Origin of the sequence: Streptomyces sp. NPDC001903 (assembly GCF_042891345.1) — a bacterium.
Classification (GTDB): domain Bacteria; phylum Actinomycetota; class Actinomycetes; order Streptomycetales; family Streptomycetaceae; genus Streptomyces.
This window is the reverse complement of sequence record NZ_JBIASZ010000016.1, coordinates 1-54912: the sequence shown is the minus strand read 5'-3', so window position 1 is coordinate 54912 and position 54912 is coordinate 1. Positions and strand designations below refer to the sequence as shown.

Here is a 54912-nt window from a genome sequence, read left to right as displayed (position 1 = left end):
GCACTGGGCCATGTCGCCCGTGCGGTAGCCCTGGTAGAACCACTGCTGGCGCTGCTGCGCCGAGCCGTGCGTCCAGGACTCCGGGGTCACCCGGCCCTGGAACTTCTCCTGGATCCGGTCGTCGCCGACCGCGGCGGCCGCGTCCAGGCCGTCCTTGATGTCCTGGTCGGTCAGGCTGGTGATCAGCGGCCGGCCCGTGGACTCGTCCGGGGTCCTCGTCGCGTTGTGCGCCCACACCCCGGCGTAGCAGTCGGCCTGGAGCTCGACCTTGACCGCGTTGCTGTTCGCGCCCTGCCGCCCGTCCTGGGCCTTCTGCAGGGTTCCGGTCAGGTTCTGGATGTGGTGCCCGTACTCGTGGGCGACCACGTAGGCCTGGGCGAAGGGGCCGCCGCTCGCGCCGAACTTCGTCCGCAGCTCGTCGAAGAAGCCCAGGTCCAGGTAGACCTGCCGGTCGGCGGGGCAGTAGAAGGGGCCGACCGCCGAGGTGGCGGTCCCGCAGGCGGTGTTCACGCGGCCGGTGAAGAAGACCGTCGACGCCGGGGTGTACCGGCCGCCGCGCCGGGTGAACTCGTCCTTCCAGAAGTCCTGGGTGCTGTTGACGACGGCGACCAGCCGGCAGTCCTCGCGCGTGTTCGCGTCCCGCCCGGTCCTGCAGCTCTGCTGCACCTCGCTGACGGAGGAGGAGGTCGCCACCGGCTCCGGGTTCCCGGAGGACAGCCCGAGCTGCTCGGGGCCGACGCCGAAGAGCAGTCCGAGGATCAGTGCGATGAGGCCCGCGATGCCGCCGCCGATCGTCGCGCGTCCGCCCGGGACGCGGCTGCCGCGCACATCCTTGACCTCGGACGTGTCCAGGTTGGCGTCGTCGTCGAACTGCATCCCGCACCGCCTCGATTCAACGTGGCCGCCCCTGCGGCGAGTATCACCCGGTCCATCCTGATACGCGCCCCGGCCCACCGGGGAGATCCGTACGCCGAACGGGGGACATGTCAAGGGCGGGACGCCCCCAAAACTGGTTGCGCACCCCCGGTAGAATGAATCCCATGGCAAATCTCCTCGCGGATTAGCGGCGTCGAAGCATCGCGTCCTGCCCCCCTTCCGCCGTCCCCCCGCCCTGGAGTATTTCCGTGATCACCGCCACCGGCATCGAGCTGCGCGCCGGCGCCCGCGTCCTCATCGAGTCCGCTTCCTTCCGCATCGCCAAGGGCGACCGCATCGGCCTGGTCGGCCGCAACGGAGCCGGCAAGACCACGCTCACCAAGTGCCTGGCCGGTGAGGGCCAGCCCGCCGGCGGCTCCATCACCCGCTCCGGCGAGGTCGGCTACCTCCCGCAGGACCCGCGCACCGGCGACCTCGACGTCCTGGCCCGCGACCGGATCCTCTCCGCCCGCGGTCTCGACGTCCTGCTCAAGAAGATGCGCATGAACGAGGAGCGCATCGCCAACGGCTCCGGCGCCACCCGCGAGAAGGCGCTCAAGCAGTACGAGCGCCAGGAGACCGAGTTCCTCACCAAGGGCGGGTACGCCGCCGAGTCCGAGGCCGCGACGATCTCGGCCGCCCTCAGCCTGCCCGACCGGGTCCTCGGCCAGCCGCTGCACACCCTCTCCGGCGGTCAGCGCCGCCGTGTCGAGCTCGCCCGGATCCTCTTCTCGGACGCCGACACCCTGCTCCTCGACGAGCCGACGAACCACCTCGACGCCGACTCGATCGTCTGGCTGCGCGACTACCTGAAGAACTACCGCGGCGGCTTCGTCGTGATCTCCCACGACGTCGACCTGGTCGAGACCGTGGTCAACAAGGTCTTCTACCTGGACGCCAACCGCTCGGTCATCGACATCTACAACATGGGCTGGAAGCTCTACCAGCAGCAGCGCGAGGCCGACGAGAAGCGCCGCAAGCGCGAGCGCCAGAACGCCGAGAAGAAGGCCGCGGCCCTGAACTCGCAGGCCGACAAGATGCGCGCCAAGGCGACCAAGACCGTCGCCGCCCAGAACATGGCCAAGCGCGCCGACCGCCTGCTCGCCGGCCTGGACGCCGTCCGCGTCTCCGACAAGGTCGCCAAGCTGCGCTTCCCGGACCCGGCGCCCTGCGGCAAGACCCCGCTGACCGCCGAGGGCCTGTCGAAGTCGTACGGCTCCCTGGAGATCTTCACCGACGTCGACCTGGCCATCGACAAGGGTTCCCGCGTCGTCATCCTCGGCCTCAACGGCGCCGGCAAGACCACGCTGCTGCGCCTCCTCGCGGGCGCCGAGAAGCCGGACACCGGCGAGGTCACCCCCGGCCACGGGCTCAAGCTGGGCTACTACGCCCAGGAGCACGAGACGCTCGACCCCGACCGCACGGTCCTGGAGAACATGCGCTCGGCCGCGCCCGACCTGGACCTGGTCGCCGTGCGCAAGACGCTCGGCTCCTTCCTCTTCTCCGGCGACGACGTGGACAAGCCGGCCGGGGTCCTCTCCGGCGGGGAGAAGACCCGTCTGGCCCTGGCCACGCTGGTCGTCTCCTCGGCGAACGTGCTGCTCCTCGACGAGCCCACCAACAACCTGGACCCGGCCAGCCGCGAGGAGATCCTGGGCGCGCTGCGCACGTACAAGGGCGCGGTCATCCTCGTCACGCACGACGAGGGCGCGGTCGAGGCGCTGGAGCCGGAGCGGATCATCCTGCTCCCGGACGGCGTCGAGGACCTGTGGGGCCCGGACTACCGGGACCTCGTCGCGCTCGCCTGATCTCCCCGGAGCCGGTGATCCAGTTCCTTATGGATCATTCGGCTCAGGCGTGATCCATCATCTGAGTGAGACGGTCTCGTACCTCTGCGCTCTGTACGACGGCCCCGGCCGTACCCGCCCGGGTACGTGTCCGGGGCCTCCGTTTTCTGCCGTCCGGCCCCTGACCTGGAGATTCCCGGTGAGGGCGGAGAAGTGTGACGGACGTCATGCAGCGGAAGAGAAGATTCCGTTCTGCTGATGTGTCCACGACTCGGGAAATGTCGTCGTACCGACCTTGCTGAATGGGTGGCCAGGAAGCCGGGGAGGGGTGATCATGAGAAGTCCAGAGCGCACTTCCCATGAGGAGGCACGGGTGGCCGAGACTCTGAAGAAGGGCAGCCGGGTAACCGGCGCCGCGCGCGACAAGCTCGCGGCAGACCTGAAGAAGAAGTACGACTCCGGTGCGAGTATCCGTGCGCTGGCCGAGGAAACGGGCCGGTCCTACGGATTCGTCCACCGGATGCTCAGTGAGTCCGGAGTCATTCTGCGTGGTCGCGGTGGCGCGACGCGCGGCAAGAAGGCGGCTTCGGCCTGACCTCGATCCGGGCCGTCAGGCCCGGGCCGGGGCGGGTCACGCTCGCCTGCCCACACCGCGGATCCTTCGGTGACCCCCGGTCGGCCGTCCGGCCGACTGGGTGGTTACTGTGCAGTCACTTAGGCCGGGATTGCGGCCGACTGCACACCGGAGGCACACAGATGGCTCTGCTCGACAAGGACGGCGTACGGCTCACCGTGGACGACTCGGTCGCGACGGTGACACTGACCAATCCGGCCAAGCGAAACGCTCAGTCCCCCGCGCTCTGGCGGGCGTTGGCGGAGGCCGGAAGGTCGTTGCCGGGCACCGTCCGGGTCGTGGTGCTGCGCGGTGAGGGCAAGTCCTTCTCCGCCGGACTCGACCGGCAGGCGTTCACCCCCGAGGGTTTCGAGGGTGAGCCGTCCTTCCTCGATCTGGCGCGTGGTTCGGACGAGCTGCTCGATTCCACCATTGCCGAATACCAGGAGGCGTTCACCTGGTGGCGGCGCAACGACATCGTCTCCATCGCCGCCGTTCAGGGGCATGCGATCGGCGCCGGCTTCCAGCTCGCGCTGGCGTGTGACCTGCGCGTGGTCGCGGACGACGTGCAGTTCGCCATGCGCGAGACCAGCCTGGGTCTCGTGCCCGACCTGGCGGGGACGCAGCCGCTGACCTCGCTGGTCGGTTATGCCCGCGCGCTGGAGATCTGCGCGACGGGCCGCTTCGTGCACGCCGAGGAGGCGGAGCGGGTCGGCCTGGCCAACCTGGTCGTGCCGGCCGATGAGCTGGACGCGGCGGTGCAGGACCTCACGACGGCGCTGCTGGCCCCGCCGCGCGACGCCGTCATCGAGACGAAGGCGCTGCTCCGCGATGCCGTGTCCCGGCCGTACGACGCCCAGCGCTCGGCGGAGCGCGCCGCCCAGGCCCGCCGCCTGCGCGACCTGGCCGGCCTCTCGGACTGATCCGGCTCCCTGCGGTCCGGGGGCTCGCCCCCGGACCGCAGCGGCCGGCCGTCAGGGAATCTCCGTCGGGGGTCTCCGTCAGGAGCTCCCTCAGGGGATGAGGAGGGCCTTGCCCGCGATGGCGCGCGCCTCGATGGCTCGGTGCGCCTGCGCCGCCTGAGCCAGCGGGAACCGGCGCGCGATCACGGGGCGGAGCCGCCCCGCCGCCGCTTCGGCCAGGACGGAGGCCGCCAGCCGGGTGATCTCCGCGGGCGGGAACTGTACGTCGGCGATCCCGCGCAGGCCGATACCGCGCCGCTCCGCCTCCGCGGGGTCCAGAGCGGTGAAGCCGCCGCTGGGGGCGCCGTGCGCCGAGACCCGTCCGCCGTCGCGGACCAGTCCGAATCCGGCCAGGCCCAGCTCGCCGCCGACCCCGTCCAGCAGGACGTCCACCGGACCGCCGACCGCAGCGGTCCACCCCGGCTCCGTGTAGTCCACCGCCCGGTCCGCACCCAGTTCCCGGATCAGCGCCAGCTTCCGCTCGCCCCGCGCCGCCCCCACGACGTACGCCCCCGCCGCCACCGCGATCTGCACGAGCAGCGTCCCCATCCCGCCGGCCGCGCCCAGGATCAGCACCCGTTCGCCCGCCTTGATGCCCACGCCCTCGGCGATGCCCGAACCGGTCACCCCGTCGTGCGCCAGCGCCGCCGCCTCCGCTGACTCCAGTCCGTCCGGGACCGGGACCAGCAGGTCCACGGGGACGCGGACCAGTTCCGCGTACGTCCCCTTCGTGCCCGGGGCCGCCACCACCCGGCGGCCGAGCCAGTGCGGGTCCACCCCCTCGCCCACCGCGGCGACCGTCCCCGCGGCCGCGCCCCCCGGCACGTACGGCGGGTGGATGCCGAAGGACTCGCCCCAGCCCCCGCGGATCTGGGTCTCCACGAAGATCGTGTCCACGGCCTCGGTCCGGACCACGACCTCGCCCGCCGCCGGGACCGGATCCGGCACTTCCACCGGCACCAGGACCTCCGGACCGCCGTACCCGTCCACCCGTATCGCCCGCATGACCTTCCCCCTGCCCTGTCCGAAAACGGCCTCTCGGCCTTGACCACTTGCCCACTCTCCGACCTCGACCGCAGTTGAGGTCAAGCGCCGGCGGGGATCCGTTCCCGGCCGACCGGCGTAGTCCCGGTGCGCCGCCGGTGCACCGCGCATACCGTGGTGCGGAGTGAGTCCAATCCGCGCGAAGGGACACGCGATGACCGAATCCACATCCGGGGGTGCCTCGCGCAACCCGGCCGACCGCGGCCGCACCACCATCTCGGACGGGGTGGTCGAGAAGATCGCCGGTCTCGCCGCCCGCGAGGTGGTCGGCGTGCACGCCATGGGCAGCGGCAGCGGCCTCTCCCGTACTTTCGGCGCCGTCCGCGACCGGGTGCCCGGCGGAGCGAAGTCTTCGGCCTCCCGCGGGGTGAAGGCCGAGGTCGGCGAGGTGCAGACCGCCCTCGACCTGGAGATCGTCGTCGACTACGGCGTGTCGATCCGCGACGTCGCGAGGGCCGTCCGTGAGAACGTCATCTCGGCGGTCGAGCGGATGACGGGCCTGGAGGTCGTCGAGGTCAACATCGCGGTCAGCGACGTGAAGCTGCCCGACGAACCCGACGAGGAGCCGGAGTCCCGACTCCAGTGAAGGAGGAGCCCGCATGAGGATGGCCGTCGTCGGCCTCTTCGCCGGCATGGCGCTCGCGTTCGCCGGATACTTCGGCGGATTCGGGGCCTTCCTGCTGGTGGCGGCGCTCGGCGCCATCGGCTTCGTCGTCGGCCGGTTCCTGGACGGGGACCTGGAACCCGGCGTCTTCTTCCGCCCCCGCGACCGCGACAGGTGAGGCCCCGATGACCACGCCACGGGTGGTTCCCCCGCACGCGCCCGCCGCCGAACGGGGGGCCACCCGGATCGCCGACCGGGTCGTCGCCAAGATCGCGGCCCAGGCCGCCCGGGAGGCGCTGGCCGCACCGCCGGACGGGCCGCCCGAGGCCGGGCGGTCCGGCGCGGCGGGCGGCGCCGCGCCGGGCGCCCCGCACGCCACCGTCACCGTGCACCACGACATCGCCCGGGTTCGGGTGAGCCTGGAGCTCGACTACCCCTGCGATCTCGCCGCCCGGTGCGCGGCCGTCCGCAGCCGGGTCGTCCGCCGCGTCGAGGAGTACGCCGGCATGTCCGTGCCCGAGGTGGACATCGACGTCGAGCACCTGCACTCCGCGCACACCCGCACCGCCGCCCTGCGGGACCGGAAGCTGCGGTGACGGCGCCCGCCCCCGGCCAAGCCCCGCCCCGGGAAGCCGCCCCGGCCCGCGTCCGCCGCTTCCGGTCCGCCCGGCGGATCCCGGCCGCGCTGACGGCGCTGGCCGTGCTCGGGGTGGCGGGCCTGTTCCTGTACGACCTCGCCGCCGTACGGGCCGGCCGCCCCGGCATGCAGTGGCGCGGGGAACTGGCCCGGCAGCTGCAGCGGCAGACTCCCGCGGACCCGTGGGTGCTCGTCGGCGCCGCGGTCCTCGCCGTGGCGGGGGCGGTGCTCCTGTTCCTCGCCCTCACCCCGGGGCTCCGCCGGATCCTGCCGATGCGGACGCCGGACCCGGAGGGCGGGGTTCGGGCCGGGCTCGCGCGCAAGGCCGCCGCCCTGGTGCTGCGGGACCGCGCGATGGAGGTGTCCGGGGTGCGCTCGGCGCGGGTCGTGGTGCGGCGGTCCCGCGTCGCGGTCCGGGCGCAGTCCCACTTCCGCGAACTGGACGAGGTACGGGCCGACCTGGAGGAGGTCCTGGCCGTCGGCATCGGGGAGCTGGGCCTCGCGCACGCGCCGCAGCCCCGGGTACGGGTCACCAGGGCCCCCGTCGGAAAGAGGTGAGGGGATGCTCGGGACGGTGAACCGGATCCTGCTCGGGATCATCGGCGCCGTGCTGCTGGTCGCCGGGGTGGCGGTGCTGACGGCGCTGCGGCCACTGGGCGGCCGCCACGAGCCGCTGCTGGGCGCGGCGACCCGCGAGCGGTACTGGCATGCCGAGGGCTGGTGGTGGTGGGCGGTGCTCGCCGGGCTCGGGGTGTGCGTGTTGCTCGCGCTGTGGTGGCTGCTGGCGCAGCTGCGGCGGCCGCGGCTGGCCGCGGTGGTGGTGGACACCGGCGACGGGGCGTTCGCGGTGCTGCGCGGGCGTGCGCTGGAGGAGGCGGTCGCCGCGGAGGCGGGTGCACTGGACGGGGTCGCCCGGTGCAGCGTCAGGCTTCGGGGCAGGCAGGGGCGCCGCAGCCGGCGCAGGGGGCCGCAGCTGCGGATGGAGCTGGAACTGGAGCCGCACGCCGTCCCGGCCGACGCCCTGGCGGGGCTGGCGGGGCCGGTGCTCGGCCACGCCCGCCGGTCGGCGGGCCTCCCCGGACTTCCCGCGGAGGCCCGCTTCCGGATCGCCTCCCACCGCGCCCGCCGCGTGACGTAGCCGGTGTCCGGTGCCCGGCGGGTCGGGAGGGGGCGTCAGAAGCCGTGGCGGGAGCCGCCGTCGACCGGGAGCATGAGGCCCGTCAGGTACGAGGCCGCGGGCGACAGCAGGAACGCCGCCGAGCGACCGAACTCCTCGGGGGTGCCGTAGCGCCGCAGCGGGATGCCGGATTCGTTGGCCGCGCGGGCCGCCGCCGCATCGCCCGAGAGGGCGTCGAGCTCGCGGACGCGGTCGGTGTCGATCCGGGCCGGCAGGAGTCCGACCACGCGGATGCCGCGCGGTCCGAGCTCCACCGACAGGGACTTGGCGAAGCCCGCCAGCCCCGGCCGCAGCCCGTTGGAGATCGTCAGGCCCGGGATCGGCTCGTGGACCGAGCCCGACAGGACGAAGCCGATGACCCCGCCCTCGCCCAGCTCGGCCGCGGCCGCGCGGGCCAGGCGCACCGCGCCGAGGAAGACCGATTCGAACGCCGCCGCCCACTGCTCGTCGGTGTTGCTCGCCGCCGAACCGGGGGCGGGGCCGCCGACGCTGATGAGGATGCCGTCGAGGCGGCCGAAGCGTTCCTTCGCGGTGGCGACGAGCGCGGCCGCCGCCTGCGGGTCGGCGTTGTCCGCGGCGACGCCCACGGCGTTCGGACCCAGCGAGGCCGCCGCCTCGGCGGCGCGCGCCGCGTCCCGGCCCGTCACGATCACCTTCGCGCCGTCCGCCGCCAGTTCGCGGGCCGAGGCGAAGCCCAGGCCGCGGGTGGCTCCGGTGACGACGTAGACACGGTCTTTCAGTCCAAGATCCATGCCCGACACGCTACGCCGTCGGCACGGGCTCCCGCTCGGGGGTGGCACCGGCCGCCGCGGCCGCCGCCCGGTCGCGCTTCTCGCGCCGTACGAGGACCAGCCAGCCCACCGGCACCGCCGCGGCGAACAGCCACCACTGCACGGCGTACGCCATGTGCGGGCCGATCGAATCGTGGTCGGGATCGGCGATCGGCTCGGGGCTGCCGCCCGCCGGGGCCGGGGCGGTGAGCTCCATGTAGCCGCCGAGCACGGGCTTGCCCAGGTACTGGGCCTGCTGGGCGCTGTTGATCAGCATCACCTGGCGGTCCGGCAGGCCCTTGCGGTCCTTGATGCCGCTGCCGCCGCTCGTCTCGTCGGCCTTCAGCCGCCCGGTGACGGTCACCTCGCCCGAGGGCGCGGCCGGCACCGGCGGGTAGGCGCGCGGGTCGTCGCCGCCCGCCACCCAGCCGCGGTTGACCAGGACCACCCGGCCGTCGGCGAGCACCAGCGGGGTCAGGACGTGGAAGCCGACCTTGTCGTCGTTGTCGGTGCGCATCCGTACGACGACCTCGTGCGCGGTGTCGTACGTACCGGTGGCGGTGACGGCGCGCCAGAAGTCGGAGCGCGGGACCTGGTGGCCGGGGGAGGTCACCTCGGTCATCGGCACCGGCTTCGCGGACAGGTTCGCCGCGATCAGCTCGTTCTGGGCGACCCGGTGCTCATGGCGGTGGTACTGCCAGAAGCCCAGCTTGATCATCGCGGGGATGAGGGCGAGGGCGATGAGGGTGAGGCACACCCATTGCCGGGTCAGCACAAAGCGGTACACGCCCACGACGGTACCCCCAGCCGAGGAGACCCCGGCGGCCGGGTGGCCGTCCGGGGTCGGGAAGGGAGGGGGAAGCGAGCGGGGAAGCGGACGGGGAAGGGGACCGGGAAGCGGAACCGGGGGAAGGTCACACGCGGTCGACGATGCCCACCTTCCCCTCCGCGCGGGCGCAGTGCGCTCCGCAGTACCACTGGCCCTCGACCTCGACGCCCTGCCCGATGATCTGCACCCGGCAGTGCTCACAGATCGGCGCCATGCGGTGGATGGCGCAGGAGAAGCAGTCGAAGACGTGCACGCTGCCTTGCGCGTGCACCTCGAAGGACATGCCGTAATCGTTTCCGCAGACCTCACAACGTGCCATGCGCCACAGGGTGGGACCGGACGGGCGGGACGGGAAAGCGGGCGCCGGGCGAGTCGCCCGACGCTCACCCGTCTGCCGCAGCCACGTCCCGCAGCAGTTGGGTGAAGGCCGCCTCGTCGACCACCGGCGTACCGAACGACTTCGCCTTGACCGTCTTGGAGGTGGCCGAGTCGGGGTCGTTCGTCACGAGCAGGCTCGTGAGCCGCGACACACTCGTCGCGACGTGCAGCCCCGCCTCGACGGCCCGGTCCTCCAGCAGCTCCCGGTCCACCGAGGTGTCACCCGAGAAGGCGATCCGCATGCCCTGCTTCAGCGGTTTGCCGTCCTCGAAGCGCCCCGGGTTGGGGTGCGGGCACGCGGGCCGCTTGCGCGAGGGCCGCCAGCTGTTGCTCCCGTACGAGGCCTGCCGGCCGATCCGGGGGGTGACGGGGGAGTCCGACCACTCCGTCAGCGGCCGGCACTCCAGCAGGGGCAGCCGTACGCCGTCCCGCGCGGCGGCGTGCAGCGACGGACGGAACGCCTCCGCGAGCACGCGGGCGTCGTCGAGGGCGTGGTGGGCGCGCTGCTGGACCACGCCGAAGTGCGCCGCGAGGGACTCCAGCTTGTGGTTGGGCAGCGGGAGGTTCAGCTCCTTCGACAGCGCGATGGTGCACAGCCGCTGGCGGACCGGCGCGGTCTCGGCGGCCCGCGCGTACTCCCGGGCGATCATCTGCCAGTCGAACATGGCGTTGTGCGCGACGAGCACCCGGTCCGCGAGCCGGTCCGCGAACTCCTCGGCGATGTCCTTGAAGAGCGGAGCGTCCTGCAGCATGTCGCTGGTGAGCCCGTGGATCCAGACCGGGCCCGGGTCCCGCTGCGGGTTGACCAGGGTGTACCAGTGGTCCTCGACATTGCCCTGCGCGTCGAGCCGGTAGACGGCGGCGGAGATTATCCGGTCGTCGCGAGCGAGCCCGGTCGTCTCCACGTCGACGACCGCGTACCCCTCGGGGTACGCGGTCGGCCACGTCGTCTCTGCGGTCGTACGGTCGTCGAGCATGGTCACAGAGGATATCGGCACACACTGACACGCGGTGCCCCTCGGGTTCGGCCGGCCCGGGCGCGGGGTCCGCGCACCGGATCACCGCAGGGGCGGGATCGGTGATGCCAGCAAGGAGCGGACCAGGGCGCGCAGGGAGAGCAGGAACAGCCGCTCCGGGTCGGCCGGGCGGGCGAGGGCGCGGGCGAGCTCCGGGTCGTCGGGGGCCAGGGAAGGGTCCCAGAGTTCGCTCTCGGCGGGGGACTGGGCGGGGGAGCGCTCGCGGTTGCGCTCCACCAGGAGGTACCCGACGATCTGGAACTGGACCGCGCGCACGGCGTCGGCGGCCCGCGCCCCGCGCAGCCCGGCCGCGTGCACCTCGTGGACCAGGGCCTGTTGGGCGGGCAGGAACATCCGCTCGGTGAGGCCGCGTTCGTGGACCATCGCGATCAGGTGCGGCCGCTCGCGCAGTTCGCGGCGCAGGATCCGGGCCACGGACAGGATCCGCTCGACGGGAGTGCGGCCGGCCGGCCGTATCGCGCCCATTTCCTGGACGGTCCGCTCCACGAGGGCGTCGAGCAGCGATTCGCGGTTGCCGACGTGCCAGTAGATGGAGGTCACCGCCGTGCCCAGCTCGGCGGCGAGTTTGCGCATGGTGAGGGCCGCCGGGCCGTGCTGCTTGACCAGGGAGGCGGCCGCCGCCAGTACCTCGTCACGGGTGAGCGTGGTTCTGGCCATGGCCGTCTCCCGCCAATCTGTCGGATCGTCAGTTCTGGTCGGTGCAGGGGTCTTTACCCTTCATCGGTGGCGGTGTAACTGTGTTACAGAACCGATCCGCTCAAGGACGAGGGATGGTGCGAGACATGGCACGCGTACGGTACGGAGCGCGCACCGAGGCCGAGATCACGGCGTCGCGCGAGAAGAGCGCCAAGCTCCCCGACATCTGGTCCACCGGTGTGGTGGCGGTCTGGGAGAGCGACCCGGACGTGGTGGCGGCGGTCCTGCCGCCGCCGCTCAAGCCCGCCGAGCGGCCCCTCGTACGGGCCAACATCAGCAAGGTCGACCTGCCCGGCTACCCCCTCGGCGCCGGCTCGGTGGCCGTCGCCGCGCAGCACGGCGGGGTCGAGGGCTGGTACCCGCTGGTCATGCCGATGACCCACGAACGGGCCCTGATCGGCGGCCGCGAGGTCTTCGGCGAGCCGAAGAAGCTGGGCGAGGTCGAGGTCGAGCGCGAGGGGCTCGTCGTACGGGCCTCCCTGGCCCGGCACGGGATCGCCTTCGTGGAGGTGCGCGGGGCGGTGGACCGCGCACTGCCGCTGCCCGAGCCCGCCGCCAAGACCGACTTCTACTTCAAGTTCCTCCCGTCGGTGGACGGTTCGGGCTTCGACGCCGACCCGGTGCTCGTCCACGTCACCCGCAACGAGAAGGTCCGCAAGCTGGAGCACATCACCGGTGACGTGGTCCTGCGCGAGTCGATGTTCGACCCCGTCGCCGACCTCCCCGTGCGCCGGATCGTGGAGATCACCATCGGCGAGAAGACCACCGACCAGAAGGGCCGCGTCGTCGAGCGCGTCAGCGCCCAGGCCCTCCTCCCGTACATCCACCAGCGCTACGACGACCCGATGCAGATCCTCGACGCACCCCCGGAGGGATCGTCCGGAGGGAGGGACTGACATGCGACTCGAACCCGGACAGGTGGCCGTCGTCACCGGCGCCGCGAGCGGCATCGGACGCGCGATGGCCCGCCGCTTCGCGGCCGAGGGGCTGCGGGTCGTCCTCGCCGACGTGGAGGAGGGGGCCCTGCACAAGGCCGCCGACGAGCTGACCGCCGACGGCGCCCGGGTGCTCGCCCGGCTCGTCGACGTCAGCGACCGCGACTCCGTCATCGCGCTCGCCGACGCCGCGTACGAGGCCTTCGGCGCCGTGCACGTGCTCTGCAACAACGCGGGCGTGGGCTCCGGCGCCGAGGGCCGGATGTGGGAGCACGAGCCCAACGACTGGAAGTGGGCCTTCTCCGTCAACGTCTGGGGCGTCTTCCACGGCATCCAGGCCTTCGTCCCGCGCATGATCGCGGGCGGAGGCCCCGGCCACGTCGTCAACACCTCCTCCGGCGACGGCGGCATCGCCCCGCTGCCCACCGCCTCCGTCTACGCCGTCACCAAGGCGGCCGTGGTCACCATGACCGAATCGCTCTACGCCCACCTCAAGGCCGAGCGCGCGCCCGTCGGCGCCTCCGTCCTCTTCCCCGGACCGCACATGCTGCGCACCGGGCTGTGGGAGTCGCACCGCAACCGGCCCGAGCGGTACGCGAAGCAGCGGCCGCGCAAGACCCCGTACCGCAGCCTCGACCAGTACGAGGCCGCCATGAAGCAGGCCGGCCACGCGGTGGACTTCACCCCGGTCGAGGAGGTCGCCGAGCACGTCGTCGACGGCATCCGCGCCGACCGCTTCTGGATGCTCCCGGCGAGCGAGCACAGCGACCGGCAGATCCGCGCCCGGTCGCGGTCGATGCTCGACCGCGCCAACCCCGCCTACCTGGAGAGCTTCATCCTCGACTGAGGAGCGACCGTTGAACGACAGCAGTGCGTACGAAGACCCGTACCTGATCATCTCCTCCGACTGCCACGCGGGACTGCCGACCGAGCAGTACCGCCCGTACCTCGATTCCCGCTTCCACCCGCAGTTCGACGAGTTCCTCGGCCAGCGCGACGCCCGCCGCGCCGAGGCCACGAAGCTCGGCGTCCGCAACGAGGCCTTCGCCGAGAAGTGGTTCCACGATCACGAGGAAGGCCTGCGGGGCGGCTGGGACACGGGACAGCGCCTGAAGGAGCTCGACGGCGACGGGGTCGCCGCCGAGGTCGTCTTCCCCGACGCCGACGCCGTGGACAGCCAGACCGCCGCCCCCTTCGGGGTGGGCCTCGGGCTCTCCGGCGACCAGGACCCCGAGCTCGGCATGGCGGGTGCGCAGGCGCACAACCGCTGGCTGGCCGAGTTCGTCTCCGAGACCCCCGAGCGGCACTGCGGGGTCGCCCTGCTGCCCATCACGGGCGAGCCGTCGAAGGTCGTGGCCGAGATCCACCGGGCCAAGGAGTCGGGGCTCGGCGCGCTGATGATCCCCGCGATGTGGGTGGACAAGGCGCCCTACCACGACCGCCGCTACGACCCGGTGTGGGCGGCCGCGGCCGAGACGCGGATGCCGATCGTCACCCACTCGGGGTCCTCTCCGCGCCACGAGTACGGCGACCACCTGGGCATCTTCGTCTCCGAGGTCACGTGGTGGCCGGCCCGCCCGCTGTGGTTCCTGCTCTGGTCCGGGGTCTTCGAGCGGCACCCGGGGCTGAAGTTCGGCGTCGCCGAGTCGGGCTGCTGGTGGCTGCCGAACCAGCTGTGGTTCATGGACCGGCTCTACCTCGGCGCACACGGCGGCAAGAAGCTGTCGCCGTTCGAGGAGCTCAAGCGCCCGCCGAGCGAGTACCTGGACCGGCAGGTGTTCATCTGCGCGACGAACACCAAGCGGCGCGAGCTCGCCCAGCGCTACGAGATCGGCGTGGACAACATCCTGTGGGGCTCGGACTTCCCGCACCCCGAGGGGACCTGGCCCAACACCCGGACCTGGCTGAAGAACACCTTCCACGACATCCCGGTCGGCGAGACCCGCCGGATGCTGGGTCTGGCGGCGGCGGAGGTCTTCGGCTTCGACACCGGGAAGCTGGCTCCGATCGCCCGGCGGATCGGCCCCACCCCGGCGGAGCTGGGCCAGCCGGCCGACCAGGCGGCGGTGGAGTCCTCGTGGGCCCGCTCGCGGGAGACGGGCCGCCACTGGCTGACGGGCGAGGACTTCCCGGCCCTGGGGGTGGACCGATGACGGACGCGGACCGGTACACGGTCATCTCGGCGGACTGCCACGCGGGGGCGGACCTGCTGGACTACAAGCCGTACCTGGAGAAGCGGTACCACGAGGAGTTCGACGCCTGGGCCGCCACGTACGTGAACCCGTACGAGGACCTCCTCGCGGACACGGCGGACCGCAACTGGAACTCGGCGCGCCGGCTCGCCGAGCTGGAGGCGGACGGCATCGTGGCGGAGGTCGTCTTCCCGAACACGATCCCGCCGTTCTTCCCCAAGGCCTCGCTGATGGCGCAGCCGCCGACGGCCGCGGAGTACACGATGCGCTGGGCGGGGCTCCAGGCGCACAACCGCTGGCTGGCGGACTTCTGCGCGGACGCGCCGGGCCGGCGCGCGGGCGTGGTGCAGATCCTGCTGAACGACGTGGACGCGGCGGTGAAGGAGATCCGCCGTACGCGGGAAGCCGGGCTGACGGGAGGCATCCTGCTGCCCGGCGTCCCGCCCGGCTCCTCGGTCCCCGAGCTGTACTCGGCCGCGTACGACCCGATCTGGGCGGTGTGCGAGGAACTGGACGTCCCGGTCAACCACCACGGCGGCTCGGCGTCGCCGCCGCTCGGCGACGAACCGGCCGCGCGGGCGGTCTTCATGGTGGAGACGACCTGGTTCTCGCACCGGGCCCTGTGGCACCTCATCTTCGGCGGGGCCTTCCGCCGCCACCCGGGCCTGAAGCTGGTCCTGACGGAGCAGGGCTCCGGCTGGATCCCGGGGGTCATGGAGATGCTGGACTACTACCACGGCCGCCTGGTCGCGGCGTCGGCGACGGCCGAGTCGAAATTCGGGGCGGGGCTGGCGGAGGCGATGGGCAAGGGCCCGAGCGAGGTCTGGCGGGACAACTGCTTCGTGGGGGCGAGTTTCATGCGCCCCCACGAGGTCCCGCTGCGGGACCGGATCGGCCTCGACAAGATCATGTGGGGCAGCGACTACCCCCACGACGAGGGCACCACCCCCTTCTCCCGCGAAGGCCTCCGCATCGCCTACGCGGGCCTCCCCAGGGACGAGGTCGCCGCGATGGCCGGCGGCAACGCGGCCCGCGTGTACGGCTTCGACCTGGCCCTGCTGGACGCGGTCGCGGCCAAACACGGCCCGACGGTCGCGGAGATCGCCGAACCCCTGAAGGAGATCCCCCGGGAGGCCACGAGCCCGGCCTTCGCCAAGGGCGGCTCGGTCCGCGTCTGGTAGCCCCGCGACCCCGCCCGCCGCCGGGGCGGCTCAGCTCATGTAGACGAGCCGCTCCGGCGGGATGGCCTCGACTCCGCTGACCGTCACTTCGCCGTTCACGTGGATCGTGAGCCGCTCCGTCCGCGAGAGTGGGGCAAGGTCCACAACGCCGCCACGCTGGTTGAGGGCGAGGCTGCTGAGGTGCGGGAGCGAGCCGAGCGGCTCCAACGAGCCCGTGACCGTGCACCAGCTCAGTGATAGACGGGTGAGCCGATCGAACCGGCTCAGCAGGGCCGGATCGACGGCCGCCTCCGCGATGTCCAGGCTGGTCAGTGACGGCTGGGGGTGGTGTGCCACGAGCTGCCGCAGCTGGTCGTCGCCGCATATGGACAGGGAGCGGAGCCGCGTCCATCGATCCAACCCGGCGAGGGGAATGTCGCGGGCCGCCATCCCCAGGCTCAGCGTCTGCAGCCCGTCCGAGACAGGAAGATCGCCGACGCATCCCACCGGGGGCCGGTAGCCGAGGTGCAGCGAATCGAGGGCGAGCGTACGCAATGCACCGAGCGGCAGCCCGTCCCGGAGGCCGAAGAGACTGAGGTTCCGCAGCGGCAGGTCGGCCAGCGGCCCCAGGTCACGGATGCCGGGGCACATGGACAGACCGAGGTAGTCGAGACGGTCCAGGGCGCGCAGCGGGGCCAGATCGATCAGGGCCTCGTTGCGGTAGAGGAACAGCCACTCCAGGTCTCGGCGGCGCTCCAGCAACCCGGACAGGCCTGGTGCCCAGTGCAGGTTCACCCGCTTGAGGTGGGTAAGCCGGTCGAGGCACGCGGCCTGCTCCGCCGTGTTCACCAGCAGGCTCGCCAGGCCCAGGTCGGCGCCGCTGAGCACCGCGTCCGCGTACTCCGCCGTGTCGAAGCTTCCCCAGCTCTCGGAGAGCGCGTAGGCCACGCGGGGGCGCGGATCCGATCGGAACCGGGCGATCACATCCAACGCCTTGGGGCCACCGATCTCGGCCGCGGTGAGAACGACCGCCTGGGCTACCTGCTCGTCCAGGCCGCTCTCGCGCGGCAGCAGTTCCAGGACGAGCTCCCCCGCCTTGGCCAGTGTCTGGGCCTGGCGGCGGCTGCGCGGCGGCATCAGCTCCGCCGTCCGGGACTGGATCTCGGCGCGAAGTGCCGGGTCCAGCTCCGGGGCGTGTTCCAGGCAGGCCGCGGCCAGCAGGACCAAGCGGCTGCGCACCCCCTTGACCTTGTCCGCACGGCGGAGCAGCCCCCGCAGCAGGCGGGTGCGTTCGTCCGGGCGGGCGTGCCCGACTGCCATGCGGACCACGTCGTCCCAAGTGTCGTCGTGCGCGTTCTTCACCAGCACGCCGAAGTCCCGGGACTCCACCGCGGCCTTGGCGCCCAGGTAGTCCTGGAAGGTGCGGTGGACGAAGTCCACCGACCCCTCCACCGGTTCGCGCAGCAGCCCGCTGCGGATCAGCAGGTGCGAGAAGACCTGCCCCGCGGTGCCCTGCACCTGTGGCATCGCGTCGAGCCACTCGCCGACCATCTCGGCCGCGTCGTCGAGACCCGCCTCCACCTGGCCGTTGCGGATCAGCCAGTACGCGAACCGCTGGAGCAGAGCCAACTGCTCGTCGCGGGTCAGATAGACCCCCTCCACCCCGCTGATCTCCCGCTCGGTGTCCCGCCGGACGAGCAGCATCTCCAGGGCGGCGTCGTACAGCTCCTTGCGGGCTCGCGGCAGCTGCATCCGCCGGTCCTGGTTGAGCGCGCACAGCAGCGCGCACATCAGCGGGTTGGTCGCAAGGCGGGCCAGATCGCGGCGTGCTCCCAGGGCCTCCAGCAGCGAGGCTTCGTATGCATCCACCTCCTGCCCCTCCGCGCGGGCCGCCCCGTGCCAGTGCGCGACGAACGCCCGGACGTCCCCTTGCTCCATCGCCAGCAGCGAGTGCGTGGTGAACCCCTGGCCCGCGAGCCAGCCCTCAGGGACCGCGGACGGTCGGGTGGTCACGACATACCGGGCCTTCGGGAAGGCGGAGACGAGGGAGCGCAGCCAGGTCTCCGTCCGGGTACGCAGCCGCTGTGGGACCTCGTCGACGCCGTCCACGAGGACCAGTGCCCGACCGCTCACCATGAGGTCCTCCACCCAGCCGGGCGGTGCGGACAGCGGGACGCCGGAGGCGCGCAGGAAGTCTTCGGGGAGCGGCAGGCTGTTGGACGAGGTGAAGGAGCGCAGGCGCAGAACGAACGGGACGTACATGCTCCACGGACCCGCAGTCTGCCGCGCCGCGTTGAGGGCCAGCCACTGCACCAGCGTGCTCTTGCCCGAGCCGGCCGGGCCGCGCAGCAGCACCCGCTCGCTCGCGGCGAGGGCCTGTTCGGCCCTGACCGCGGCCTGGTGTACCTCCGCCCCGTCGGGCGGCAGTTGCTGCCCACCGCTCACGGCGAGGCTGATGTACGCCACGTCCAGCGGCCATTCCTGGCGGGAGCGGCTGAGGGTGAGGCCGAAGAGCCGGAGGCGCCCGTGGGCCTCCGCGACGTACCGCGCGTAGCGCTCCTCGAAGGCGTACGCGGTCCCGCCACCGGCGTGGTCGAGGCGGTCCAGGGCTCGTCCCAGCTCGCCCGTCCGCCGGACCAGTTCCACGCCGGTCCGGGCCCCGAAGCCCGGCAGGGTCGTCAGGTACTCCACCGCGTGCGCGCAGCACAGCCGGGCCAGGTCCCGGTACAGGCGTTGCGCGGCCTCGTTCAGGCCCGGCGGCGGGGGCGGCAGGGTGGCCGCCAGGGCCGCGGGGTCGAGGTCCGCCGCGAAGAGGGCTTCCGCGTCCACGGGGCCGAGTGCGGCGAAGGCGTCGGCCACCGCGTCGGCCGCCGCCAGGCGCTCGTGCTCCGGGAGGCCCGCCGTGGCCTCGCCCAGGCGGGAGGCCAGGGTTCGGGTCAGGCTGCGGATCTCCGGGTCGCCGAGCTCCGTCGGGCGGCGCCAGCGCGGGGCCGGGGCGGCCGGGTCCGCCGTCAGGCCCGCGCCCGGGGAACGGGCCACGAGGGACTTCACCAGCGCCCCCGCCGCCGTGCCCGCCACGCGTAAGAGAACCGTCTCGAAGCCCGTCATCCCCCTGCCCTCCCCTTGGCCCGGAGATTATCGCGTGAACCGCCGGTAACCCCGATGGATACCGATCGGTAACAACCTCTGGCGGTGCCCGCGAACCCGCTCTATGGTGCGGGCATGCCGAACCTGCCCGATGTCGTGCTGTGGTCCATACCTGCCTTCGTGCTGCTCACCGTCATCGAGGTGGTGAGCTACCGGCTCCATCCCGACGAGGACGCCGCCGGGTACGACACCAAGGACGCGGCGACCAGCGTCGCCATGGGTATCGGCAGCATCGGCTTCGACCTCCTCTGGAAGATCCCGGTCGTCGCCGTGTTCACGGCGGTCTACGAACTCACCCCGCTGCGCGTGCCGTTCCTGTGGTGGACCGTCCTGCTGATGCTGCTGGTCCAGGACTTCCTCTACTACTGGCAGCACCGTCTCCACCACGTCATCCGCATCCTGTGGGCCTGCCACGTCGTCCACCACAGCAGCCGGAACTTCAACCTCACCACCGCCCTGCGCCAGCCCTGGACCAGCGCCACCACCTGGTGGTTCTACCTGCCGATGGTCGCCGTCGGCGTGCACCCGGCCGCGATCCCCTTCTGCTACGGGATCAACCTCCTCTACCAGTTCTGGGTCCACACCGAGCGCATCGGGAAGCTGCCGCGGCCCTACGAGTACGTCTTCAACACCCCCTCCCACCACCGCGTCCACCACGCCTCCCAGGGCGGCTACCTGGACCGCAACTTCGGCGGGATCCTGATCGTCTGGGACCGGATGTTCGGCTCCTGGGTGGGGGAGACCGACCGTCCCGTCTACGGACTCACCAAGAACATCAGCACCTACAACCCCCTGCGCGTCGCCACCCACGAGTACGCCGCCATCGCCCGCGACGTCCGCGCCGCCCGCAGCTGGCGCGAGCGCGCCGGACGCGTCTTCCGCGGCCCCGGCTGGCAGCCCGCCGCCCCGGCATCCGCCGACTCCGCCGCCCCGGCATCCGCGGAGCCCACCGCCCCGGCATCCGCCGAGCCCGCCGCCCCCGCGAAGGCCTCGGAGCACGCCGCGTGAGCGACACGGAGGCCCGTACGCCCTCCTGGGCGCGGCCCGTACCCGAGCCGGCCGGGGCCGCCGGCCGCGTCCTGCTCGCCGCCTTCGCCGTGGCCACCGCACTCGACCTCGGCTCGCTGCTGGCCGGCTGGCACCTCGGACACGTCCTCGCCAAGCCGCTGCTCATGCCGCTGCTCGTCGCGTACGTGATCACGCGCAAGGCTCCCCGCCTGCTGGTCGCGGCCCTGCTCTTCGGGTGGGGCGGGGACCTGGCCCTGCTCTTCGACGCCGACCCCGCCTTCCTCGTCGGCATGGGCTCCTTCGCCGCCGGGCACGTCTGCTACCTCGTGCTCTTCGGCCGGGGCAGGACGCATCCCGCGCTCGGGGGCGCGTACGCCCTCGCGCTCGTCGGGACCGTCGCGCTGCTCTGGGCGGACCTGCCGGCCGACCTGCGCATCCCGGTCGCCGGGTACAGCCTGCTGCTCACCGCCATGGCCTACCGCTCCAGCGCCCTCGGCCTGCGCGCCGGCCTCGGCGGGGCGCTGTTCCTGCTCTCCGACACGCTGATCGCCACCGGGGTCGCCGACTGGCCGCAGCTGCCGCGCCCCGACTTCTGGATCATGGCCACCTACGTCGCCGCCCAGTACCTGCTGGCCACCGGGGCACTCACCCCGACGCAGGCGTACGGTAGGACCGTCATACAAGACTGAACTATTTGATCCGGAGGGCTGCACACCCATGCGCGCCACCGTCATCCACGCCCCGCACGACATCCGCGTGGAGGAGGTGCCCGACGCTGCGATCCAGCGCCCCGAGGACGCCGTCGTCCGCGTCCTGCGTGCCTGCATCTGCGGCAGCGACCTGTGGGCCTACCGCGGCGAAGCCGCGCGCCAGCCCGGCCAGCGCATCGGCCACGAGTTCCTCGGCGTCGTCGAGGAGACCGGCTCGGCCGTGTCCGGCCTGAAGGCCGGCGACCTGGTCGTCGCCCCCTTCATGTGGTCCGACGGCACCTGCGACTACTGCTCCGAGGGCCTCTACACCTCCTGCGTGCACGGCGGCTTCTGGGGCTCGGTCGGCTTCGACGGCGGCCAGGGCGAGGCCGTCCGCGTCCCGCACGCCGACGGCACCCTCGTGAAGCTGCCCGCCGCGGCCGTCTCCGACGACCAGCTGCTGACCGGCCTGCTGGCCCTCTCCGACGTCATGGGCACCGGGCACCACGCCGCCCTGGGCGCCGGCGTCCGCAAGGGTTCCACCGTGGCCGTCGTCGGCGACGGCGCCGTCGGCCTGTGCGGGGTCCTCGCCGCCAAGCGCCTCGGCGCCGAGCGGATCATCGCACTGGGCCGCCACACCGCCCGTACGGACATCGCCAAGCTCTTCGGGGCCACCGACATCGTCGCCGAGCGCGGGGAGGCTGCCGAGGCCGCCGTCCGCGAGCTGACCGGCGGCCAGGGCGCCCACGCGGTCATCGAGGCGGTCGGCACCGAGCAGTCCATGCGCACCGCCGTCAACATCACCCGCGACGGCGGGGCCATCGGCTACGTGGGCGTCCCGCACGGCAGCGGCACCGGCCTCGACCTCGGTGTGATGTTCGACCGCAACATCACCCTGCGCGGCGGGGTCGCGCCGGTGCGCGCGTACATCCCGGAGCTGCTGGAGGACGTGCTGAGCGGCGCGATCGACCCGGCGCCCGTCTTCGACCGGGCCGTGTCCCTGGACGAGGTCCCGGACGGCTACCGCGCGATGGACGACCGCAGCGCGCTGAAGGTGCTCATCAAGCCCTGAAGACCCTGAACGGCGGGAGGGGCCGGCCCGGGGAGCTTCCCCCGGGCCGGCCCCTCCCGTTCAAGCCTGAGACCCGCTACTTCACGGCCTTCAGCGCGTCCACCACGCCGTAGCCGTAGTACCCGGTCTGGCCCCACTTGCTCTGGCACGTCGTGGCGTCGACCAGCGCGCCCGTCGCGTCGTAGACCTTCTCCGGGCAGGCCGTCTTCGTGGCCTGGGCCTTCAGCATGGCCTGGAGCTGCGAGGGCGTGGCCTTCGGGTGCGCGCTCTTCAGCAGCGCCGCCACGCCCGCCACGTGCGGTCCGGCCATCGAGGTGCCCTGCTTGTAGCCGTAGCCGCCGCCCGGGACGGTCGACAGCACGCGGCCGTTGGCGTCCGGCGTTGCCGGGACCTGCCACTTGTCGCCGCCGGGGGCCGCGACGTCGACGACGCCCAGCCCGAAGCTGGAGTAGTACGACCGGAAGCCCTTGTCACCGGTCGCGCTCACCGTGACCACACCCGGGAGCTGGGTGGGGATGTCCAGGCAGACGTGCGGGTCGATCGTGCGCGGGACCGGGGTGCCGTCGTCCGGGCTCGTCTCGTCGACGATGGCGTTGGACGCCAGGTCGTGGTTGGAGTTGCCCGCCGAGGCCACGCTGAGGACGCCCTTGCGCTCGGCGTACTTGGTCGCCCGGCCGAGGGCCTCCACCAGCGCCTTCTGGTCGTCGTCCGCCTTGCAGTTGTAGAGCCAGGGGTCGACGTAGTAGCTGTTGTTGGTCACCTCTATCCCCTTCTCGGCGGCGAACATGAAGCCGCAGACGACCGCCTCGGTGAAGAACAGGCTGGTGCCCGGCTCGCTCACCTTGATCGCGGCGACCTGCACGCCCGGCGCGACCCCGGCGACACCGATGCCGTTGCGCGCGGCCGCGATGGTCCCGGCCACGTGCGTGCCGTGGTCGCTGCCGTCGGGGTAGGGGCGCCACGCGCCGTCGGTGGTGTCCGCCACGCCGCCGACGCAGTTGGCCGACTGGCCCTTGGAGAAGTTCGGGGCGAGGTCCGGGTGGGTGTCGTCGACACCCGTGTCGATGACGCCCACGGTGACGTTCCGGCTGCCATCGTTGATCTTGTGCGCCTGATCGGCCTTGATCGTCCGCAGGTCCCACTGGTTGGGCTCCAGCGGCTCCTGACCGTCCGTGGCCGACGCCGCCGCCTTGGCGGCGTCCGCCGCGCTGAGCTTCTGCGTCGTGCCCTCCTCGGTGGTCGCCACCGTCTGGAGGGGAGCCGTCCGGGTGGCGCCGACCGACACGAACAGGCTGCGCTGCGCGCGCAGCTGCTTGGCGAAGTCCGGGTTCTGGGAGTGTGCGACGACGACCCCGATCTGCTCATAGGACGTCACCACCGTTCCACCGGCCCGCTCGACGGCCTTCTTCGCGGCCTTCACCGAGGCGTACGTGGTCAGGTTCGCGACGTACGAGAGCTTGGGGCCGGTGGTGTCGGGCTTCGCCGCGGCCGCCGTACCCGCCGTGTTGCCCAGCGGGGCGGCGGAGGCCGCGACCGAGGGCAGGAAGGCGAGCGAGGCGGTGAGCGCCAGGCCGACCGGAACGGCGATACGGCCGCGCCATTCAGGGGATCGTGACCCCAGCTGAGCCATGGGTTCTCCACATCATCCGTGAAAGAGCCGTCCGCGCGGGGTCGCGACGGACGGCGGGTTCATGTCAACCGAACCTAGTGCCGACGATCGACTTTCCGCCATCAGTTCGACGAAATCCGATTCCGAAGATTCATCCGAAGAATCAACGGGTGTTGAACCGTCCTGACGCGCCGTACGTGCCGTTGACAGGGGGGGATCAGCGCCACCGTCCCCCCACACGGAGGTTGTTTTGTCCGTCGTCCCCACCGCACCCGCGTCACAAGGAGAGCCCCCCGTGACCACCGAAGCAGCGCCGCCGCACGGCAGCGCGGGAACGCCCACGGCGAGCCCCACGGCCGAAGAGTTCTCAGCCGTCCAGCAGAGCGCCGAATTCGCCGAACTGCGCAGTTCCTACCGGTCCTTCGCCTTCCCGCTCACCGTGGCCTTCATCGCCTGGTACCTGCTCTACGTCCTGCTGTCCAGCTACGCCGGCGGCTTCATGGGGACCAAGCTCTTCGGCAACATCAACGTCGCCCTCGTGCTCGGCCTCGCCCAGTTCGCGACGACCTTCCTGATCGCCTGGCTGTACTCCCGGCACGCCGCCGCGCAGCTCGACCCCAAGGCCGCGGCGATCAAGGCGCGGATGGAGGCCGGCGAATGAGCGACACCCTCCCGCTCCCGCTCGCGGTGAACGTGGCCGCGGGTGCCACCGAGCACCGGCCGCTGATCATCACCCTGTTCGGGCTGTTCGTCGTCGCCACCCTCATCATCACGATCTGGGCCGGCCGCCAGACCAAGGACGCCGCCGACTTCTACGCGGGCGGCCGCCAGTTCACCGGCTTCCAGAACGGCCTGGCCATCTCCGGCGACTACATGTCCGCCGCGTCCTTCCTCGGCATCGCCGGCGCCATCGCGCTCTTCGGCTACGACGGCTTCCTCTACTCCATCGGCTTCCTCGTGGCCTGGCTGGTCGCCCTGCTGCTCGTCGCCGAGCCGCTGCGCAACTCCGGCCGCTACACGATGGGCGACGTGCTCGCGTTCCGGATGCGCCAGCGGCCCGTCCGTACCGCCGCGGGCACCTCCACCATCGTGGTGTCGATCTTCTACCTGCTCGCCCAGATGGCCGGCGCCGGCGTGCTCGTCTCGCTGCTCCTCGGCATCACCAGCGACGGCGGCAAGGTCGCCGTCGTCGCGCTGGTCGGCGTACTGATGATCCTCTACGTCACCATCGGCGGGATGAAGGGCACCACCTGGGTCCAGATGATCAAGGCCGTCCTGCTCATCGCGGGCGCCCTGCTCATCACCTTCCTGGTGCTGCTGAAGTTCAACTTCAACATCTCCGACCTGCTGGGCAAGGCCGCCGAGAACAGCGGCCAGGGCGCCAAGTTCCTCGAGCCCGGGCTCAAGTACGGCAAGGACGCGACGACGAAGCTGGACTTCATCTCGCTCGGCATCGCGCTCGTGCTCGGCACCGCCGGCCTGCCGCACATCCTGATCCGCTTCTACACGGTCCCCACGGCCAAGGCCGCCCGCAAGTCCGTGAACTGGGCCATCGGCATCATCGGCGCCTTCTACCTGATGACCATCGCCCTCGGCTTCGGCGCCGCGGCCCTGCTCAAGCGCACCGACATCATCGCCTCGAACAAGGCCGGCAACACCGCAGCGCCGCTCGTCGCCCAGGAACTCGGCGGCGGCTCCGGCTCCACCGGCGGTGCGGTCCTGCTCGCCGTGATCTCCGCGGTCGCCTTCGCCACCATCCTCGCGGTCGTGGCCGGGCTCACGCTCGCCTCCTCCTCGTCCTTCGCCCACGACCTGTACGTGAACGTGATCCGCAAGGGCAACGCCACCGAGCAGGAGGAGGTCCGCGCGGCCCGCTGGTCCACGGTCGTGATCGGCGCCGTCGCCATCGGCCTCGGGGCCCTGGCCCGCGACCTCAACGTCGCCGGCCTCGTAGCCCTCGCCTTCGCGGTCGCCGCCTCCGCCAATCTGCCGACGATCCTCTACAGCCTCTTCTGGAAGCGGTTCAGCACCCAGGGCGCGCTGTGGTCGATCTACGGGGGCCTCGTCTCCGCGGTCGTCCTCGTCCTCTTCTCCCCGGTCGTCTCCGGGAAGCCCACCTCGATGTTCAAGGACGCCGACTTCTACTGGTTCCCGCTGGAGAACCCGGGCATCGTCTCCATCCCGCTCGGCTTCCTGCTGGGCTGGCTGGGCACCGTCCTGTCCAAGGAGAAGGCCGACCCCAGGAAGTTCGCGGAACTCGAGGTCCGCTCCCTTACGGGAACGGGCGCGCACTGACACTGTGCTCATCGTGAGATGAGCCGAGCACGCAACGTGGCCGCGTCGTACTTCTCTACGACGCGGCCACGCCGTGTCTCGTTCATTTGGGCATCCCTGCGCGCCACGGCCGTCGCGTAGGCTCGAATACAGCGCCAGGCCTTTGACCGAAGTGGCGTGAACGTCTCTATGGACCGGACAGGGAGGGGGCCCGAAATGCTTCTGGACACCTACGGCCGCGTGGCCACTGACCTGCGCGTATCGCTCACCGACCGGTGCAATCTGCGCTGCACCTACTGCATGCCCGAGGAAGGCCTGCAGTGGCTCGGGAAGTCGGATCTGCTGACCGACGAGGAGATCGTCCGGCTGATCCGCATCGCCGTCACGCAGCTGGGGATCACCGAGGTCCGCTTCACCGGCGGTGAACCGCTGCTCCGCCCCGGCCTGGTCGGGATCGTCGAGCAGTGCGCCGCCCTGGAGCCGCGCCCCCAGATGTCCCTGACCACCAACGGCATCGGCCTCAAGCGCACCGCACAGGCGCTCAAGGCCGCCGGGCTGGACCGGGTAAACGTTTCACTCGACACCCTGCGGCCCGAGGTCTTCAAGACCCTCACCCGGCGTGACCGCCACCGCGACGTCATCGACGGGATGGCCGCGGCCCGCGAGGCCGGCCTGACCCCCGTCAAGGTCAACGCCGTCCTGATGCCGGGCCTCAACGAGGACGAGGCCCCCGACCTGCTCGCCTGGGCCGTGGAGAACGAGTACGAGCTCCGCTTCATCGAGCAGATGCCGCTCGACGCCCAGCACGGCTGGAAGCGCGAGGGCATGATCACGGCCGGTGACATCCTCGCCTCGCTGCGCACCCGCTTCACCCTCACCGAGGAGGGCGCCGACGAGCGCGGCTCCGCCCCGGCCGAGCGCTGGGTGGTCGACGGCGGCCCCGCCACCGTGGGCGTCATCGCCTCGGTCACCCGCCCGTTCTGCGGGGCCTGCGACCGTACGCGGCTCACGGCCGACGGCCAGGTCCGTACGTGCCTCTTCGCCACCGAGGAGTCGGACCTGCGCGCCGCGCTGCGCTCCGGGGCCCCCGACGAGGAGATCGCCCGCCTGTGGAAGGTGGCGATGTGGGGCAAGAAGGCCGGGTCCGGACTCGACGACCCGTCCTTCCTCCAGCCCGACCGCCCGATGTCCGCGATCGGCGGCTGACGGCGGCGCACGCCGGCCGCCGCCGGCCGGCGTCTCGGCCGGCACCGGCCGCTACGGGCGTTCCGAGCCCTCCGGCTGGACCCACTCGTCGAGCTTCACGACGTCCTTGAGGAACCCGCGGACCCCCAGGAACTGCGAGAGGTGCTCCCGGTGCTCCTCGCACGCCAGCCAGGTCTTGCGGCGCTCCGGCGTGTGCAGCTTCGGGTTGTTCCACGCCAGGACCCAGACGGCCGCGTCGCGGCAGCCCTTGGCGGAGCAGGAGGGCGCGGGCGCCTCGGGGAGGTCGGGGGAGTCAGGGGAGTTCACGCCTCAACCCTACAAACCCCTGCCACGGAAAGGCGACGCCGAGCAGCCACGGGGGGAGCTGCCCGGCGTCGGTCCGTCGCTCCGACGGGGGATGCGGAGCGCGTAGGCAGTATGTCACGCAGGACCCGGTGCGGTGCACCGGAACTTCATGATTGATCTGAGCTTTTCTTGAGGTTTCCCGCGTCCAGTGCAGGGCGCACAGGTGACGGGATGAAGTGCGAGGGCAGCGAGGGGGTCGACTCGCGCCCCGCGTTGGCGATGACCACGGCCACGTACGGCAGCAGCGCGCCCGCGATGAGCGTCACGATCGCCACGTGACGTTCCACGTTCCACAGGATCACCGTCGCCAGCACCGAGAGCGTCCTGATCGACATCGAGATGACGTACCGGCGCTGCCGTCCCCGCACGTCCTCGTCGAGGCCCATCCGGGCTCCGGTGATCCGGAAGACCTCGGCCCCGTTCCGCTTCTTCCGCTCCACGCTCCACCGCCCGATCCGCCTGCCGGACACTCCCCGGTCCGGACCCCTCCCACCGTACGCCGCCCGCTCCGTGGCGAGGAGAGGGGGTGTCCCCCGAATGGGGCTGTCCGAAATGCGCAGTACGCCGTACGGGTCGACACTGGGCCCACATGCGCACAACGCGCCACGAGGAGGCTCGACATGTCATGGTTGTGGGCGATCATCGTCGGTTTCGTGCTGGGCCTCATCGCCCGGGCCGTCCTGCCGGGCAAGCAGCATCAGCCCCTCTGGCTGACCACCCTGTTCGGCATCGCCGGCGGCATCCTCGGCAACGCTGTCGCGGTGTGGATCGGCGTCGGGGAGACCAAGGGCATCGACTGGACCCGGCACCTGCTGCAACTCGCCGGAGCGGTGCTGATCGTCGCTCTCGGCGAGATGGCCTACAAGTCGCTCAAGGGCGGCAGCAAGCAGATGACCTGAGGGCGGCATGCCGGAGGGGCCGGCCGGACGTGGTGTCCGGACCGGCCCCTCCGCCGCGTTCAGGCGTCAGGCCCCGGGCGTCAGCCCGTGACCTCGACGGCCGCCAGGTTCTTCTTGCCGCGCCGCAGCACCAGCCAGCGCCCGTGCAGCAGCTCCTCCTTGGCGGGGACCGCGTCCTCGGCGGTGACCTTCGCGTTGTTCACGTAGGCGCCGCCCTCCTTCACGGTCCGGCGGCCGGCCGACTTGCTCGCCACCAGCCCGGTCTCCGCGAGCAGGTCCACCACGAGGCCGAGTTCGGCGACCCGGGCGTGCGGCAGCTCGGACAGGGCCGCGGCCAGCGTGGCCTCGTCCAGGTCCGCCAGCTCGCCCTGGCCGAACAGCGCCTTCGACGCGGCGATCACGGCCGCGCACTGGTCGGCGCCGTGCACCAGCGTGGTCAGCTCCTCCGCCAGCGCCCGCTGGGCGGCGCGCGCCTGCGGCCGCTCGGCGGTCTGCGCCTCCAGCTCCTCCAGCTCCTCGCGGGACTTGAAGGAAAGGATCCGCATGTAGGTGGAGATGTCCCGGTCGTCCACGTTCAGCCAGAACTGGTAGAACGCGTACGGGGTGGTCATCTCCGGGTCGAGCCACACGGCCCCGCTCTCGGACTTGCCGAACTTGGTGCCGTCCGCCTTGACCATCAGCGGGGTCGCCAGCGCGTGCACGACCGCGCCCGGCTCGACCCGGTGGATCAGGTCGAGGCCGGCCGTCAGGTTGCCCCACTGGTCGGAGCCGCCCTGCTGCAGCACGCAGCCGTAGCGCCGGTACAGCTCCAGGAAGTCCATGCCCTGGAGCAGCTGGTAGCTGAATTCGGTGTAGCTGATGCCCTGGTCGGAGTCGAGCCGCTTGGCGACCGAGTCCTTCGTCAGCATCTTGTTGACCCGGAAGTGCTTGCCGATGTCCCGCAGGAACTCGATGGCGGACATGCCCGCCGTCCAGTCCAGGTTGTTCACCATCAGCGCCGCGTTCTCGCCCTCGAAGGACAGGAACGGTTCGATCTGGGTGCGCAGCCGGGCCACCCAGTTCGCGATCGTCTCCGGGTCGTTCAGCGTCCGCTCCGCGGTCGGCCGGGGGTCGCCGATCTGACCGGTGGCCCCTCCGACCAGCGCCAGCGGCCGGTGCCCGGCCTGCTGGAGCCGGCGTACGGTCAGCACCTGCACGAGGTGTCCCACGTGCAGGGAGGCCGCCGTCGGGTCGAAGCCGCAATAGAAGGTGACCGGACCGTCCGCGAACGCCTTGCGGAGCGCTTCTTCGTCGGTGGACTGGGCGAACAGCCCGCGCCACTTCAACTCGTCGACGATGTCCGTCACGGTTTCTCGACTCCTTCGAATGGTTTTGCGTCGCGCCGAGGATTCAGTCTAGGTGGTCAGACACCCTTGCTGACCGAGCTCATGTTGAAGTCCGGGATGCGCAGCGCGGGCATCGCGGCCCGCGTGAACCAGTCGCTCCACTCGCGCGGCAGGGTCTTCTCGGTCCGGCCCGCCTCCGAGGCCCGCGAGAGCAGGTCCACCGGCGACTCGTTGAACCGGAAGTTGTTCACCTCGCCCACGACCTGGCCGTTCTCCACCAGGTAGACGCCGTCCCGGGTCAGGCCCGTGAGCAGCAGCGTCGCCGGATCCACCTCGCGGATGTACCAGAGGCAGGTCAGCAGCAGACCCCGCTCGGTGGAGGCCACCATCTCCTCCAGCGAGCGGTCGCCGCCGCCGTCCAGGATCAGGTTCCCGAAGCCCGGGGCGACCGGCATCCCGGTCATGCCCGCGCTGTGCCGGGTCGTGGTCAGCCGGGCCAGCTCGCCCTCGCGGATCCACTCCGTCGCCGGGACCGGCAGCCCGTTGTCGAAGACCGAGGCGTCGTCGCCCGAGCTGTGCGCGATCACGAACGGCGCGGACTCCAGGCCCGGCGCGTTCGGGTCGCTGCGCAGGGTCAGCGGCAGCTCGGACAGCTTCTCGCCGAGCCGGGTGCCGCCGCCGGGCTTGGAGAAGACCGTCCGGCCCTCCACCGCGTCCCGGGCCGCCGCGGACCACATCTGGTAGATCAGCAGGTCGGCCACCGCCGTCGGCGGCAGCAGGGTCTCGTACCGGCCGGCGGGCAGCTCGATCTTCCGCTCCGCCCAGCCCAGCCGTACGGCGAGCTCGGCGTCCAGCACCGTCGGGTCCACGTCCTTGAAGTCCCGGGTGGAGCGGCCGGCCCAGGCCGAGCGCTGCCGGTCGGGGGACTTGGCGTTGAGCTCCAGGGTGCCGTTCGGCTGGTCGTGGCGCAGCCGCAGCCCGGTCGAGGTGCCGACGTACGTGGAGACCAGCTCGTGGTTGGCGAAGCCGTACAGCTCCCGGCCGCCCGCCCGGGCCCGGGCGAAGGCCTCGCCGAGGGCCGGGGCGAAGTCCGCGAACACCGCCGAGGAGGTCTCGGCCGGGGCGTCCGTGAAGTCCGGCGAGGCCGGGGTCCCGGTGACCAGCGGCCGGGCGTCCTCCGCGGGGCCGGCGCCGCGCGCGGCCGCCTCGGCGGCCCGGACCAGCGGCTCCAGGTCCTCGGCGGTCACGGCGGAGCGCGACACGACCCCCGAGGCCGTGCCCTCCTTGCCGTCGACGGTGGCGATGACCGTCAGGGTCCGGCCGCGGGTGACGCCGTTGGTGGTGAGCGCGTTGCCCGCCCAGCGCAGGTTGGCCGTCGACTGCTCGTCGGCGATGACGACGCAGCCGTCGGCGGTGGACAGCTCCAGCGCACGCTCGATGATCTCGTGGGGCTTGGTGCGTCCGTTCGAAAGCGTGCTCATCGGCCGGCCTCCTGCGTGGTGTTCAAGATGTTCACGTCGCGGAACAGCGCGGACGGGCAGCCGTGCGAGACGGCCGCGACCTGGCCCGGCTGGGCCTTGCCGCAGTTGAAGGCGCCGCCGAGCACGTACGTCTGCGGCCCGCCGACCTTCTCCATCGACCCCCAGAAGTCGGTGGTCGTGGCCTGGTAGGCGACGTCGCGCAGCTGGCCGGCCAGCCTGCCGTTCTCGATGCGGAAGAACCGCTGCCCGGTGAACTGGAAGTTGTAGCGCTGCATGTCGATCGACCAGGAGCGGTCGCCGACGACGTAGATGCCGCGTTCCACCCCGCCGATCAGGTCCTCGGTGGACAGCCCGCCGGGATCCGGCTGGAGCGAGACGTTCGCCATCCGCTGGACGGGCACGTGCCCGGGGGAGTCGGCGAAGGCGCAGCCGTTGGACCGGCCGAGGCCGGTGAGCTTCGCGATCCGCCGGTCCAGCTGGTAGCCGACCAGGGTGCCGTCCTTGACCAGGTCCCAGCTCTGCGCCTGGACGCCCTCGTCGTCGAAGCCGACGGTGGCCAGGCCGTGCTCGGCCGTGCGGTCACCGGTCACGTTCATGATCGGGGAGCCGTACTTGAGCTTGCCCAGCTGGTCGAAGGTGGCGAAGGAGGTCCCCGCGTACGCCGCCTCGTAACCCAGCGCCCGGTCGAGCTCGGTGGCGTGGCCGATGGACTCGTGGATGGTGAGCCACAGGTTGGACGGGTCCACGACCAGGTCGTAGCGCCCGGCCTCGACGCTCGGCGCCCGCATCTTCTCGGCGAGCAGTACGGGGATCTGCTCGAGCTCGGCGTCCCAGTCCCAGCCGGTGCCCGTCAGGTACTCCCAGCCGCGCCCGGCCGGCGGGGCGATGGTGCGCATCGAGTCGAACTCGCCGGTGGTGGCGTCCACGGCGACCGCGGTGAGCTGCGGGTGGATCCGCACGCGCTGCTGCGTGGTCATGGTGCCGGCGGTGTCGGCGTAGAACTTGTTCTCGTGGACGGCGAGCAGCGAGGCGTCGACGTGCGCCACCCCGTCGGCGGCCAGCAGCCGCGCGCTCCAGTCGGCGAGCAGGGCCGCCTTCTCCGCGTCCGGCACCTCGAACGGGTTCACGTCGTACGCCGAGATCCACGTCCTGTCGGCGTGCACCGGCTCGTCCGCGAGCTCCACCCGCTCGTTCGATCCGGCGGCCTTGATGACCTGCGCGGACAGCTTCGCCATGGCCACGGCCTGTGAGGCCACCTTGGCGGCGCCGTCCATGGTCAGGTCCACGCCGGAGGCGAACCCCCAGCTGCCCCCGTGCACCACGCGGACCGCGTACCCGAGGTCGGTGGTGTCGGAACCGCCCGAGGGCTTGGCGTCCCGGAGCCGCCACGAGGCGCTGCGGATCCGTTCGAGCCGGAAGTCGGCATGGTCGCAGCCCAGCGCGCGGGCCCGGGCGAGCGCCGCGTCGGCGAGCGCCCGCAAGGGCAGCGCGGTGAAGGCCGCGTCGATGGAATGGGGCACGGTAGTCCTCCCGGAGTCGGGGCCGGTCGCCTCGATCATGTCGCGCTCGGGCCTCTTGTGCCTACATCTTTCTGTAGGGACTCGACAGAGCCCGTACCGAGGCCCTGTGGGAGATCGATTCTGCGTGCGGGCAGCCCGGCCTATAGGTTTCTGGTACTCAGACCGCTAGTCGAAAGGGTGATCCGTTGAGCCGCTCGGTTCTCGTCACCGGAGGAAACCGGGGCATCGGCCTCGCCATCGCCCGAGCCTTCGCACAGGCCGGCGACAAGGTCGCGATCACGTACCGGTCGGGTGAGCCGCCGCAGGAGCTCACCGGGCTCGGCGTCCTGGCGGTCCGCTGCGACATCACCGACTCCGAGCAGGTGGAGCAGGCCTACAAGGAGATCGAGGACGCGCACGGCGCCGTCGAGGTGCTGGTGGCCAACGCCGGCATCACCAAGGACACGCTGCTGATGCGCATGTCCGAGGAGGACTTCGCCTCCGTCGTCGACACCAACCTCACCGGCACCTTCCGGGTGGTCAAGCGTGCGAACCGTGGCATGCTGCGTGCCAAGAAGGGCCGCGTCGTCCTGATCTCCTCGGTCGTCGGACTGCTGGGCTCGGCGGGCCAGGCCAACTACGCCGCCTCCAAGGCCGCGCTGGTCGGCTTCGCCCGCTCGCTCGCCCGTGAGCTCGGCTCGCGCAACATCACCTTCAACGTCGTGGCCCCCGGTTTCGTGGACACCGACATGACGAAGGTGCTCACCGACGAGCAGCGCGCGGGCATCGTGGGCCAGGTTCCGCTGGGCCGCTACGCCCAGCCCGAGGAGATCGCGGCAGCCGTGAGCTTCCTGGCGTCCGACGACGCCGCGTACATCACAGGAGCCGTCATTCCCGTTGACGGCGGATTGGGCATGGGTCACTGATCACCATGAGCGGAATTCTCGACGGCAAGCGCATCCTCATCACCGGGGTGCTGATGGAGTCGTCCATCGCCTTCCACGCCGCCAAGCTGGCCCAGGAGCAGGGCGCCGAGGTCATCCTCACCGCGTTCCCGCGCCCGACGCTGACCGAGCGCATCGCCAAGAAGCTGCCGAAGCCGGTCAAGGTGATCGAGCTCGACGTCACCAACGACGAGCACCTGGCCCGCCTGGAGGGCCTCGTCCGCGAGGAGCTCGGCGGCCTCGACGGGGTCGTGCACTCCATCGGCTTCGCCCCGCAGGACGCCCTCGGCGGCAACTTCCTGAACACCCCGTTCGAGTCGGTCGCGACCGCCATGCACGTCTCGGCGTTCTCGCTGAAGTCGCTGACCATGGCCTGCAAGCCGCTGTTCCCGGCGGAGGGCGCCGCCGTCGTCGGCCTCACCTTCGACGCGCAGTACGCCTGGCCGCAGTACGACTGGATGGGCCCGGCCAAGGCCGCGCTGGAGGCCACCAGCCGCTACCTCGCCCGTGACCTGGGCAAGGAGAACATCCGCTGCAACCTGGTCTCGGCCGGTCCGATCGGCTCGATGGCCGCGAAGTCCATCCCGGGCTTCTCGGAGCTGGCGGACGTCTGGAACTCCCGCTCGATGCTGGAGTGGGACATGAGCGACCCGGAGCCGGCGGGCAAGGGCGTCGTGGCCCTGCTGTCGGACTGGTTCCCGAAGACCACCGGCGAGATCGTCCACGTGGACGGCGGCCTGCACGCGATGGGTGCCTGAGCCAGGCACCGGTACGTCCGTACGGCGGCGGGGGGGGGGGCCCCCCCGGGGGCCCCCCCCCCCCCCCGCGCCCCCCGGGGGGGGGGGGGGGGCGGGGGCGGCCGCGCCCGGGGGGGGGGGGGGGGGCGCCGGGGGGGGGGGGCCCCGCCCCCCCCCCCGGGGGGGGGGCGGCGGGGGCCCCCCCCCCCCCCCCCCCCCCCCCCCCCCCCCCCCGCCGTATCCGCCGGTGGGGGGCGGGGATTCCGGTCGGACGCTCGATCAGATTTTCGCCCTCCGACCGGATCTTCCCGAGTCGAAAACCAGGACAGATGCCTGCAAACTGACCGAGTCGGGATCTTCCCGGCTCGTGCGGGGAGGAGGTGCCGAGTGCGCGCGAGGCGGAGCCGGGCGGTATCGCTGCTGGTGACCTCGGTGGTCCTGACGGGATTCCTGATCCCGGGGGCCGACGCGCAGCCCGAGGGGGGTGAAGCGCCGTCGGCACCGGAGGCGGTGGCCGTCGTCGAGCCCGCCGCCGTCGACCTCGACGAGATCCCCGCCGAGCCGCCCGTACGGCCGCGGCCGCCCGTCGCCCGGGACCTGTTCGGCGCCGACTGCGACACCGTGATCGAGGGCTCGCAGGTGACGGCCACCTGCCAGAACGGCTACCCGGAGACCGACCTCCTGCGTCTGCACGTGGAGTGCGACCGCTGGTGGGACCTGGACGCGGACAGCGCCGCCGTCGCCCTGGCGCCCGCCGGCCGGATCGAGCTGACCAGCCGCTGCTGGAAGGAGGTCCGCTCGGCCTGGGTCACCCACCAGCGGCCGTGACCCCGCCGGCGGCCGTGACCCCGCCGGCGGCCGTGACCCGACCGCCGGCCGTGCCCCTGTCGGCGCCCGGCCGTGCGCGGTCCTACTTCCTGCCGAGGCACACGTACGGGTAGCCCGCCGCCTCCGAGGCCGCCGTGTCCCCGTCCCCGCGCCGGATCGCCTCGATCAGCCGGGCGTGGTCCAGATGCGCCGCGGGATCCAGCTCCGTGCCCACGTCCGTGCGCAGCCAGTCCGCGACCAGGTCGCCGAGGTCCGCGTACAGCTCGATGAGCACCTCGTTCTGCGAGGCCGCCACCACCGCCATGTGCAGCGCGACGTCCGCCGCCACGAACCGCTCCGCGTCCCCGCTCGCCCAGGCCTCCTCGCGCCGCGCCAGCAGCGCGTCCAGCTGCCCCAGGTCCCGCTCGGTGCGCCGCTCCGCCGCCATCCGGGCCGCGGCCGACTCCAGCGTCGAGCGGAGCTCCGCGACGTGTCGCGGGTCGGCGCCCGCGAAACGGCGGTGCATCACCCCGGCCAGCTCGCTGGTGGCGATGACGTACGTCCCCGAGCCCTGCCGGATGTCCAGCAGCCCGTTGTGCGCCAGCGCCCGTACGGCCTCCCGGACGGTGTTGCGGGCGACGCCCAGCAGCTCCACGAGCTCCGGCTCGGTGGGGATGCGGGCTCCTACGGGCCATTCGCCGGAGGTGATCTGGTTCCGGAGCTGGGCGATCACCTGGTCGACCAGCGCGGATCGCCGGGGCGAGGTCAGCGGCATGCGGGCGGGGTTCCTCTCCAAGTTCGGTCTCGGGGGTGACAACCAATCATCCCATGATTCTATGATGGTGTAATGCCCGACGAAGAAATACAGACCATGAACCGGCCCGAAGCCGCGCGCACGATACCCGCACCGTCCCGTCCGGCCGCTCCCGCGAGCCCGCAAGCGCAGCCGAAGCCGGAGCCCGCCTGGCTCGGACCGGTCCTCATCGTCGGCATCGTGCTGGCCGCCCTCAACCTGCGGCCCGCCATCACCAGCCTCGGCGCCCTCTTCGAAGAGGTCCGCACGGGCCTCGGCATGAGCGGCACCGTCGCCGGACTCATCACCTCGGTTCCCGCCCTCTGCTTCGCCGTCTTCGGCGTCACCGCACCCCGGCTCTCGCGCCGCTTCGGCCCGGCCGCCGTCGTCTGCGCCGGCATGGCCGCCGTCGCCGCCGGGCTGCTCATCCGGCCCCTCACGCACAACGCCGCCGGCTTCCTCGCCGCCAGCTCCCTGTCCCTGGCGGGCATAGCCCTGACCAACGTGCTGCTCCCGGTCATCGTCAAGCGCTGGTTCCCGGACCGCGTCGGCACCATGACCGGCCTGTACTCCATGGCCCTGGCCCTCGGCACCTCGCTCGCCGCCGCCGTGACCGTCCCGATGACCTCCGCCCTCGGCGGCAGCTGGCGTACGGGCCTGATGGTCTGGGCCGTGCTCGCGCTGGTCGCCGTGCTGCCCTGGCTGCCCGTCGCGGCGGCCGCCCGGCGGGAGAAGCGGGCCGCCGCCTCCGAGACGGCCGCGACCGTACGGGCGGACGCGGGCCCGAAGATCGTACGCAGCCGCACCGCCTGGGCCCTGGCCTGCTACTTCGGCCTCCAGGCCACGGGTGCGTACATCACCATGGGCTGGCTCCCGCAGATCTTCCGCGACGCCGGGGTCTCCGCCTCCACGGCGGGCGTCCTGCTCGCCGTCACCATGGTCATGGGCGTCCCGCTCGCCTTCGTCATCCCCAACCTGGCCGGCCGGATGAGGAACCAGGGGGCCATCGCCGTCACCCTCGGCCTCTTCGGCCTCGTCGGATACACCGGCCTCCACTTCGCGCCCGCCGCCGGAGCCTGGGCCTGGGCGCTCCTGCTCGGCGTCTCCAACTGCGCCTTCCCCCTCGTCATCACGATGATCGGGCTGCGCGCCAAGTCCCCGGCCGGCGTGGTCAAGCTGTCCGCCTTCGCCCAGAGCGTCGGCTACCTCATCTCCATCCCCGGACCGCTCCTCATCGGCGCCCTGTACCAGCACAGCGGCGGCTGGGACCTGCCGCTCACCGTCATGGCGGCCCTGCTGGTCCCGCAGATCGCGCTGGGCATCCTGGCCGGCCGGGACCGCACGATCGAGGACGAATGCGGCATGCGAGACTGAGCGGCATGTCGCCCGTACTCGAACCGAACCCGCAGAACAGTCACAAGAAGCTCGGCCTGGTGCTGGGCGCGATGCTGGTCGTGACCGTGATCATCTCCGTCCTCGCGACCGTCGTCTCCCCCTGACGCCCCCGGGCCGTGCCCGGGGGTAGGGGTAACCCCCCAACCCCTAGGGGGCCAGGGTCAGGGTCGTCTGGGGTGTGTCCCGGATGGGCACCGCGCCTTCGAATCCATAGATTCGAAGAGAGCGAGCCAGTCCCACCCCGCGTACCCACGGAGGCGGCCATGTCGGCCCCCATGACACCCCCGCACATCCCCGGCCCCGGTCCCCGAGTCCACGGCGCCAGCACCCGGCTGCACTGGTGGGCGCTGGCCCTGCCCGCGCTCGCCTTCGGCCTCCTCCTGCTGCTCCTCGCCGGCTCCGGCCAGGCCCATGCCGCCACCGGCGAAGCCTCCGCGATCCTCCAGGTCACCGAGCAGATCCTGCGCGTGGTCGGCTGACCCGGCCCGCGCGGCCGAGCCCTGCGGCCGAGCCCGCGGCCGGCCGCCGCCAAGCCCCCAACACCCTGCGCCCCATGGCCCGATTCATGCGAAGCTGGGAGCCATGAGCGCCGACACACCCCGCAGGATCGTCCTCCTCCGGCACGCCAAGGCCGACTGGCCCCAGGTGGCCGACCACGACCGCCCGCTGGCGGAACGGGGCCGCAAGGACGCACCGGCCGTCGGGCTGAAGCTGGCCGAGACCGGCATCGCCTTCGACCTGGCCCTCTGCTCCACCGCCGCCCGCACCCGCGAGACCTGGAAGCTCGCCGTCCAGGAGATGCCGCACCGGCCGCGCACCTCGTACGAGGAAAGGCTGTACGACGCCTCGCTGGGCGAGCTCATCGCCCTGCTCAACGAGACGTCGGACGAGGTCGACGACCTCCTCGTCATCGGCCACAACCCGGGCATGCACGCCCTCGCCGACGCCCTCTCGGGCCGGGCCGAGGGCGACGCCCTGGCCCGGATGAGCCGCACCGGCTTCCCGACCGCCGCCTTCGCCGTCGTCTCCTTCTCCGGCTCCTGGAAGTCCGTGGAGCACGGCGTGGGCACGCTGCTGGACTTCTGGACCCCCAAGGACCACTGAGCACCGTACGCAGGTACGAGGACGGGCCCCGGCGGATCGACCGCGCCGGGGCCCGTCCTCGTACGCCGTCGGCTCAGGTCGTCAGGCCCGCGGCCTCGACCTCTTCCCGGGTGATCCCGAGCAGGTACAGCACCGCGTCCAGGAACGGCACGTTCACCGCCGTGTGCGCCGCCTCGCGGACCACCGGCTTGGCGTTGAACGCCACCCCCAGCCCGGCCGCGTTCAGCATGTCCAGGTCGTTGGCGCCGTCGCCGATGGCCACCGTCTGCGACAGCGGTACGCCGGCCTCCTCGGCGAAGCGGCGCAGCAGCCGCGCCTTGCCCGCCCGGTCGACGATCTCGCCGGTGACCCGGCCGGTCAGCCGCCCGTCGACGATCTCCAGGGTGTTGGCCGAGGCGAAGTCCAGCCCCAGCCGCTCCTGCAGATCGTCCGTCACCTGGGTGAACCCGCCCGAGACCACACCGACCTGGTAGCCGAGCTGCTTGAGGGTGCGGATCAGGGTCCGCGCCCCCGGCGTCAGCCGCACCTCGGAACGGACCTTGTCCACGACCGAGGCGTCCAGCCCGGCCAGCAGCTTCACCCGGGCGTGCAGCGACTGCTCGAAGTCCAGCTCCCCGCGCATGGCCCGCTCGGTCACCTCGGCGACCTCGGCCTCGCATCCGGCGTGCGCGGCGAACAGCTCGATGACCTCGTCCTGGATGAGGGTCGAGTCCACGTCCATCACGACCAGGCGCTGTGCCCGGCGGTGCAGACCGGCCGAGACCACGGCCACGTCCACACCGATGTGGGAGGCGGCGGTGGCCAGCTCGGTGCGCAGCGGCCCGGTCTCCACCCCGGAGACGGCGAACTCGACGGCCGTCACCGGGTACTTGGCGAGCCGGAAGATGCGGTCGATGTTGCCGCCGGTCCCGGTGATCCGGGAGGCGATCGCGGCCGTGGACTCGGCGGTCAGCGGATGCCCGAGCACGGTGACATGGGAACGGCCGCTGCCGCGCGGCCGGTTGTCACCGGTGCCGGAGAGGATCTCGGCCTGCAGCTTCAGCGAGTCGGCCCAGCTGTGGACGGTGGCCCGCAGCTCGCCCTCGCCGCTGTCGGCGGGCTTGGTGACGAGGGCGCACAGGACGATGCGGCCACGGGTGACGACCTGCTCGATGTCGACGACGTCGACGGAGTAGGCGGCGAGGGTGTCGAACAGCCCGGCGGTGATCCCGGGACGGTCCTTGCCGAAGATCTTGACGAGGAGGGTGGGGACGTCGGAGGTCTGCGAAGCGCTCATGGTGCCCTCACCGTATCTTCCCGTCCTGCCTGCCAGGACCCCCGTCCCACCTGCCGGAACCATTTTCCGGCGCGGCGCCCTCCGGCGCCGCCGTTCGCGGGCGACCGGGGGACGGCGGGGGAGTGGCGGCGGGGTGAATACGGGCCGACGGAGAGGTGGCGGAGGCCGTCGGGGCCCAGCCGTGGCCGAGCGTGTTCGATTCGGTACGCCCCGCTCCCCTCCCGCGGCTCAGCCCGGCGGCCCCAGCGGCGGAGGCGGGGGAGGGGGCGGCGGCGGGGTGAACGGCGGGCGGTGGCGCGGCGCCGGCCGCGCGGCGGGCCTCCGGGGCAGCCGCGTGATCGTGACGTCCCAGGAGCCGTCCGGCTCGGGGCAGGGCTCGGGTTCCGGACGGGCGTACGGGTACGGCCGCCCCGGCGGAGGCCGGTACGGAGCCGTCGGCGCGTCGGGCGGGGCTCCGGCCGCCCCACCGGACCCGCCGGCGGGCACCGCCGCCGGCCGGCGGCGCCGCCCCGCCAGCAGCGCCCCCGCCCCGCCCGCCCCCGCGCCCCACGCCGCCCCGAGCAGCAGCGCGTACAGCGCGTCCCCCCGCAGCTCCACCCCGGCATCCACCGCGTCGACGCCGAGCACCGACAGCGAGGAGTCCACCGACACCCCGGTCAGCGCCGCCAGCACCGCCAGCGCCACCCCGGTCACGACCGACAGCCGCGCCGCGCACGCCGCGACCCCGCGCCCCGGAGTCCGTACGGCCGCCAGCACTCCGGCGCAGAGCAGCAGCAGCCCCGCCCCCGCGACCAGCAGCCAGATCCGCCCGTCGTACTGCGCGAGCCGGGACACCGTCACCGGCTCCCGCGCCGCCGCCCCCAGCAGATCGTCGAGCGGATCGGGCAGCAGTCGGCCCAGCGTGCCCGTGGCCCGCCCGTCGAACGGCACGAGGAGCCCCAGCAGCACCCCCGTCCACGCCCCGTTGGGCGCCCCCAGCAGCGCCGCGCCCAGCACCCGCCCCGGATGCTCGTCGCCCGAGGCCGCCCACACCGCGGCCGCAAGCCCGGCCGTCACCGCCACCAGCAGGGCGGTCACCAGAGCCGACACCGCGGGCCGCAGCCGCGCGAACGCCGCCGGCCCGCGCCGCGAAGCCAGCAGCGCCACCGCCAGTACGGCGAGCACCCACACCCCCGCGCCCAGCAGCGTCGGCCCGGACTCCACCGAGAACCCCACCCGGGCCCGGGTGTCGACGAGGTCCCCGATGCGGTCCGGGAGCAGCCCGCCGACGTCCCCGATCCCCGGGACCACCACCTTCGGCGGCGCCGTCGCCGGCAGCCGCGGCCCGTCCAGGGTGACCACGTCGTGCCCGGCCCGGGCCAGCCCCCCCGCCGCGGCGACGAGCAGAGCCGCCACCGCGGCCGCCCGGGCGGCGAGTTCCCCGCGCGGCGCCCCGGTCCGGATCGAGCGCAGGAAGATCCGGGCCAGGACCAGCGCCCCGGCCAGCCCCACCCCGAGCGGCATGACGTCCAGTGAGGAATGGGCCGCCTGGCCGGTGATCCCGAGGACGGACACGTCCCCCGACGGGGTGACCGTGCCGCCGATCGCGAGCACCACCACGGCGGCGGTCATCGCCCCGAGCGAGCCTCCTGCGGCGTCGGCGCCCAGCAGACGCAGCCCGAGGGCGGCGACCACCGCCATGGTGACGAGGGCCCAGCCGGTGGCGGCGATGCCCGACAGAACCACGTCTCCCCAGCGAATGCGGCGCATGCGTACCCCCGGTGCGTGTCGAGCGTGCGTGCCGAGCGGGACGGGGCCGGGCGGGGCGAGAAGTCCCGTATCTCACTCTCCGGGTGACTTTCGCCCCCGTCAACGGGCAGACGTAGACGCCCCGGGAAGGCCCCGATTCCACATGTGGCCGCAGGCCTGAAATAGTTCCCCCGGATGTTCGCCATCCCTAGACTCCCTGACGTCGGACTCCCTGGCGTCAGGGGGATTCTCGGGGGACTTAAGTGGGGCTGGAGTGCCGGAACTCGTACTGGAATTGAATGGAAGGACCTGGACGCTCGATCCGTCCAGGTCGTACTCGTTGGGGCGCGACCCCCAGGGAGACGTGGTCATCGACGACGCCCGGGTGTCGTGGCGGCATGCCACCATCGCCTGGAACGGCCGGGGTTGGGGCATTGAGGACCACGGCAGCACCAACGGCACCTACGTGCGCGGCGCGCGGGTCCAGCAGACCGAGCTCGTGCCCGGTACGCCGGTGCACCTGGGCAACGCCACCGACGGCCCGCGGCTGAATCTGAGCGCAGCCGCCGCGCCGCAGCAGGCCGTACCGCAGCAGGCGGCGCCCGCCTACCAGGCTCCGGCGCCCGCCTACCAGGCCCCTGCCCAGCAGGCGGCCGCCCCGGCGTACCAGGCCCCGGCCCAGGCGCAGGCCCACCAGCCGCAGCAGCAGGCCTGGCAGCAGCAGCCCCCGCAGGCCGCCGCGCACCAGCAGCCGCAGCAGCCGCACATCCCGCAGCAGCAGGGCGCGGGCCCCGCCTACGGCGGTGACCGCAGCCCGACCACGTTCCACCAGATCGCCGTCGGCCGCGTCATGCGCATCGGCCGCGCGCTGGAGAACGAGCTGGTCGTGTCGGACCTCCAGGTCTCGCGCCTCCACGCGGAGTTCCGCTCCACCGGCGGCCGCTTCGAGATCCACGACCTCGGCAGCCACAACGGCACGTACGTCAACGGCCAGCCGCTGCCCAAGTCCGGCACCGCGCTGCTCGGCCCGAACGACATCGTCGGCGTCGGCCACTCGACGTTCCGGATCGTCGGCGACCGGCTCGAAGAGTTCGTCGACACCGGTGACGTCTCCTTCTCGGCCCGCCACCTCACGGTCACGGTCGACGGCGGCAAGCAGATCCTCAAGGACGTCACCTTCGGCGTCCCGGAGAAGTCGCTCATCGGCGTCATCGGCCCCTCCGGGTCCGGAAAGTCGACGCTGCTCAAGGCGCTGACCGGCTACCGGCCCGCCAACGAGGGCGACGTCCTCTACGACAACCGCAACCTGTACAAGCAGTTCGCGGAGCTCCGCCAGCGCATCGGCCTGGTCCCGCAGGACGACATCCTGCACAAGGAGCTGAAGGTCAGCACGGCTCTCAAGTACGCGGCCAAGCTCCGCTTCCCCGGCGACACCGCCGAGGCCGAGCGCGCCGCCCGCATCGACGAGGTCCTGCGCGAGCTCAAGCTCGACATCCACAAGGACAAGAAGATCACCTCGCTCTCCGGTGGTCAGCGCAAGCGCGTGTCCGTGGCCCTGGAGCTCCTCACCAAGCCCTCGCTGATCTTCCTGGACGAGCCCACCTCCGGCCTCGACCCGGGCATGGACCGCGACGTCATGCAGCTGCTGCGCGGCCTCGCCGACGACGGCCGCACCGTCCTCGTCGTCACCCACTCCGTGGCCGAGCTGTCGCTGTGCGACAAGCTGCTGGTCATGGCCCCGGGCGGATCGGTCGCGTACTTCGGCCCGCCGGACGAGGCGCTGAACTTCTTCGGCTACAGCACGTGGGCGGACGTCTTCTCGGCCTTCGAGAACTACCGCGACTACGACTGGGCCGGCCGCTGGAAGGGCTCGCAGCACTACCAGCTGTACGCCGCCGACCTCGACGCGGTCGCCCCCCAGCAGGTGGCCATGCCGCCGATGCAGCAGATGATGCCGCCGAAGGCGCAGGGCTGGGGCGACCAGCTGTGGACCCTGATCCGCCGCTACGTCTCGGTGATCGCGTCCGACAAGGGCTTCATGGCCCTGATGCTGATCCTGCCCGCCGTCCTGGGCATCGTCTCGACGGTCATCCCCGCGACCTTCGGCCTCGCCCCGCCGAAGCCGCCGTCCCGGTTCAACGGCGACGCCGGCACGATCATGCTGATCCTCTGCGTGGGCATGTGCTTCTCGGGCGCCGCGAACTCGGTCCGTGAGCTGATCAAGGAACGGGTCATCTACGAGCGCGAGCGCGCCACCGGTCTGTCCCGGTCGGCGTACCTCATGTCGAAGGTGATCGTCCTCGGCTTCATCACGGCCATCCAGGGCGCGGTCATCTGCGCCATCGGATTCGTCCCGCGCGACCTGCCCACCGAGGGCCTGCTCATGCCGCCGGCCGTCGAGCTCTGCCTGTCGGTCACCGCGCTCGGCTTCACCTCGATGATGTTCGGCCTGGTGATCTCCTCGCTGGTGAAGACCGCCGAGAAGACCATGCCGCTGCTGGTCATGTTCGCGATCGTCCAGGTCGTCTTCACCGGCATCCTCTTCCAGGTGTACGACTCGCCGGGCCTGGAGCAGTTCGCCTGGCTGATGCCCTCGCGCTGGGCGGTCGCCGCCGCGGGCACCACGCTCGACCTCGGCAAGCTCATGCCGCCGTGGGACCAGCAGAACCCGACCAACACCGACCCGCTGTGGGAGCACTCCGTCGCGCAGTGGGGCGTGAACATCACGATCCTGCTGCTCATCGGTGTGGCCTGCGGCTTCGCGGTGCAGAAGCTGCTGCGCCGCCACGAGCCCGAGGTCATGCGCAACTAGCCGGTCCGCTCCGGCGCACCCCACGCACAAACGCCTCAGGGCGGCACCCGGTCACCGGGTGCCGCCCTGAGGCGCATGGGGGTTGCTACGCCCGTCGCCGTCAGTAGGCGCTGTTGACGTTGTCGATCGAGCCGTAACGGTCGGCGGCGTAGTTGGCCGCGGCGACGATGTTGGCGACCGGGTGGTACTGGTCCAGCGGGGTGCCGGGGACGTGGTACGCGAGGAAGGTCGGCTTGATGACCTGGAGCAGGCCCTTCGAGGGGATGCCGTTCTGGGCGTTGATGTCCCAGTTGTTGATCGCCCGCGGGTTGCCGCTCGACTCGCGCATGATGTTCTTGTACAGGCCGTTGTACGTGCCCGGAATCTTGTGCGCCTTCATGATCGCCAGCGACTCCTTGATCCAGCCGTCAAGGTTGTTCGCGTAGACCGGCTTGCGGACGGTGGAGCGGCTGGCCGCCGCCTTCGCCTCGCGGTCCTTCTTCGCCTTGGCCTCGGCGTCGGCCTTCGCCTTCGCGGCGTCCGCCTTCGCCTTGGCGGCGGCGGCCTTGGCCTTGATCGCGGCCTCGACCTTCGCGGCGTCGGTGGCCAGCTTGGACTGGGTGCTGAGGTGCTGCACGGTCTTCGACTGGACACCCTCGACAGCCTGGGTCCACGCCACGGGGGCGGCGGTCACGGTCGTGTCGGCGTCGGCGGAGCCGGCGGGGACGACGGTGGCGGCCAGGGCGGCGGCGCCGATGGTGGCGAACGCGGCGAAGGACATCTTGTGCGCCTTCGTCAGGCGACGACTGTGGCCGGGGGTGCTGGTCTTGGACATGCGTAGCAACCTCTTCGAATCGGGGAGCCGCAGGAAAGCGCCGCTCGGATCCGGGATCCGCGGCGCTGTGCGACGGGAGCAATTCTTAGCGGCGGCAAAATCGCCTGGCAAAGGTGTGACGTACGATCCCGCTTAGTGGATCAGGGGGCGCCGACGAGCCCGGAATTCGGGGCCGGGCGCTAGGCGCTCCAGCCCTGACACGGTCTTTATGCATCCACTAGGCACCTTCGTAAGTGACGTGGGTCCTATGTGCGGGCTCACATCGGCCACGTAACAGTCTCACCATGCGTTGCTGGAGCAATGCACCCTGTAACGGAATTCTCCATCCTGAGGACCACAAGCCCGCCGCCGCCCTCATCCCCAGGGCAGAGACGGACCCGCGGACCCCCTCCCCAAGGAGGAGGACACACCGCCCCCGGCCCTAGGGCCCGAGCCCGATCCCGCAGGTCAGGGCCGCGAGTACGGTGAGCCCATGACTGGTAGTCCCGTCTTCGGCGGCCCCCGGGGCGGCCTCGCCGCCGTGAGCACCGCCCTGCTCGCCATGAGCCGCCGGCTTGAGGTCCGCGACGTCCTGCGCACGATCGTCGTCTCCGCCCGCGAGCTGCTCGACGCCGAGTACGCGGCCCTGGGCGTCCCGGACGACCACGGCGGCTTCGCCCAGTTCGTCGTGGACGGCATCAGCGAGGAGCAGTGGCGCCGGATCGGCCCGCTCCCCCGCCAGCACGGCATCCTCGCCGCGATGCTCCACCAGGACGGCCCCGAGCGGCTGGCCGACGTGCGCAAGGACCCCCGCTTCGAGGGCTGGCCCCCCGCCCACCCCGAGATGTCCGACTTCCTCGGCCAGCCCGTCCGCGACGGAGAGGAGACCCTCGGCGCCCTCTTCCTCGCGAACAAGAGGAGCCCCGGCGGCTTCACCGAGGAGGACGAGGAGCTCCTCGCCCTCCTCGCCCAGCACGCGGCGATCGCCCTCACCAACGCCCGGCTCTACGAGCGCAGCCGCGAGCTCACCATCGCCGAGGAGCGCTCCCGCCTCGCCCACGAGCTGCACGACGCCGTCGCCCAGAAGCTCTTCTCGCTCCGCCTGACCGCCCAGGCCGCCGCCGCCCTCGTCGACCGCGACCCCGCCCGCGCCAAGGACGAGCTCCAGCAGGTCGCGGCCCTCGCCGCCGAGGCCGCCGACGAACTGCGCTCCGCCGTGACCGAGCTGCGCCCCGCCGGCCTCGAGGAGGACGGCCTGGCCGCCACCCTCCGCGACCAGGTCCACGTACTCGACCGCGCCCACACCGCGCACGTCACCTTCGCCTGTGACGGCGTACGGGCCCTCCCGGCCACCCAGGAGGAGGCGCTCCTGCGGGTCGCCCAGGAGGCCCTCCACAACGCCCTGCGGCACTCGGGCGGCGACCGCGTCGAGGTGGCCCTGGCCCGCCGGGCCGCGGGAGCCGTACTGACCGTCACGGACAACGGAAGCGGCTTCTCCCCTTCCTCGATCCGCGCGGCCGGACGCCACCTCGGCCTCGTCTCCATGCGGGACCGGGCGAGCGGCGTCGGCGGCCGGCTCACCGTGCACTCGGAGCCCGGCACGGGCACCACGATCGAGATGGAGGTCCCCGGTGGCTGACATGCCCATCCGCGTCCTGCTGGTGGACGACCACCAGGTGGTCCGCCGCGGCCTGCGCACCTTCCTGGAGGTACAGGACGACATCGAGGTGGTCGGGGAGGCCGCCGACGGCGAGGAGGGCGTGACCCGCGCCGAGGAGCTGAAACCCGACGTGATCCTCATGGACATCAAGATGCCGGGCACCGACGGCATCGAAGCCCTACGCCGGCTGCGCGCGCTGGCGAACCCGGCGCGGGTGCTGATCGTCACCAGCTTCACCGAGCAGCGGACGGTGGTCCCGGCCCTGCGGGGCGGCGCCGCCGGATACGTCTACAAGGACATCGACCCCGACGCCCTGGCCGGGGCGATCCGCTCCGTCCACGCCGGGCACGTACTGCTCCAGCCGGAGGTCGCGGAGGCCCTGCTCTCCCAGGAGGGGCCGCCGGCATCGAGCCGCGGCGGCTCCCTGACCGAACGGGAACAGGAGGTGCTGTCGCTGATCGCGGACGGCCGGTCCAACCGGGAGATCGCCCGCGCGCTCGTCCTGTCCGAGAAGACGGTCAAGACGCACGTCTCGAACATCCTGATGAAACTGGACCTCGCGGACCGCACCCAGGCCGCGCTGTGGGCGGTCAGGCACGGAATCACGGACTGAACCGGGCCGCAGTGGTCCGTCCGGCTCCGATCGCGGATTCATACGGTCGGGTGGATGTCGCCCACATGGCGCATCCCGTTCGTCCGATGACCGTTCTTCATGACGTGCCGCGGCGGCTGGCCGCGGCAGACGTACTGGAGGACGAAGAACGTGAAGAACATCAAGAAGGCCACTGCCGTCACCATGATCGCGGGAGGCCTCCTTGCCGCGGGCGCCGGCGTCTCCTCGGCGCACGGCGGTGCCTCGGCCGAGGGTGAGGCCGTGGGCTCGCCCGGCGTCGTCTCCGGCAACCAGGTCCAGGTCCCCGTCCACGTCCCGGTGAACGTGGTCGGCAACGCGGTCTCCGTGATCGGCCTGCTGAACGGCGCCTGGGGCAACACCGGCGTGAACGCCTGACCAGCCCCGCCCACCGGCCCCGCTTCCCCCACCTCTCCCCGGGAAGCGGGGCCGCGGCGCACCCCCCCCGGGGGGGGGTGTCCCCAGGGGGTGTCCGCGAAGCCCCGCCTGCCCCGCGGGCGCACGGCGCCACTTCGCGGACACCCCTAGCCCCGCCCGCGCTCCTCGACCGCCGAGTTGTACGCGGCCACCAGCGCGCGCCGCGCCACCCGCTCCACCGGCCGCAGCGCCTCCGCCCGCGCCGCCATCTCCGAGGCGGCCACCGCGCCGCCCGGCCCGTGCTCGTACGCCAGCGACACCAGCAGGTCCACCCGCTGCGCCAGCGCCAGCACCCGTACCGCCCGCGGCGGGTACCCGGGCGCCAGCACCTCCCGCCCGGCGTCCGCCCGCGCCCGGTACGCCGACAGCGCGGCCTCCGCCACCGGCCCCGACCCCGCCACGTCCAGCCGGGTCAGTACGACCGTCGCCTCGCGCAGCGCCTCCGCCAGCTCCCGCTCCGCCTCACCGAGCGACGGCACGTCCGCCGGCGGGGCCTCCCGTACCGGCAGGCAGTGCCACGTCACCGCGACGTGCACGTCCCCCGCGGGCCCGGCCTCCGCCACCTCCGGCACCAGACCCAGCGCCGCGCCCACCGCGACCACCGCCTCCTCGGCATCCAGCGCCCGCGCGTTGAACTCGGCGGGCCCGCTCAGCCCCAGCGGATGCCCCGGCGCCGGCAGCGCCACCCGCAGCCCGGTCACCCCCAGCGCCCGCATCCGGCCGAGCGCCAGCGTCAGGCCCACCGGACCCGATTCGCCCGGCAGCCCCTCCACCCGGTGCACGGCGTCCTCGCCCACGATCGACAACACGGCCTCGTCGGGCGAGGCCAAACCGGCCAGCAGTGCGTTCCCCCAGGCGGCCAACCGCCCTGAACGTGGTTCGAAAAGCATCCCCCCACTTTACGGATCACCCCGGATCCGGCCCCGCGCCCAACCTGGCGCCCGGACCGCCCGCCGAGTGGCGTAGGTTTTCCCCTGGGGCTGCGCCTACCGGTGCACAGACGAAACCGAGACTGCAAGGGGAGACAACACGCTCATGAGCGATGTTCTGGAGCTGGTGGACGTATCCGTGGTCCGCGAGGGCCGGGCTCTGGTGGACCAGGTCTCCTGGTCGGTGAAGGAGGGGGAGCGCTGGGTGATCCTCGGCCCCAACGGCGCCGGCAAGACCACGCTGCTGAACCTCGCCTCCAGCTACCTCTTCCCCACCAAGGGCGCCGCCACCATCCTCGGCAGCACCCTCGGCAAGCCCGGCAGCGACGTCTTCGAGCTGCGCCCGCGCATCGGCGTGGCCGGAATCGCCCTCGCCGACAAGCTCCCCAAGCGCCAGACCGTCCTGCAGACCGTGCTCACCGCGGCGTACGGCATGACGGCGACCTGGCAGGAGGAGTACGAGGAGATCGACGAGCAGCGCGCCCGCGCCTTCCTCGACCGCCTCGGCATGACGGACTACCTCGACCGGAAGTTCGGCACCCTCTCCGAGGGCGAGCGCAAGCGCACCCTGATCGCCCGCGCGCTGATGACCGACCCCGAGCTGCTCCTCCTCGACGAGCCGGCCGCCGGCCTCGACCTCGGCGGCCGCGAGGACCTCGTACGGCGACTCGGCCGCCTCGCCCGCGACCCGCTCGCGCCGTCCATGGCGATGGTCACGCACCACGTCGAGGAGATCGCCCCCGGCTTCACCCACGTCCTGATGATCCGCCAGGGCAAGGTCGTCACCGCCGGCCCGATCGACCTCGAACTGACCTCGCGCAACCTCTCGCTGTGCTTCGGCCTCCCCCTGGTCGTCGAGCGCAACGACAGCGACCGCTGGACCGCCCAGGGCCTCCCGCTGCGCTAGTTCGGGCAGGCGCACACCGTCGGTCCGCGATCCGTCGCACCCTGTCCCGACCGCGCCCGCCGGACCTACCATGACCATGTGAACATCGACGCGTGGCTGTGGTGGCTCATCGGCGCGGTCGGACTGGGCATTCCGCTCGTCCTGACGGCGATGCCCGAGTTCGGCATGTTCGCCGTCGGCGCGGTCGCGGCCGCCGTCACGGCAGCGTTCGGCGGGGGAGTGGTCGCCCAGGTCCTGGTCTTCGTGATCGTCTCGGTGGCGCTCATCGCCGTCGTCCGCTCGATCGCCAACCACCACCGCGAGCAGCGGCCCCAACACCGCACCGGAATCGACGCGTTGAAGGGCAGAAGCGCCCTCGTCCTCGAACGCGTCGACGGCAGCGGAGGCCGGATCAAACTCGCCGGCGAAATCTGGTCAGCCCGCACCCTCGACGCGGACAGCAGCTTCGAACCGGGGCAGCAGGTGGACGTCGTGGAGATCGACGGGGCCACCGCGATCGTCATGTGAGCTTCTGATCAAAGCAGCCGACCCGCGGCCCCGGGGTCTGCGAGACTCCGCTCAACGGGGCAGCACAGACAGCCGGAAGGGCACGGGGAACCGCATGCAACCGATCATCATCGTCCTGATCATTCTGGTGGTTCTGGTCTTCATCGCACTGGTCAAGACGATCCAGGTGATCCCGCAGGCCAGCGCCGCCATCGTCGAACGATTCGGCCGCTACACGCGCACCCTCAACGCGGGCCTCAACATCGTCGTCCCGTTCATCGACTCGATCCGCAACCGCATCGACCTGCGCGAACAGGTCGTGCCGTTCCCGCCGCAGCCGGTCATCACCCAGGACAACCTGGTCGTCAACATCGACACGGTCATCTACTACCAGGTGACCGACGCCCGGGCCGCGACGTACGAGGTCGCCAGCTACATCCAGGCCATCGAGCAGCTCACCGTCACCACCCTGCGCAACATCATCGGCGGCATGGACCTGGAGCGGACCCTGACCTCCCGCGAGGAGATCAACGCGGCCCTGCGCGGAGTCCTCGACGAGGCCACCGGCAAGTGGGGCATCCGCGTCAACCGCGTCGAGCTCAAGGCCATCGAGCCGCCGACCTCCATCCAGGACTCGATGGAGAAGCAGATGCGCGCCGACCGCGACAAGCGCGCCGCCATCCTCCAGGCCGAGGGCGTCCGACAGTCCGAGATCCTGCGCGCCGAGGGTGAGAAGCAGTCCTCCATCCTGCGCGCCGAGGGCGAGGCCAAGGCCGCCGCGCTGAAGGCCGAGGGTGAAGCACAGGCCATCCGTACGGTCTTCGAGTCCATCCACGCCGGGGACGCCGACCAGAAGCTCCTCGCCTACCAGTACCTCCAGATGCTCCCGAAGATCGCCGAAGGCGACGCCAACAAGCTCTGGATCGTGCCCAGCGAAATCGGAGACGCCCTCAAGGGCCTCTCGGGAGCCATGGGCAACTTCGGCCCCATGGGCGGCGGTTCGGGCTTCAACCCGCAGAACCCCGGCAAGGACGGCGGCAAGGGACCGGCGGCCGACAAGGCCGCCGCCGAGCGCCGCGAACAGCCCCCCATCGACTGACCGGCCCGTCCCCTCCTGCATGATCAGTGAGGCCCCTCGACCTTCATGGCGGGGAGGCGACTCACTCATGCAAAGGGGATGGCTCAGTCCATGTCTCTGCTCTCGATGTCCCCCTGGGAATCACTCGCGGTGTTCGCGGCCGGCGTCGGCGCCGGCACGATCAACACCATCGTCGGCTCCGGCACCCTCATCACCTTCCCGGTGCTGCTCGCCACCGGACTCCCGCCGGTCACCGCCAACGTGTCCAACACCCTCGGCCTGGTGCCCGGTTCCATCAGCGGAGCCATCGGCTACCGCAAGGAGCTCCAGGGCCAGCGCGGCCGGATCCTGCGGCTCGGCGCCGTCTGTCTCGTCGGGGGGCTCGCGGGCGCCGTCCTGCTCCTCACCCTGCCGTCGGACTCCTTCGACACGATCGTGCCCGTCCTCATCGGACTCGCTCTCGTGCTCGTCGTCCTCCAGCCCCGGCTCGCCGCGGCCCTGCGCAGACGTCAGGAGGCCGCCGGCACCGACCCCGGACACCCCGACGGCGGCCCCGCCCTGCTCACCGGAATGCTGTTCGCCAGCGTGTACGGGGGCTACTTCGGTGCCGCCCAGGGAGTGCTCTACGTCGGCTTGATGGGCCTGTCGCTCCACGAGGACCTACAGCGGATCAACGCCGTCAAGAACGTCCTGGCCGGCCTCGTCAACGGCATCGCGGCCGTCTTCTTCCTCTTCGTCGCCGAGTTCGACTGGACGGCCGTGGTCCTGATCGCCGTCGGCTCCACGCTCGGTGGCCAGATCGGAGCCAAGGTCGGCCGGCGGCTGTCCCCGACCGTGCTCCGCGGGGTCATCGTCGTGGTCGGCGTACTCGCCATCGTCCAGCTGCTGCTGCGCTGAGCGACGTACGAGAAATACGTCGCCCAACGCACCCGCGATCATCCGGCGGTACCGGCCGCCCCGGCCGTACTAGGCGGAACGCTCCAGCCACTCCGGCAGGACGTCCCGGCCGCCCACCCCCAGCGCCAGCAGCATGGCGTCCGCCGGAGACGGTACGAAGGGCTTCCGGAGGAGCGGCATCCCCGCCTCCTCCGGAGTCCGGGCCGCCTTGCGGTGGTTGTCCTCGGCGCACGAGGCCACCGTGTTCAGCCAGGTGTCCCCACCGCCCTGGGCCCGCGGAAGTACGTGGTCCACGGTCGTCGCGCGCTTCCCGCAGTACGCGCACCGGTGCTGGTCCCGGACCAGCACCCCCCTCCGTGACCAGGGAGCATGTCTTCGGAAGGGCACCCGTACGTACCGGCACAGCCTGATCACCCGGGGCAGCGGAAGATCCAGGGAGGCACCGCGCACGCGCAGTTCCGGATGCGACTGCTCGACCACGGCCTTGTCCTGGAGCACCAGGACCACAGCCCGGTTCAGCGTCACCGTCGACAGCGGCTCGAAGCTCGCATTCAGCACCAGCGTGTCCCGCATCTCGCCCACCTCCCGTGTGCAGGCCCGCGACCACACCGGCGGCAGGGCCCGCAACCACTCTGGCCGCGCGCGCCACGCGGGACAACGCAATAAAAATGCCCGGTCCTGGTCGCCTTTAGACCAGGACCGGGCAAACGCACGGCGAACGATCAGCTGGAGGGGCCCTCGTACTCACCGATCAACTGCGCGCGTCCCAAGGAGTGGAACCGCAGGTTGAATCCGACGACCGCCGGCGAGACGTCCGCACCGGGGCCCAGCTTCTCCTGGTCCACCGCGTAGACGGTGAACACGTACCGGTGCCGCTCCCCGGCCGGCGGAGCCGCGCCGCCGAAGTCCTTCGTGCCGTAGTCGTTGCGCACGTGCACGGCCCCCGCGGGCAGCCCCTCGAACTTCCCGCTGCCCGCCCCGGCCGGCAGCTCGGTGACCGAAGCGGGCAGGTCGAAGAGAACCCAGTGCCAGAACCCGCTGCCCGTCGGGGCATCCGGGTCGAAGCACGTCACGGCGAAGCTCTTCGTCCCCTCCGGGAACCCCTCCCACCGCAGGTGCGGAGAGACGTTCCCGCCCTTCAGCACCTGGGCGTCGCCCAGCTCCCCACCGGGCTCGAGATCGACGCTCTCCACCGAGAACGCGTGCACCCGGGGGTGGAAATCGTGCGGAAGGGGCGCCCTGTTCTGCTCGGCCACTGCTGAACCTCCTGATCGCGAACCGGTGCAGCCACCTGTACCGGTACCTGTACCGGGCCGAGCCTAGAACCAGTTGCGCTGCGAACCGACGGAAGCGATCCACTGGTTGAGGTAAGCCGCCCAATCGGTCCCCTGGTAGGACTGCAGCCCCACCTGGAAGCAGCGGTACGTGTCACTGCCCTCGGAGAACAGCCCCGACTTCTTGTCCATCTCCAGCACGACGTCCATCTCGCGGCCGTCCGAGACGAAGGTCAGCTCGACCTGGTTCAGCCCGCGGTACTGAGCCGGCGGCAGGAACTCGATCTCCTGGTAGAACGGCAGCGTCTGGCGGGTCCCGCGGATGTGCCCGCGCTCCATGTCCGCGCTGCGGAAGCTGAAGCCCAGCTGACGGAAGGCATCGAGGATCGCCTGCTGCGCCGGCACCGGGTGCACGTTGATCGGGTCGAGGTCGCCGGCGTCCACCGCGCGCGCGATCTCCAGCTCGGTGCTGACCCCGATGTTCATCCCGTGCAGGTGCTGGCCCCCGAAGTGGGTGATCGGCGTCTCCCACGGGATCTCCAGCCCGAACGGCACCACGTGCAGGGCGCCCGCCTGCACCTGGAAGGCACCGCCGAGACGCTGCTTGGTGAAGACGATGTCCTGCTTGTACTCCTGGTCGTTCCCCTCCACCTCGACCCGCGCCTGGAGACCGACGGACAGGCCCTCGATCTGCTGCTCCACGGAACCGCCCTGGATGCGGACCTCGCCCTGGACGATCCCGCCGGGCACGACGTTCGGCTCGGTGATGATCGTGTCCACCGAAGCACCGCCGGCACCCAGCGCCGCGAACAGCTTCTTGAACCCCATGCTCTGACTCCCCTTGAAGGCTCGTGCGACTACCGCTTACGAGTACACCCTGACAAACGCGGAACCTTAGGCCCCGGTTGCAGGTCCACGCGTTGGACTACGCTCGACCGGATGAGCGCGCGCCCCGACCGTACGCCCCTGGCCCGGTCCTTCTTCGACCGGCCGGTCCTCACCGTGGCCCCGGACCTCCTCGGCCGGATCCTGGTCCGCCGTACGCCCGAGGGCCCGATGGAACTGCGCATCACGGAGGTGGAGGCGTACGAAGGGGAGGCCGACCCGGGCTCCCACGCCTACCGGGGACGCACGGAGCGCAACGCATCGATGTTCGGCCCGCCCGGACACGCGTACGTCTACTTCATCTACGGCATGTGGTTCAGCCTCAACCTGGTGTGCGGCCCGCCGGGGCATGCGAGCGGGGTGCTGCTGCGCGCGGGCGAGATCACCGTGGGTGCCGACCTGGCCCGCAAACGTCGACTTTCCGCCAGAAGCGACCGAGAACTGGCCAAAGGCCCGGCCCGCCTGGCCACCGCCCTGGCGGTCGACCGCTCCCTGGACGGCACCGACCTCTGTGACGGCCCCGAATCCCCCTTGACACTCCTGACGGGAACCGCCACCTCGTCCGACCTGGTGAGCAACGGCCCGCGCACGGGAGTCGGCGGCGCCGGCGCGGGCCATCCGTACCGTTACTGGATCACGCACGACCCGACGGTGAGCCCTTATCGCGCCCATGCGCCACGCCGCCGTTCAACTTGACTCCACCTTGGCGGACGCCTAACGTAGCCCGAGCCGCTTGAACGGGGCACTGCCATCAGCAGACCCCCGGGGCGGCCAACCCACTACCTACGACGTTCCCCTGGCGGGGTCGATTTCGGCGTGCCCGAATTCGAATCCGGCGGCTCGATTATGAGTCGCAAGGGATAAGCGCTAAAGTGGTGGAACGCCGAAAGGCAAAGGCCCCCAACGGCCGCCGAATTCAAATCCGAGTCGGAAACGACGAAGAAATGATCTGGTAGAGTTGGAAACGAAGAACGAAGCCCGGAGGAAAGCCCGAGAGGGTGAGTACAAAGGAAGCGTCCGTTCCTTGAGAACTCAACAGCGTGCCAAAAATCAACGCCAGAAGTTGATA

At 71.8% G+C, this 54912-nt stretch carries 57 protein-coding genes (1 of these 57 only partly in view); 35 read left to right on the top strand and 22 right to left on the bottom strand.

The window, feature by feature from the left end; genetic code table 11:
- Window positions 1–876, bottom strand: partial view of a neutral zinc metallopeptidase gene (locus ACFYZS_RS29870; protein ID WP_389019140.1) — the 5' portion only. Its footprint begins 15 nt before the window's first position; only the first 876 of its 891 coding nucleotides appear in the window; its start codon is at window positions 874–876; the stop codon falls past the left edge of the window.
- Between the two features lie 248 nt (window positions 877–1124).
- On the opposite strand from ACFYZS_RS29870, the gene ACFYZS_RS29865 reads away from it, so the two are divergent.
- The 3 genes from ACFYZS_RS29865 (at window position 1125) to ACFYZS_RS29855 (ending at window position 4238) form a co-directional block, all read left to right on the top strand.
- On the top strand, window positions 1125–2723 hold the full coding sequence (locus tag ACFYZS_RS29865; RefSeq protein ID WP_389019138.1) for an ABC-F family ATP-binding cassette domain-containing protein: 1599 nt from the start codon (window positions 1125–1127) through the stop codon (window positions 2721–2723).
- Window positions 2724–3075: 352 nt separating this feature from the next.
- On the top strand, window positions 3076–3297 hold the full coding sequence (locus ACFYZS_RS29860; protein WP_030163146.1) for a helix-turn-helix domain-containing protein: 222 nt from the start codon (window positions 3076–3078) through the stop codon (window positions 3295–3297).
- A 161-nt stretch (window positions 3298–3458) separates the two neighbouring features.
- Window positions 3459–4238 (top strand): enoyl-CoA hydratase/isomerase family protein, encoded by a 780-nt coding sequence (locus ACFYZS_RS29855; RefSeq protein ID WP_389019135.1) that lies wholly within the window; start codon window positions 3459–3461, stop codon window positions 4236–4238.
- Between the two features lie 90 nt (window positions 4239–4328).
- On the opposite strand, the gene ACFYZS_RS29850 is transcribed toward ACFYZS_RS29855, so the two are convergent.
- Complete coding sequence (locus ACFYZS_RS29850; protein ID WP_389019132.1) at window positions 4329–5282, bottom strand: zinc-binding dehydrogenase; 954 nt, start codon at window positions 5280–5282, stop codon at window positions 4329–4331.
- A 193-nt stretch (window positions 5283–5475) separates the two neighbouring features.
- On the opposite strand from ACFYZS_RS29850, the gene ACFYZS_RS29845 reads away from it, so the two are divergent.
- Genes ACFYZS_RS29845 through amaP form a run of 5 tightly spaced genes read left to right on the top strand, consistent with a single transcriptional unit; the run spans window position 5476 to window position 7700 of the window.
- Window positions 5476–5907, top strand: coding sequence for an Asp23/Gls24 family envelope stress response protein (locus ACFYZS_RS29845; RefSeq protein ID WP_389019130.1), 432 nt, complete (start codon window positions 5476–5478; stop codon window positions 5905–5907).
- 13 nt (window positions 5908–5920) lie between these two features.
- A complete protein-coding gene (locus ACFYZS_RS29840) occupies window positions 5921–6103 on the top strand; it encodes a hypothetical protein (RefSeq protein WP_389019127.1) in 183 nt (60 codons plus the stop codon).
- A 7-nt stretch (window positions 6104–6110) separates the two neighbouring features.
- Window positions 6111–6521, top strand: coding sequence for a hypothetical protein (locus ACFYZS_RS29835; protein ID WP_389019125.1), 411 nt, complete (start codon window positions 6111–6113; stop codon window positions 6519–6521).
- A complete protein-coding gene (locus ACFYZS_RS29830) occupies window positions 6518–7120 on the top strand; it encodes a DUF6286 domain-containing protein (RefSeq protein ID WP_389019123.1) in 603 nt (200 codons plus the stop codon). Before ACFYZS_RS29835 ends, ACFYZS_RS29830 begins: the two co-directional genes overlap by 4 nt.
- 4 nt (window positions 7121–7124) lie before the next feature.
- Window positions 7125–7700 carry an alkaline shock response membrane anchor protein AmaP gene (gene amaP / locus ACFYZS_RS29825; RefSeq protein WP_389019120.1) on the top strand — a complete coding sequence of 192 codons (576 nt, stop codon included), beginning with the start codon at window positions 7125–7127 and terminating at the stop codon, window positions 7698–7700.
- A 35-nt stretch (window positions 7701–7735) separates the two neighbouring features.
- Here amaP and ACFYZS_RS29820 read toward each other — a convergent pair whose 3' ends face one another.
- From ACFYZS_RS29820 to ACFYZS_RS29800, 5 genes are all read right to left on the bottom strand, one after another.
- The gene (locus ACFYZS_RS29820) at window positions 7736–8491 is read right to left on the bottom strand and encodes an SDR family oxidoreductase (RefSeq protein WP_389019117.1); all 756 of its coding nucleotides are present in this window, start codon (window positions 8489–8491) and stop codon (window positions 7736–7738) included.
- Window positions 8492–8501: 10 nt separating this feature from the next.
- The gene (locus tag ACFYZS_RS29815) at window positions 8502–9296 is read right to left on the bottom strand and encodes an SURF1 family protein (protein WP_389019114.1); all 795 of its coding nucleotides are present in this window, start codon (window positions 9294–9296) and stop codon (window positions 8502–8504) included.
- Between the two features lie 127 nt (window positions 9297–9423).
- A complete protein-coding gene (locus ACFYZS_RS29810) occupies window positions 9424–9657 on the bottom strand; it encodes a hypothetical protein (protein WP_078622409.1) in 234 nt (77 codons plus the stop codon).
- A gap of 64 nt (window positions 9658–9721) precedes the next feature.
- Complete coding sequence (locus ACFYZS_RS29805) at window positions 9722–10699, bottom strand: DEDDh family exonuclease (RefSeq protein ID WP_389019110.1); 978 nt, start codon at window positions 10697–10699, stop codon at window positions 9722–9724.
- A 75-nt stretch (window positions 10700–10774) separates the two neighbouring features.
- Window positions 10775–11410, bottom strand: a complete 636-nt coding sequence (locus tag ACFYZS_RS29800) for a TetR/AcrR family transcriptional regulator (RefSeq protein WP_389019107.1) — start codon at window positions 11408–11410, stop codon at window positions 10775–10777.
- A 125-nt stretch (window positions 11411–11535) separates the two neighbouring features.
- Here ACFYZS_RS29800 and ACFYZS_RS29795 point away from each other — a divergent pair, with 125 nt between their 5' ends.
- From ACFYZS_RS29795 to ACFYZS_RS29780, 4 genes are read left to right on the top strand one after another with little or no spacing between them, the layout of a single operon-like run.
- Window positions 11536–12345 (top strand): acetoacetate decarboxylase family protein, encoded by an 810-nt coding sequence (locus tag ACFYZS_RS29795; RefSeq protein ID WP_389019104.1) that lies wholly within the window; start codon window positions 11536–11538, stop codon window positions 12343–12345.
- A 1-nt stretch (window position 12346) separates the two neighbouring features.
- Window positions 12347–13231, top strand: coding sequence for an SDR family NAD(P)-dependent oxidoreductase (locus ACFYZS_RS29790; RefSeq protein ID WP_389019102.1), 885 nt, complete (start codon window positions 12347–12349; stop codon window positions 13229–13231).
- 10 nt (window positions 13232–13241) lie between these two features.
- Complete coding sequence (locus tag ACFYZS_RS29785) at window positions 13242–14537, top strand: amidohydrolase family protein (protein ID WP_389019099.1); 1296 nt, start codon at window positions 13242–13244, stop codon at window positions 14535–14537.
- A complete protein-coding gene (locus ACFYZS_RS29780) occupies window positions 14534–15757 on the top strand; it encodes an amidohydrolase family protein (RefSeq protein ID WP_389019097.1) in 1224 nt (407 codons plus the stop codon). The genes ACFYZS_RS29785 and ACFYZS_RS29780 overlap by 4 nt, the downstream gene beginning before the upstream one ends.
- 30 nt (window positions 15758–15787) lie before the next feature.
- Here the strand turns inward: ACFYZS_RS29780 and ACFYZS_RS29775 are convergent, their stop codons facing one another.
- Complete coding sequence (locus ACFYZS_RS29775; RefSeq protein WP_389019094.1) at window positions 15788–18844, bottom strand: NACHT domain-containing protein; 3057 nt, start codon at window positions 18842–18844, stop codon at window positions 15788–15790.
- Between the two features lie 114 nt (window positions 18845–18958).
- Between ACFYZS_RS29775 and ACFYZS_RS29770 the strand changes: the two genes are divergently transcribed.
- Genes ACFYZS_RS29770 through ACFYZS_RS29760 form a run of 3 tightly spaced genes read left to right on the top strand, consistent with a single transcriptional unit; the run spans window position 18959 to window position 21652 of the window.
- Window positions 18959–19891, top strand: a complete 933-nt coding sequence (locus ACFYZS_RS29770; RefSeq protein WP_389019092.1) for a sterol desaturase family protein — start codon at window positions 18959–18961, stop codon at window positions 19889–19891.
- A complete protein-coding gene (locus ACFYZS_RS29765; RefSeq protein WP_389019089.1) occupies window positions 19888–20580 on the top strand; it encodes a lysoplasmalogenase in 693 nt (230 codons plus the stop codon). The genes ACFYZS_RS29770 and ACFYZS_RS29765 overlap by 4 nt, the downstream gene beginning before the upstream one ends.
- 28 nt (window positions 20581–20608) lie before the next feature.
- The gene (locus ACFYZS_RS29760) at window positions 20609–21652 is read left to right on the top strand and encodes a zinc-dependent alcohol dehydrogenase family protein (protein ID WP_389019086.1); all 1044 of its coding nucleotides are present in this window, start codon (window positions 20609–20611) and stop codon (window positions 21650–21652) included.
- Between the two features lie 76 nt (window positions 21653–21728).
- On the opposite strand, the gene ACFYZS_RS29755 is transcribed toward ACFYZS_RS29760, so the two are convergent.
- The gene (locus ACFYZS_RS29755; RefSeq protein WP_389019083.1) at window positions 21729–23282 is read right to left on the bottom strand and encodes a S8 family serine peptidase; all 1554 of its coding nucleotides are present in this window, start codon (window positions 23280–23282) and stop codon (window positions 21729–21731) included.
- A gap of 274 nt (window positions 23283–23556) precedes the next feature.
- Here ACFYZS_RS29755 and ACFYZS_RS29750 point away from each other — a divergent pair, with 274 nt between their 5' ends.
- The 3 genes from ACFYZS_RS29750 (at window position 23557) to moaA (ending at window position 26741) form a co-directional block, all read left to right on the top strand.
- Window positions 23557–23922, top strand: a complete 366-nt coding sequence (locus tag ACFYZS_RS29750; RefSeq protein ID WP_389019081.1) for a DUF485 domain-containing protein — start codon at window positions 23557–23559, stop codon at window positions 23920–23922.
- Window positions 23919–25556 (top strand): cation acetate symporter, encoded by a 1638-nt coding sequence (locus ACFYZS_RS29745; RefSeq protein ID WP_389019078.1) that lies wholly within the window; start codon window positions 23919–23921, stop codon window positions 25554–25556. Before ACFYZS_RS29750 ends, ACFYZS_RS29745 begins: the two co-directional genes overlap by 4 nt.
- A gap of 195 nt (window positions 25557–25751) precedes the next feature.
- Complete coding sequence (gene moaA / locus ACFYZS_RS29740) at window positions 25752–26741, top strand: GTP 3',8-cyclase MoaA (RefSeq protein ID WP_389019075.1); 990 nt, start codon at window positions 25752–25754, stop codon at window positions 26739–26741.
- A gap of 51 nt (window positions 26742–26792) precedes the next feature.
- On the opposite strand, the gene ACFYZS_RS29735 is transcribed toward moaA, so the two are convergent.
- Together ACFYZS_RS29735 and ACFYZS_RS29730 are read right to left on the bottom strand one after the other, a co-directional pair.
- On the bottom strand, window positions 26793–27047 hold the full coding sequence (locus ACFYZS_RS29735) for a hypothetical protein (RefSeq protein WP_389019072.1): 255 nt from the start codon (window positions 27045–27047) through the stop codon (window positions 26793–26795).
- 146 nt (window positions 27048–27193) lie between these two features.
- A complete protein-coding gene (locus tag ACFYZS_RS29730; protein ID WP_078988647.1) occupies window positions 27194–27526 on the bottom strand; it encodes a DUF3099 domain-containing protein in 333 nt (110 codons plus the stop codon).
- 180 nt (window positions 27527–27706) lie between these two features.
- Here ACFYZS_RS29730 and ACFYZS_RS29725 point away from each other — a divergent pair, with 180 nt between their 5' ends.
- A complete protein-coding gene (locus tag ACFYZS_RS29725; protein ID WP_327131540.1) occupies window positions 27707–27985 on the top strand; it encodes a GlsB/YeaQ/YmgE family stress response membrane protein in 279 nt (92 codons plus the stop codon).
- Between the two features lie 80 nt (window positions 27986–28065).
- On the opposite strand, the gene tyrS is transcribed toward ACFYZS_RS29725, so the two are convergent.
- From tyrS to ACFYZS_RS29710, 3 genes are read right to left on the bottom strand one after another with little or no spacing between them, the layout of a single operon-like run.
- Window positions 28066–29331, bottom strand: a complete 1266-nt coding sequence (gene tyrS / locus ACFYZS_RS29720) for a tyrosine--tRNA ligase (RefSeq protein ID WP_389019068.1) — start codon at window positions 29329–29331, stop codon at window positions 28066–28068.
- Between the two features lie 56 nt (window positions 29332–29387).
- Entirely contained in the window at window positions 29388–30791 is a 1404-nt protein-coding gene (locus ACFYZS_RS29715; RefSeq protein ID WP_389019065.1) for a metallopeptidase TldD-related protein, read from the bottom strand.
- Window positions 30788–32350, bottom strand: a complete 1563-nt coding sequence (locus ACFYZS_RS29710) for a TldD/PmbA family protein (RefSeq protein ID WP_389019062.1) — start codon at window positions 32348–32350, stop codon at window positions 30788–30790. The genes ACFYZS_RS29715 and ACFYZS_RS29710 overlap by 4 nt, the downstream gene beginning before the upstream one ends.
- A gap of 146 nt (window positions 32351–32496) precedes the next feature.
- On the opposite strand from ACFYZS_RS29710, the gene fabG reads away from it, so the two are divergent.
- The 3 genes from fabG (at window position 32497) to ACFYZS_RS29695 (ending at window position 34799) form a co-directional block, all read left to right on the top strand.
- Window positions 32497–33216, top strand: coding sequence for a 3-oxoacyl-[acyl-carrier-protein] reductase (fabG, locus tag ACFYZS_RS29705; RefSeq protein WP_389019059.1), 720 nt, complete (start codon window positions 32497–32499; stop codon window positions 33214–33216).
- A gap of 5 nt (window positions 33217–33221) precedes the next feature.
- A complete protein-coding gene (fabI, locus tag ACFYZS_RS29700) occupies window positions 33222–33992 on the top strand; it encodes an enoyl-ACP reductase FabI (RefSeq protein WP_389019056.1) in 771 nt (256 codons plus the stop codon).
- Between the two features lie 366 nt (window positions 33993–34358).
- Window positions 34359–34799, top strand: a complete 441-nt coding sequence (locus ACFYZS_RS29695) for a hypothetical protein (protein ID WP_389019053.1) — start codon at window positions 34359–34361, stop codon at window positions 34797–34799.
- Window positions 34800–34881: 82 nt separating this feature from the next.
- On the opposite strand, the gene ACFYZS_RS29690 is transcribed toward ACFYZS_RS29695, so the two are convergent.
- Window positions 34882–35553: a FadR/GntR family transcriptional regulator gene (locus ACFYZS_RS29690; protein ID WP_389019050.1), complete on the bottom strand. Its 672-nt coding sequence runs from the start codon at window positions 35551–35553 to the stop codon at window positions 34882–34884.
- A 72-nt stretch (window positions 35554–35625) separates the two neighbouring features.
- Between ACFYZS_RS29690 and ACFYZS_RS29685 the strand changes: the two genes are divergently transcribed.
- From ACFYZS_RS29685 to ACFYZS_RS29670, 4 genes are all read left to right on the top strand, one after another.
- Window positions 35626–36945, top strand: a complete 1320-nt coding sequence (locus tag ACFYZS_RS29685; protein ID WP_389019047.1) for a CynX/NimT family MFS transporter — start codon at window positions 35626–35628, stop codon at window positions 36943–36945.
- A gap of 5 nt (window positions 36946–36950) precedes the next feature.
- Window positions 36951–37070, top strand: coding sequence for an SGM_5486 family transporter-associated protein (locus ACFYZS_RS29680; RefSeq protein ID WP_389019045.1), 120 nt, complete (start codon window positions 36951–36953; stop codon window positions 37068–37070).
- A 159-nt stretch (window positions 37071–37229) separates the two neighbouring features.
- Window positions 37230–37445, top strand: coding sequence for a hypothetical protein (locus ACFYZS_RS29675; protein ID WP_389019042.1), 216 nt, complete (start codon window positions 37230–37232; stop codon window positions 37443–37445).
- Between the two features lie 103 nt (window positions 37446–37548).
- On the top strand, window positions 37549–38070 hold the full coding sequence (locus ACFYZS_RS29670) for a SixA phosphatase family protein (protein WP_389019040.1): 522 nt from the start codon (window positions 37549–37551) through the stop codon (window positions 38068–38070).
- Window positions 38071–38143: 73 nt separating this feature from the next.
- Here ACFYZS_RS29670 and serB read toward each other — a convergent pair whose 3' ends face one another.
- Window positions 38144–39346: a phosphoserine phosphatase SerB gene (gene serB, locus ACFYZS_RS29665; protein WP_389019037.1), complete on the bottom strand. Its 1203-nt coding sequence runs from the start codon at window positions 39344–39346 to the stop codon at window positions 38144–38146.
- Window positions 39347–39574: 228 nt separating this feature from the next.
- Window positions 39575–41095, bottom strand: coding sequence for a streptophobe family protein (locus ACFYZS_RS29660; RefSeq protein ID WP_389019034.1), 1521 nt, complete (start codon window positions 41093–41095; stop codon window positions 39575–39577).
- Window positions 41096–41348: 253 nt separating this feature from the next.
- On the opposite strand from ACFYZS_RS29660, the gene ACFYZS_RS29655 reads away from it, so the two are divergent.
- Window positions 41349–43886, top strand: coding sequence for an FHA domain-containing protein (locus ACFYZS_RS29655; protein WP_389019031.1), 2538 nt, complete (start codon window positions 41349–41351; stop codon window positions 43884–43886).
- Window positions 43887–43986: 100 nt separating this feature from the next.
- Here the strand turns inward: ACFYZS_RS29655 and ACFYZS_RS29650 are convergent, their stop codons facing one another.
- Complete coding sequence (locus ACFYZS_RS29650) at window positions 43987–44700, bottom strand: transglycosylase SLT domain-containing protein (protein ID WP_389019029.1); 714 nt, start codon at window positions 44698–44700, stop codon at window positions 43987–43989.
- A gap of 472 nt (window positions 44701–45172) precedes the next feature.
- On the opposite strand from ACFYZS_RS29650, the gene ACFYZS_RS29645 reads away from it, so the two are divergent.
- The 3 genes from ACFYZS_RS29645 (at window position 45173) to ACFYZS_RS29635 (ending at window position 47348) form a co-directional block, all read left to right on the top strand.
- Entirely contained in the window at window positions 45173–46318 is a 1146-nt protein-coding gene (locus ACFYZS_RS29645) for a GAF domain-containing sensor histidine kinase (RefSeq protein ID WP_389019026.1), read from the top strand.
- A 1-nt stretch (window position 46319) separates the two neighbouring features.
- The gene (locus tag ACFYZS_RS29640) at window positions 46320–46952 is read left to right on the top strand and encodes a response regulator (protein ID WP_389019496.1); all 633 of its coding nucleotides are present in this window, start codon (window positions 46320–46322) and stop codon (window positions 46950–46952) included.
- 150 nt (window positions 46953–47102) lie between these two features.
- Window positions 47103–47348: a chaplin gene (locus ACFYZS_RS29635; RefSeq protein ID WP_389019024.1), complete on the top strand. Its 246-nt coding sequence runs from the start codon at window positions 47103–47105 to the stop codon at window positions 47346–47348.
- 146 nt (window positions 47349–47494) lie between these two features.
- Here ACFYZS_RS29635 and ACFYZS_RS29630 read toward each other — a convergent pair whose 3' ends face one another.
- Window positions 47495–48277 (bottom strand): hypothetical protein, encoded by a 783-nt coding sequence (locus ACFYZS_RS29630; RefSeq protein WP_389019021.1) that lies wholly within the window; start codon window positions 48275–48277, stop codon window positions 47495–47497.
- Between the two features lie 145 nt (window positions 48278–48422).
- On the opposite strand from ACFYZS_RS29630, the gene ACFYZS_RS29625 reads away from it, so the two are divergent.
- From ACFYZS_RS29625 to ACFYZS_RS29610, 4 genes are all read left to right on the top strand, one after another.
- Window positions 48423–49223 carry an ABC transporter ATP-binding protein gene (locus ACFYZS_RS29625; RefSeq protein ID WP_376021205.1) on the top strand — a complete coding sequence of 267 codons (801 nt, stop codon included), beginning with the start codon at window positions 48423–48425 and terminating at the stop codon, window positions 49221–49223.
- Between the two features lie 78 nt (window positions 49224–49301).
- Window positions 49302–49730 carry an NfeD family protein gene (locus ACFYZS_RS29620; protein WP_099893522.1) on the top strand — a complete coding sequence of 143 codons (429 nt, stop codon included), beginning with the start codon at window positions 49302–49304 and terminating at the stop codon, window positions 49728–49730.
- A gap of 94 nt (window positions 49731–49824) precedes the next feature.
- Window positions 49825–50808 (top strand): SPFH domain-containing protein, encoded by a 984-nt coding sequence (locus tag ACFYZS_RS29615; RefSeq protein ID WP_389019016.1) that lies wholly within the window; start codon window positions 49825–49827, stop codon window positions 50806–50808.
- Window positions 50809–50913: 105 nt separating this feature from the next.
- Complete coding sequence (locus tag ACFYZS_RS29610) at window positions 50914–51684, top strand: sulfite exporter TauE/SafE family protein (RefSeq protein WP_389019493.1); 771 nt, start codon at window positions 50914–50916, stop codon at window positions 51682–51684.
- Between the two features lie 69 nt (window positions 51685–51753).
- Here the strand turns inward: ACFYZS_RS29610 and ACFYZS_RS29605 are convergent, their stop codons facing one another.
- The 3 genes from ACFYZS_RS29605 to ACFYZS_RS29595 form a co-directional block, all read right to left on the bottom strand.
- Window positions 51754–52257: an HNH endonuclease gene (locus ACFYZS_RS29605; protein ID WP_389019013.1), complete on the bottom strand. Its 504-nt coding sequence runs from the start codon at window positions 52255–52257 to the stop codon at window positions 51754–51756.
- Window positions 52258–52406: 149 nt separating this feature from the next.
- Window positions 52407–52940 (bottom strand): YbhB/YbcL family Raf kinase inhibitor-like protein, encoded by a 534-nt coding sequence (locus ACFYZS_RS29600; RefSeq protein ID WP_389019011.1) that lies wholly within the window; start codon window positions 52938–52940, stop codon window positions 52407–52409.
- Between the two features lie 63 nt (window positions 52941–53003).
- On the bottom strand, window positions 53004–53786 hold the full coding sequence (locus tag ACFYZS_RS29595) for a sporulation protein (RefSeq protein WP_053688089.1): 783 nt from the start codon (window positions 53784–53786) through the stop codon (window positions 53004–53006).
- A gap of 111 nt (window positions 53787–53897) precedes the next feature.
- Between ACFYZS_RS29595 and ACFYZS_RS29590 the strand changes: the two genes are divergently transcribed.
- The gene (locus ACFYZS_RS29590; RefSeq protein WP_389019008.1) at window positions 53898–54539 is read left to right on the top strand and encodes a DNA-3-methyladenine glycosylase; all 642 of its coding nucleotides are present in this window, start codon (window positions 53898–53900) and stop codon (window positions 54537–54539) included.
- Window positions 54540–54912: the final 373 nt, after the last annotated feature.

Coding starts and splice junctions, on each gene's coding strand:
- ACFYZS_RS29840 (WP_389019127.1), top strand. CDS start 5,921: ATGAGGATGGCCGTCGTCGGCCTCTTCGCCGGCATGGCGCTCGCGTTC.
- ACFYZS_RS29800 (WP_389019107.1), bottom strand. CDS start 11,410: ATGGCCAGAACCACGCTCACCCGTGACGAGGTACTGGCGGCGGCCGCC.
- ACFYZS_RS29675 (WP_389019042.1), top strand. CDS start 37,230: ATGTCGGCCCCCATGACACCCCCGCACATCCCCGGCCCCGGTCCCCGA.
- ACFYZS_RS29610 (WP_389019493.1), top strand. CDS start 50,914: ATGTCCCCCTGGGAATCACTCGCGGTGTTCGCGGCCGGCGTCGGCGCC.
- moaA (WP_389019075.1), top strand. CDS start 25,752: ATGCTTCTGGACACCTACGGCCGCGTGGCCACTGACCTGCGCGTATCG.
- ACFYZS_RS29725 (WP_327131540.1), top strand. CDS start 27,707: ATGTCATGGTTGTGGGCGATCATCGTCGGTTTCGTGCTGGGCCTCATC.
- ACFYZS_RS29660 (WP_389019034.1), bottom strand. CDS start 41,095: ATGCGCCGCATTCGCTGGGGAGACGTGGTTCTGTCGGGCATCGCCGCC.
- ACFYZS_RS29855 (WP_389019135.1), top strand. CDS start 3,459: ATGGCTCTGCTCGACAAGGACGGCGTACGGCTCACCGTGGACGACTCG.
- ACFYZS_RS29680 (WP_389019045.1), top strand. CDS start 36,951: ATGTCGCCCGTACTCGAACCGAACCCGCAGAACAGTCACAAGAAGCTC.
- ACFYZS_RS29590 (WP_389019008.1), top strand. CDS start 53,898: ATGAGCGCGCGCCCCGACCGTACGCCCCTGGCCCGGTCCTTCTTCGAC.
- ACFYZS_RS29770 (WP_389019092.1), top strand. CDS start 18,959: ATGCCGAACCTGCCCGATGTCGTGCTGTGGTCCATACCTGCCTTCGTG.
- fabI (WP_389019056.1), top strand. CDS start 33,222: ATGAGCGGAATTCTCGACGGCAAGCGCATCCTCATCACCGGGGTGCTG.
- serB (WP_389019037.1), bottom strand. CDS start 39,346: ATGAGCGCTTCGCAGACCTCCGACGTCCCCACCCTCCTCGTCAAGATC.
- ACFYZS_RS29745 (WP_389019078.1), top strand. CDS start 23,919: ATGAGCGACACCCTCCCGCTCCCGCTCGCGGTGAACGTGGCCGCGGGT.
- ACFYZS_RS29820 (WP_389019117.1), bottom strand. CDS start 8,491: ATGGATCTTGGACTGAAAGACCGTGTCTACGTCGTCACCGGAGCCACC.
- ACFYZS_RS29790 (WP_389019102.1), top strand. CDS start 12,347: ATGCGACTCGAACCCGGACAGGTGGCCGTCGTCACCGGCGCCGCGAGC.
- ACFYZS_RS29670 (WP_389019040.1), top strand. CDS start 37,549: ATGAGCGCCGACACACCCCGCAGGATCGTCCTCCTCCGGCACGCCAAG.
- ACFYZS_RS29710 (WP_389019062.1), bottom strand. CDS start 32,350: ATGATCGAGGCGACCGGCCCCGACTCCGGGAGGACTACCGTGCCCCAT.
- ACFYZS_RS29775 (WP_389019094.1), bottom strand. CDS start 18,844: ATGACGGGCTTCGAGACGGTTCTCTTACGCGTGGCGGGCACGGCGGCG.
- ACFYZS_RS29625 (WP_376021205.1), top strand. CDS start 48,423: ATGAGCGATGTTCTGGAGCTGGTGGACGTATCCGTGGTCCGCGAGGGC.
- ACFYZS_RS29795 (WP_389019104.1), top strand. CDS start 11,536: ATGGCACGCGTACGGTACGGAGCGCGCACCGAGGCCGAGATCACGGCG.
- ACFYZS_RS29810 (WP_078622409.1), bottom strand. CDS start 9,657: ATGGCACGTTGTGAGGTCTGCGGAAACGATTACGGCATGTCCTTCGAG.
- ACFYZS_RS29850 (WP_389019132.1), bottom strand. CDS start 5,282: ATGCGGGCGATACGGGTGGACGGGTACGGCGGTCCGGAGGTCCTGGTG.
- ACFYZS_RS29630 (WP_389019021.1), bottom strand. CDS start 48,277: ATGCTTTTCGAACCACGTTCAGGGCGGTTGGCCGCCTGGGGGAACGCA.
- ACFYZS_RS29845 (WP_389019130.1), top strand. CDS start 5,476: ATGACCGAATCCACATCCGGGGGTGCCTCGCGCAACCCGGCCGACCGC.
- ACFYZS_RS29595 (WP_053688089.1), bottom strand. CDS start 53,786: ATGGGGTTCAAGAAGCTGTTCGCGGCGCTGGGTGCCGGCGGTGCTTCG.
- ACFYZS_RS29640 (WP_389019496.1), top strand. CDS start 46,320: ATGCCCATCCGCGTCCTGCTGGTGGACGACCACCAGGTGGTCCGCCGC.
- ACFYZS_RS29755 (WP_389019083.1), bottom strand. CDS start 23,282: ATGGCTCAGCTGGGGTCACGATCCCCTGAATGGCGCGGCCGTATCGCC.
- ACFYZS_RS29605 (WP_389019013.1), bottom strand. CDS start 52,257: ATGCGGGACACGCTGGTGCTGAATGCGAGCTTCGAGCCGCTGTCGACG.
- ACFYZS_RS29715 (WP_389019065.1), bottom strand. CDS start 30,791: ATGAGCACGCTTTCGAACGGACGCACCAAGCCCCACGAGATCATCGAG.
- ACFYZS_RS29650 (WP_389019029.1), bottom strand. CDS start 44,700: ATGTCCAAGACCAGCACCCCCGGCCACAGTCGTCGCCTGACGAAGGCG.
- ACFYZS_RS29835 (WP_389019125.1), top strand. CDS start 6,111: ATGACCACGCCACGGGTGGTTCCCCCGCACGCGCCCGCCGCCGAACGG.
- ACFYZS_RS29615 (WP_389019016.1), top strand. CDS start 49,825: ATGCAACCGATCATCATCGTCCTGATCATTCTGGTGGTTCTGGTCTTC.
- ACFYZS_RS29685 (WP_389019047.1), top strand. CDS start 35,626: ATGCCCGACGAAGAAATACAGACCATGAACCGGCCCGAAGCCGCGCGC.
- ACFYZS_RS29780 (WP_389019097.1), top strand. CDS start 14,534: ATGACGGACGCGGACCGGTACACGGTCATCTCGGCGGACTGCCACGCG.
- amaP (WP_389019120.1), top strand. CDS start 7,125: ATGCTCGGGACGGTGAACCGGATCCTGCTCGGGATCATCGGCGCCGTG.
- ACFYZS_RS29645 (WP_389019026.1), top strand. CDS start 45,173: ATGACTGGTAGTCCCGTCTTCGGCGGCCCCCGGGGCGGCCTCGCCGCC.
- ACFYZS_RS29690 (WP_389019050.1), bottom strand. CDS start 35,553: ATGCCGCTGACCTCGCCCCGGCGATCCGCGCTGGTCGACCAGGTGATC.
- ACFYZS_RS29760 (WP_389019086.1), top strand. CDS start 20,609: ATGCGCGCCACCGTCATCCACGCCCCGCACGACATCCGCGTGGAGGAG.